Raw genomic sequence first — 57,671 nt, 5'->3', positions numbered from 1 at the left:
TTGTGTGTAAGCTTACATTTTTACTAAGCGGTGTAGATTCCCCTCGTACCCAATTAGGAACCATCATCCAAGCATCCAGGGGCATTCCGATTACAGCACCTCTGCTTATAATCTCCTTAAATTGTTCATCACTGAATTGGCGGTTGTGATCTACCAGTGTTCGGCAGTTTTGATGACTAGCCCAAACTGGTCCCTGATGGTATTCCATCGCTTCCCAAAAACTATCATCGCATAAATGAGTGGCATCTAAAATGATGTTTAGATCCATCATTTTTCGTAAAAGATCTTTACCTGCTACTCCGATTCCACCTGTTGCATTTGTTCCCTGAGCGTAGCGACCCGGACCATAATGAGCGGGACCTAAAGCACGTAAACCATAGTTATAGGCTATTTCAAGGTATTCTAAGGACACTATAGAATCTGCTCCTTCAAGACTTAGAATATAGCCAATGGTATGATTTTCAGATTCCCATTGTGTTAGGTGATCATGTAATTCGGATAAGGACCTTATCGGCCTTAGATCACCAGAACGCTCTAAAGCCTTGTAGTAGGCATATTGCCCTTGTGTTTGAGCCCAAGCTTGCTCTGGACTATTCCAACCGGGTAAAGAGGAATCTGGGGCTACATAGCGGGCTATTTGGGTAGCAACAACAATTCCAATGTTCCCTTTCCTTAATTCCCCCAGACTAACCGTGGCATTTCCACGATCAGGTTTATCTGCTAAATGCTTCTCTCGCTCATTAATTACCTGAATACTGGATCGCAAGTCTCGATTCCATTCGAGCGCGTTCATACTTAAATCAAGGTGGGCATCTATTAGTAGCATATACGTCGATTTCTAGCTTTAACTTCCCAAAGACCTCCATCTATCACCTGTAAGTGGGAATGTAAATTTACGGTGGGGCAAATGTGGTATGGAATCATTCTGACAATTTCACCTATTTCGTAATTTGAACTATCCCCTACTTCCACGATGCCGTGTTCTTCGCTCTGGGACATTAAAATCCAATTAGGTCTATCAATGAATCTTACTCGATTTTCGATGGGATTTTCGGATGCCACAGACTTATGACCTAAATCTAGGCATATAGTGGATGGAGTAGGTTTGGAAATAATTCTTGCGATAATCTCCACTGCAAATTCAAAGGTGTTTTCAGGAAATAAGGCAGCATAGCCAGCATCGAAAAAGACATACGTTCCTGGACTACAAGTGAAATGGAGATTCTTATGATGAACTAAGAAGCTAGGCGTACCCGAAACCACTAATTCTAAAGCAGATATATCTAGCTTAACAATCAATTCATAGAAGGATGTAAAATCTTGGTCAACGTGATCTTTTCGGTCTTCATATTCTTTATCTCGAATATGACCATCATAGGCATGCAGCCCTTTTAAATTCAGATTAGGTAAGGAATTAATCTGCTGAATTAAGTCCAAAGCTTTATCCGGACTAATACCTGTCCTATTCATTCCCATGTTTAAATCCACATAAACTCCTGCTTTAGATCCTTTAAAATGAAGACTTAACTCGGAGGCAGCTTGCGCATCATCAAGGAGGGAAGAAAAGCTAGTTTTGGGGTAATGATTAACTAATTCTACTAATCTAGTGATATTAGGCCCTATTAATTGCATCGATATCAATACATCAGGTGCTTCAGATAGCGCTAATAATTCAGCCTCAGCAATGGTGGCACATTTGAATTTGGTAATTCCAGCTTCTAAAAGAAAATCATTAACCTCTTTCGTCTTATGTGTTTTAATGTGAGGTCTTAATCTCGATGCGTCGCCATCAACCATCTCGATAGCTTTCGCAATATTTCGCTTTACCCGAACTGGGTAAACGATTAATCCGGGACTCTCAAATGTGTCAAAATTTCTCATGTAATGGCTCTGTCCAAGTGAACATAACCTCCATCCACATGGATAATTTGTCCGGTAGTATGACTTGATTTGGGTGATAAAAGGAAGGTGACCATATCCCCTATTTCTTCTTTTGTGGTCATGCGTTGACCTAGAGGTATTTTTTCTGTAATGCTAACTAATTTTTCCTTTGGATTATCAAGCGTTTGAATCCATTTTTCATACATTGGTGTATAGCATTCAGCCACAATAACCGAATTAGTTCTAATGCCAAAGTCCCGTAATTCTAAAGCCCATTCGCGTGTTAATGCATTGCGTCCACCGTTAGAGGCCGCATAGCCAGACGTATTTCCTTGACCAGTTTCTGCGGTTTTTGATCCAATATTTACAATGGAACCTTTGCTCTTTTTTAAATAGGGTAAACTTGCCTGAGCCATTAGATAATAGTGGGTCAAATTGGCATTAATGGATTGAATAAATTTTTCATAGTTACCTGTTTCTAATCCTACCCCATCATTTAGGCCTGCATTATTAACTAATCCATCTATTTTACCGAAAAATTGGGCAATCTTATCTACCACTTGAGCACATTCTGCAGGATTACTCAGGTCAGCAACAAATGAAAATGCTTGGCCGCCTGTAGCGTGTATTTTTTCTATACAAAGTAAATTATCAGTTTCATTTCTACCTACAATTGCCACCATAGCCGATTCCATGGCTAATGACTCCGAAATCCCTTGACCTATTCCTTTAGCACCACCTGTCACAATGATTACTTTTTCTCTTAATCCTAGATTCATATCGTTTCTAATTGATAAAATTGACGAGCGTTTAGATGGTAAATTTCCTCTTTTTCGATAGGACTTAAGCCCTTTAACGCTTCTTGAAAAGTAGTTACCCAACGCTCTAGAGTTGAATTTAATAAAAGTACAGGATAATCACTTCCAATAAGTAGTCGTTTAGGCCCAAAAACTTCTAAAGCTATATCAACTATTTCATTCACTTGATTCTGATTCCAATGTTTATCTGCTGCCTCCGTCACTATACCCGATATTTTAGCTGAAACGTGTCCCAGGTTCTTGAAACTTTGCAATTGTTTCTTCCACCCTGAAATATCCTCAAATTTTAAAGGTGCTTTTGCTAGATGATCCAAAACTATTCGTTGTTCGTCACACGTTTCACAAAATGTTATTGCGGAAGCCATTTGATGAGGATATATTAATAAATCATAACTGAGATCAAAGCTAGCTAAGGTCTTAACTCCTTTAATAAATTCTTTTCGCTGAAGAAATGTGGGATCTTTTTCTCCCTGAACAATATGTCTAAACCCTTTTATAGCTTCAAATTGAGTGAAATAAGCTAATCGATCTTCTATATTCTCACTTTGTAAATCAACCCACCCCACTACACCTTGAATGAATTCATTTTGTTCCCCTAAGGCCACTAAAAAAAGAGTTTCTTCTTCTGATGAATCAGCTTGAACAGCTACGCAGCCAGTAAATCCCTGTTTTCTAAATAAGGGTTCGCTGTAGTTGGGATAATAGTCATTTCGTAGAATAGACATTTCAGGTGTGATCCAGGTGTCTCTCTCTTCATTATAATTCCAAAAATGTTGATGTGAATCAATCATCCCTGATAGGCAATAGTGTTTTGCTTTTGGTCCCCTAATCCGTCCATTCCTAAGGTAACTACATCTCCAGGTTTTAAATAAATAGGAGGATTAAAGCCTAAGCCTACTCCATGAGGAGTCCCAGTGCTTATGACATCACCAGGCAACAATGTCATAAATTGAGATATATAGGAAACAACTTGCGGTACATTAAATATTAATTGATTTGTGCTACTTGTCTGAAATCTTTTTCCATTAACATCAAGCCACATAGAAAGTTGATGAACATCTTTAATTTCGTCTTTAGTAGCTAAAAATGGACCTAAAGGCGCAAATGAATCACATCCTTTACCTTTAGACCAATTGCCACCTTTTTCTAATTGAAATTCACGTTCTGATAGATCGTTGTGTAAACAATAACCCGCTACATATTCATAGGCAACAGCTTCAGATACATAGGAGGCTTTTTTACCAATAATAATGGCTAATTCTACTTCCCAATCCGTTTTAGTCGAATTTTTAGGGATGATAATGTTGTCATTCGGGCCTGATAAGGCTGTCGTACTTTTGAAAAATAGAATAGGTTCTTTCGGAATTTCAGCACCGGTTTCTTTTGCATGGTCGGCATAATTTAAACCCACACAAACAATTTTACTAGGTCTCGCTACACAAGAACCTAAGCGACCAGTGGTTAAAGGGAAATCAGTCGCCTGTAGTAAGGCTAATTTCGCCAACCCGTCATTTTCAAAAAAAGACTCATTAAAATCTGCAAAAATGGAGGATACATCATAGTATCCCCCATTTTGATAGATGCAAGGCTTTTCTTTTCCTAATTCTCCTATTCTTGCTAACTTCATTTTATAATTTTTTGATAACATCCCACATCGTGTCCGCAAGGAATTGGTTACCCGCTTCATTTAAGTGAACTCGATCAGATGTCAAAATACCTGAAGCTTTGTTTTCAATGTTATTTTTTGATTCATAATCCATAAATGCTTTACGAAGATCGATTAATTGCAAGCTATTATCTTTCGCAATTTTCTTTATGATTGCTGCATAGGCATTCAAGTCGCCATCGTTCTCATTTGAATTATCAAACTTCTCTCCGATCACGGTAGGTGTACATATAACTACTTGAGCATTAGCCTTTTGAATCTTCTTAATTAAAGCAGTATAGAAGCGCTCAAACTTGTCAGCATCCGTACCAGTCCGTGAACTAGTTTTGTGCCAAACGTCGTTAATACCAATGTAAATAATCACTAGGTTGGGATTCTTTGCGACCACATCCTCTTCGTGTCTCAAATATAAATCGTATACTTTATTACCTCCGATACCTGCTCCGATTAATTCATATTGGTTTGATAGACCTTGAGCGGCAATCATTTCGGTCATTTTGGTAATATACCCTGTCTTATTTACTCCAGCCTGTGTGATGGAATCTCCAAAGAAAATAATGCGCTTAGGACCGTCCTTCTTAAATGAACTTAGCGAGGTACCTAAAATCAATAAAAGGCAAATCAGTTGTTTTTTCATAGGTTTAATTGTTTAAATAAAGAAATCCACCGTCAATTGGATAATCACAACCAGTGATAAATGCGGCTTCATCGGAACATAAATATAAGGCTAAATGTGCAATTTCTTGTGGCTTTGCCATGCGTCCGATAGGCTGTGTGGCAGAAAGTTTTTCAAACATCTCTTTTTGCTGGTCTGGATAGTTTTTCGCAATAAAACCATCCACAAATGGAGTATGAACTCTACCAGGCGATATACAATTGCAACGAATACCTAAATGAATATAATCTTTAGCTACTGATTGAGTCATAGATTTTATCGCGCCTTTTGTCATAGAATAACCAAAACGATCCGGAATTCCCACTGATGCTGCTACAGATGCCATATTTAAAATCACTCCTGATTTTTGTATAATCATGGAAGGAATAAAAGCATACATACAATGATAAGCCCCTTTTACATTTACGTCAAAAATATGTTGAAAGTCCTCTGGGTTCGTTTTTTCTAAATTACCAATCTGTGGAATGCCTGCATTATTCACTAATATATCTATAGACTTTAGTTTCGTGGCAACGGCTTCTACAGCTTCTAATTGAGTAATATCAGCTAAGTGCAATGTGATTTCTGACGGTAAAGGTTCATCAGATGGCTTTAAGTCAATAACATGGACCTCTGCCCCTTGCGCTAAAAAGGTAAGTGCAATAGATTTTCCTATACCTGAGCATCCGCCAGTTATTAGGACTTTTTTGTGGGTTAGTTTGAACATAAATCAGTTGTCAGTTTTCAGTGGACAGTGGTCAGTAATCAGTATTAAGTCCGAAGGATTCATATCTTTACTCTATAATCTCTAATCTGCTTTATTCTTTGTGCTTTATGCTCTATTCTTTATAATGAAACCCCTCTCCTCCAAAACATAAAATCATCTTGCCCCAGATCCATCGCTTTCGTATTAATTTCTCCAGAGGCTAATTGAATAATGTATTCCAATACTTCCTCTCCCATTTGTTCTACCGTTTTTTCTCCTGAAATAATAGGACCACAATCGATATCAATGATTTCCGGAAGTTTCATTGCCAGTTTCGTATTAGTTGATAATTTAACCATTGGGCTGATGGGGTTTCCAGTAGGAGTTCCTAATCCTGTCGTAAAAAGTTGAATAGTGGCACCAGCTCCTGCCATACCAGTAGTGGCTAATACATCATTTCCTGGAGTACAAACTAAATTCAAGCCTTTCTTAGTAACGTATTGACCATAGCCCAAAACATCCTCTATAGGTGACGAGCCTGCTTTTTTAGCAGCCCCTGCTGATTTTATGGCATCTGTAATTAAACCATCTTTGATATTCCCTGGGGAAGGATTCATATCAAATCCTGCTCCTACTAAAGCTGCTCTTCTAGCATATTCGCGCATTAAAAAGCCAAAATTATCCGCGATTTCTTTTGTTACGGCCCTATTTTGTAATTCTTGCTCTACACCGCATAATTCAGGGAATTCAGCAATCATAACTGTTCCACCTAATCCAACTAATAAATCTGCTGTATGTCCAATAGCTGGATTAGCTGATATACCAGAGAATCCATCTGATCCACCACATTTAACGCCTAAACGCAAAGCAGATAAGGGTGCAGGTTGACGAGTTTGTTGATTTATTTCAACTAAACCTTTGAATGTTTGAAGAATGACCTCATTAAGCATATTCTCTACCCCACTTCCATTATCTTGCTGTTGTTCAAAGATGTATAATGGCTTAGAGAAGTTTGGATCTTTTTCCTTCAATTTCTCTTTAAATACGTCAATTTGAGAATGCTGACATCCTAAACTTAATACTGTTATGCCTCCCACATTTGGATTTAGACAATAACCTGCAAGTAAAGAGCATAAACTTAAGGAATCATCTTTGTTTTCTCCGCAGCCACTTTCGTGTGTTAGAAACTTAATGCCGTCTACGTTAGGGAATTGTGATGATTTGTGAACTAGAATGGATGCTGTGGATTCTGTATCAATGGCTAAAGGTTTACCCTGAGCTAATTGAGCACCTAATTGTTGTACTTTTTGGGTAAAGGGGTCCTTTTTTTGGAATCCCAAACCATTTAAGAAGGCATTCTTTAATAATTCTATATTTCTATTCTCACAGAATACTAAGGGAATAACTAACCAATAGTTTTGGGTTCCCATTTGACCATCTGCCCGGTGGTAGCCGTTAAAAGTTCTATTTTTAAATTTACTGACGTCTGGAGCAGTCCAATGATATTCTTGTTGTTTACCTTGAAAATCTGTTGAAGCATGGTGAAGATTAAACGTGTGAATCAATCCTCCTTTTAGGATGTCTTGACTCGCTAATCCTACTAACACACCATACATAAATCCCTTGCCATCCTTTGGTATGGCTTCCGTCGTGAATTTGTGTTTAGCAGCTATATCATCCTGTAAGGTAATTTGATCTCCATTGTGGTTAATAACTGTTCCCTTAGGTAGATCTTGAAGGGCTACTAGTAAATTATCAGTCGGATTAATTTGTAAGAAAGTTTGACTCATTTTGATAGGCTAAATATATTTTTTGCTAGTACCCATTTTACACCTTCTGGAGTTCCAGGTATGATTTTTTGATATTTTGACATGAGATTCTCCCAAACTTGAACTTTAGGATTATTGGCATCCATATCCTCTTTTTGGGCAAAACTAAATGAATCGTTCGCTAAAATTTCCATACAAAGTCGATCCTCAAATCGAAATAAGTTCATTGTTTCAATGCCAGAGGAAAGTATACTTTTTTGAATCTCTTCAGGAATTGATTCATGTATCTTTTCATACTCCTTAATCAAATCAGGATCTTCCTGCAAGTCCAGAAATAAGATAAATCGTTGCATTAGTCTTTAATTTCAAATCCTTTGTAGGCATAAAAAATAATGTAGATAAAGCATAGTAAAGGAATGCTTAAAGCTGCGACTGTACTTATTTTAAATAATGAAGCAGTAAGTGGAGGAATAACAGCACCTCCTACGATGGACATGATTAGTAAGGAAGAGGCTAATTTAGAACCATCGCCTAATCCTTTACATGATAAAGCGAAAATAGTAGGGAACATGATAGATTGAAAGAAATAAACGGCAATTAAAGCAGTTAAAGCAGCCAGACCTCCTCCAAACATTGCAATGATAACTGATATGACAGAACCAATGGCATAGATACCTAAAACTTTATTGGAAGCTATTTTATTCATCAAATACGTTCCTAAAAAGCGGCCCAACAAGAATAAAATGAAGGCAAAAGAAGCGTGATAACTGGCTATTTGAGTTGGACTCATCGTATCACTTAGTTGATATATTTTTTCAACTATCCACAGGTTATCATTTGTAGCTAAGTCTAATTTTAGATCTACAAAATTTCCCCAAAGAGATACTTGCGCACCTAAGTTTAAAAATTGTGCAATGATTCCTAAAACTAAATGTCTTCTTTTTAATAATGACCCGATGGTGACTTTGGAGGTAGATTCACTAGAAGATTTAAGCTCTGGCATTTTAGTAAATACAAATAATAAGGCTACCAAAGCTACCACCACTCCAATGATCAAATAGGGCATTTGTACGGAGGTCGCTTGACTAGCGCGAATAGCTTCCGCCTCTACTGCAGGTAACGCTTGAATCATCTCACGTGAATATTCTTTTTCTGAGAAGATAAATAAACCTCCAATGATGGGCCCTAAAATAATACTCATACCATTGAAGGATTGAGCTAAATTAAGGCGAAAATCACCTTTCTCCGGGTCACCTAAAACGGTGACATATAAATTAGCAGCTGTTTCTAAGAAGGCAATTCCTGACGCAATTAAAAATAGCGCTGCTAAGAAGAAACTATATACTCTAACTTCAGCAGCTGGATAAAAAAGAAAAGCGCCTGCAGCATACAGTATTAAACCCACCATTATTCCAGCCTTATACCCCATTTTCTTCATGACATAACCAGCTGGTAGCGCCATCGCGAAATAGCCAAAATAAAAGGCCGTTTCCACGATATTGGCTTGCCATCTTTGTAAGTCTAATGCGGTTTGAAATTGCTTAACGAGGGTTCCGTTTAAACTATTAGCCAGTCCCCATAAAAAAAATAAGCTCGTGACTAAAATAAATGGAATAGTATAAGAACTTGTTTCCGAACTTTTGATGGTTGTTTTCTGGTCGTTTAGAGGTAATGCCATGTTGAATTATTTTATATAAAAGTCAAAACACTCCTTAATTTACCGCCTTTTATTTAATTTTATTGCAAACCAAATTAACATAATGAAAAATAATCTTGCCTTCGTTCTCTTATTACTTAGTCTAAGTATTTCCGCACAGATAAAGTCTCCCGAAGAATTTTTGGGCTATCCTATCGGTACAAAATTTACCTACCACCATCAAATCATATCTTATAGTCGCTATTTAGCTTCACAAAGTAATGGATTAGCTACGTGGCAAGTATATGGTCAAACTAGTGAGGGGCGTGAACAAGGTCAAATGATTATAGCTAACCTACCAGTAGGTGTAAGCCTAGAACAAGTTCAAACAAATCATCAAAAAAGAATTCAAGGAGGAAAAGTGGATCCTTCTTTACCTGTCATTATTAATTTATCCTTTAATGTACACGGAAATGAAGCAGCTGGAAGTGAGGCGGCCCTAAATACGCTTTTTCAATTGATTTCTAAGCCTACTAAATCCATCCATTATGTGATTCTGATTGATCCATGTATTAATCCAGATGGCCGCGATGCCTATGTGACGCAATATAATCGACGTAATTTTATCGTAGGAGGTAATGCAGATCCAAACGATCAAGAGCACTACGAAGGAATCACCTCCGGGCGTTATAATCACTTTTCTTTTGACTTAAACCGTGATTGGGTTTGGCAAACTCAAAAAGAGACTCAGCAACGACTAAAATTTTATCGTTCATGGATGCCCATGATGCATGCGGATTTTCACGAGCAAAGTTTCCAACATTCGTATTATTTTCCTCCGGCGGCTAAACCTTATTTGAATTTTATTGCAAAGTCAACTAAAGATTTACAAGAGAGTGTAGGACGCTCATTTTCGAAGCTATTTGATGATAATAAATGGCCTTATTTCACCTCAGAGGTATATGATTTATTATATCCAGGTTATGGAGATACCTACCCTGTTTTGAATGGAGCCCTAGGGATGACGTTAGAGCAAGGAGGAATTAGAGGGGGATTAATTTCTGCCAAAAGCGACGGTGATACTATTTCTCTCGTGGATCGAGTGAAGCATCATACGGCTTTGGCCCTTAACTTAGTTGAATGGTCTTTAGCGAATTCAGACGCTTTGAAGGCGTCTTTTTACGGCGTTCACGATAAGTCTAGGACAATGCCTACGAATAAATTTGCTTATTATTTTGTGCCGGAAACAGAGCTAGAGAAGGGTCAAGAATTTATCCAATTATTAAAGAGAAATAATATTGAATTTCAATTAAATATGGGAGTAAGCAAATCTATTCAAGTCTATGATTATGCTGCCATGAAACAGGTTCCTATTTCAACTGATTTAGTGGGGTTACTAATTCCAGCTAAACAGGCTTCAGCTCCGCTAATACAAGCTTTATTAGATCCTACCATTGTTTTAGAAGATTCCATGACGTATGACATAACAGCCTGGAATATATTTCAATTGAATGGATTAAAAGCTTATGGCGTTAATGAAAACATATTTTCAGTCAGTAAAAATTACGAGGGAGAGAAGCTATTACCTATTGACACAACAAAGCATTTGGTCTATGTGGTAAAACCAAGTAATTCTTCTTTAACCCAAAAAGTAATTACAGAAGCTATACAAAGAGGCGCTTTAATTTCTTTTTCAGATGCTCAATCTGGTTCAGATGCTCAATCCGGTGAATTAATCATTTCATTCGCTAAAGTAAATGACGCAGATCGCCTTGTATTTTTACGAAACATGAAAGGACTTACTATTGGTTTTACTATACTTGACTCCTACCGGTCTAAAACGAGCTACGATCTAGGCTCTCCCCACTATAAACCTATTTTTATACCTAAAATTGCCGTAGTAGTTGATCTAGTAAATGATGTGAATCAACAAGGTGAATTAGCCTATTTCTTAACAGTGAAATATGGTTTTAAACCCTCTTTCATTCCATCGACTCAACTGTTTAAAGCTAATCTATTTAATTATACCCACCTTATTTTTACCGATGGAAAACATACTCCATTGTCTAATGCGAATTCGATTTTATTACAAGACTGGGTTAAAAAAGGAGGTAAATTGATTTTATTCGAAGGAGCTCGTAAAATTTTGGATGACAAAGATTTAGTGGTGAAAGAGGATACCACTAAACATACCTCTACTTATGCGATGCGCGAAAGGGCAGAATTATCTAATACGACTTCAGGGAATATGTTGCAAGTTGAAGTAGAGAAGACCCATCCTTTGGCCTTCAGAATCGACGAATCATCGATGTATATCTTAAATCAAATAAGCGATTTTGTAAAGCTACCTAAGGATTATACTCCTATTTTAAAAACATCGTCTAAACCGACTATTATGGGTTTTGTAGGGGCAAACAAAAAGGCTCAATTAGCAAATTCACTCCTGTTAGGGGTAAAAGAAGTGGATAAAGGAAAAATCATCTGGTTTGGTTTTAACCCCTTATTCCGCGCGATTCCTAATCAAGGTCAAATCCTATTTGAAAACTGTTTCTTATACTCTGAATTCTAATGAAGAAATCCATCCTATTCTTTTTGCTTTTAAGTTTTTCTGTTTTCGCACAAAAGATTAAACCCGTCTACCCTATTCCATCAGCTAAACAATTAGCTTGGTCTAAATTAGAATATTATGGATTTATCCATTTTAACATGAATACGTTCACGAATGTGGAATGGGGTGAAGGTAAAGAAAGTCCATCATCGTTTAACCCAAGCGCATTGGATTGTAATCAGTGGGCTAGAATTGCTAAAAAGGCGGGTATGAAAGGATTGATTTTGACAGCAAAGCACCACGATGGTTTTGCGCTATACCCTTCTAAATACACATCGCATTCCGTGGCAAAATCGCCTTGGAAAAATGGTAAAGGGGATGTGGTGAAGGAATTATCTGATGCATGTAAAAAATATGGTATTAAGCTGGGCATCTATTTATCCCCTTGGGATCGTTTTCATCCTGCTTATGGAACGGACGAGTATAATCAGGTGTATGCCAAAATGCAGGAGGAATTACTTACCAAATACGGTCCTATCTTCGAGTTTTGGTACGATGGAGCAAACGGTGAAGGACCTAATGGTAAGAAACAAGTGTATGATTGGGCACTATTCCATTCCATGGTGAATAAATACCAGCCCAATGCAGTTCAATTCTCAGATGCTGGTCCAGATATTCGTTGGGTAGGTAATGAAAGGGGTTATGGATATGATACGATGTGGAGCCCTATTCTACGAGATAAGATCTATCCGGGATGTCCGGATTTTGACAATTATAGAAATGGACAGGAAAACGGAACACATTGGGTTTCTCCAGAAGTAGATGTATCCATTCGTCCAGGTTGGTATTACCATCCTGAGCAAGATTCAAAAGTAAAAACACCTGATTCGCTTTTGAAGATATACGCTGCTTCTGTGGGTCGTAACGCGAATCTTTTATTGAATATTCCGGTAGATACACGTGGATTGATTCACGAGAATGATTCGGCTTCGCTAATGGGCTTTGCAGCTATTCGTGAAAAATCTCTAGTGAATCTTTTAAAGCTAAATGCGAATGATCCATTATTTGATGGAAAAAGTTCGACTTTTTGGAAGGCCTCAGAAAAGAATAATTTAATTCAAGTTGAATTGAAGACCCCTCAAAATGTTAACACTATCATGCTCCAAGAACCGATTGCACTTGGACAGCGCGTAGGAAGTTTTGAATTAGAGCTAGTAGATGAGACCGGTACTAAAGAATTGATGAAAGCGGGGACTATAGGTCATAAACGAATGATTACGTTTAAAGAGCGGAAACTTAAAAGCTTCCAAATTAGATTTACGTCTTCCAGAGGAACCGTATTAATATCTAATGTGGAAGCTTATCGGTTTATTTCAACACGTAACGAACCGCTTTTCCAGTAAAGGTAAAGCCACTTGCCGTTTGAGTACTGTAAACTGAATATTTTACGTCTATAAGTGCAGATGCTCCTAATTCTTTGGCTTTTTCTACCATTTGAGTTAGGATTTCCTGCTTTTTATCCTGGTGATTACCCCGATAAAGCATTTTACCATTTTGAGTCTGCTTTTCATCTAAGGGTACTTCTCCAGACATTTTGATGGTTTCAATGTCTTCATAGCTTTGTTTCGGATGATCATTAAAATACACTACATCAATATCGTATTTTACTGGTATTTCAAAACCTAAGCCATCGTGGCGCTCTACACCCCCATTTTTAAAATCATTCGAATAATACGAAGTAGGCTTAACGTGCTTAGAACAACTAACAACTCCTACTAAAAGAAGAAGCTTACATGCTTTCTGAATCATAGATTAATACTTTATCCCAAAGGTGGGCACAATTTTTAATGAATTCTAAATGAATTGGTGCAGTTTGGTAATAATCATGACCTTTTTCCTCTTCAAATGTAGTTAATAAGCAATAATCGTAAGATCGATCGATTACTGGACGATCCGTATTCGCCGGTTTTCCCACGCTAAAAACATCAACTGTTTCTACGTCCGCTAAAGATTGAACTCCTGCTTCGAATAAAGCAATATCTTCTTTGCTTAAACCTTTTTTTAACCAAAAATTGACAATGTGTACAAACATATATTATTTATTTAATCCTTCTTGTGAACTAATTTGAGCTAATTTTTTACCTAATTCTTCTGATGCACTAGCTAATGGCATACGCACCTGAGCACTAAACAATCCCTGGTTCTCTAATAACTTTTTTACTCCTACCGGATTTCCCTCTTCATACAAATAAGGATCAATCGTTAAGAATTTCCCCAATTCTTTAGACGCTGCTTTAAAGTCTCCAGCCAGAGCCAGGTGAATCATAGAGGTGAATTGATGAGGGAATGCATTGGCAATCACTGACATCACACCTACTCCACCTATGGAAATAATGGGTACTGCTTGCACATCATCCCCAGAGATTAATAAAAAGTCTGTTGGTTTATGATAGGCAATTTCCATGCACTGCTCAATAATGCAAGATGCTTCTTTAATACCAATGATATTTTTATGTTCAGCTAATTTTAATACCGTTTGAGCTGACATATTTATTCCGGTTCTTCCTGGAATATTATACATAATTACAGGAACTGGGCAGACATCTGCAATTGCTTCATAATGCGCAATTACACCTCTAGCACTCGGTTTATTATAATAAGGACAAACGGATAAAATGGCATCAATTCCTTCAAATGAAGTGCTTTTGATCTGATTTATAAGAGATTCTGTATTATTTCCTCCTAATCCGTAAACGATCGGTAATTTTTTTGAGTTAGCTTCTTGAATAGTAGCTACGATTTGCTTCTTCTCATCCGATGTTGTCGTTGCAGACTCTCCAGTTGTTCCTTGAACAACTAAATAATCGACACCACCATCACTCACGTGTTGTATAAGTTTCTTTAAGCCATTCCAATTAATAGAACGTTCATCGTTCATGGGAGTAACTAAAGCGGGGGCAACGCCGTGAAATTTAGGTAATGATTGCATAATTTAAGAAAGGAGTGCTATAAACTCGTCCTCAGAAATAATTGGTATGGATAATGAACTGGCTTTTTCAAGTTTTGCAGGTCCCATATTAGAGCCGGCAACTAAGTAATCTAATTTGGCAGAAATACTAGAAACGACTTTCCCGCCGTTAGCAATGATTTTAGCCTTTAACTCATCTCGTTCGAAATGTTCAAATACACCCGAAATTACAAAACTTTTACCTTCTAAAGCCGATGTTTCTAAAACAATTTCGCTTATCTCTTCTGAAAATTGAACCCCAGCGCTTTTTAAACGATCGATAATTAACTGATTTTCTGTTTTTGAAAAATAGTCAAGAATGCTTATAGCAATCCTTTCCCCTATTTCAGGGATAGCCACTAATTCTTCTAAATTAGCTTTTACAAGATTATCTACTGAATGAAAATGTACTACAAGTTTTTCCGCAATGGTCGCTCCTACATGTCTAATTCCTAGTCCGAATAATACTTGACGGAAAGGGATTTCTTTCGATTTTTCTACACTAAAAAGAATGTTTTGAATTGATTTTGTTTGAAATCCTTCTAGGCCTGTAAAATTCTCTGGAAGTAAATCATATATATCTGCCACATTTCTGACAATTCCTTTTTCAAATAATAGATCAACTGTTTCTGTACCTAAGTTTTCTATATTCAATGCCTTACGTGCAATAAAATGCTCTATTTTACCTTTTATTTGCGGCGGACAACCGGTGTCATTAGGACAATAATGATTTGCTTCGCCTTCAGAGCGTATTAATTCGGTAGCACAGGATGGGCATTGATCTGGAAATACAAATGCATCCCCCTCTTTTCTAGCTGATAAATCAACACCGGTAATTTTAGGAATAATTTCACCCCCCTTTTCAATAAAAACAGTATCCCCTTCTCGCAGGTCTAGTCGTTCCATTTCATTGGCATTATGAATGGAAGCGCGCTTGATAACAGTTCCAGCTAGGTAAACAGGTTCTAAATTAGCTACAGGAGTAACGTTTCCTGTTCTTCCTACCTGATACGAAATAGTTGAAATTTTAGTGCGCGCTATTTCAGATGGATATTTGAACGCAATAGCCCAGCGAGGAGATTTGGCCGTATAACCTAAACGTTCTTGTTGCCCAAAATCATTGACTTTTATAACAATCCCATCCGTATTCAAGGGTAATTCGTTTCTTTTATCAGCCCAATCTTCAATATAGGTCATTACATCCTTTATCGTAGCACAAACGCGATAAGTAGGAGAAACACTAAATCCGACGGATTTCAAATGTTCTAATGCCTCCGAATGACTGTTAAATGGATTTTCATTGCCTAAATAAGCATAGATAAAACATTCCATTTCTCTTCTTGCTACTTCAGCAGAATCTTGCATTTTAAAGGTGCCTGAAGCTGCGTTTCGAGGATTAGCTAATGCTTGATCACCTTTGGCAATCTTCTCTGAATTAATTCGATCAAAGGACGTAATGGGCATATATCCTTCTCCTCTTATTTCGTATGTGGATGGCAAAAGGGCAGAATTTACACGAATAGGGAGGCTTTTAATAGTCTTAACATTGGCAGTTATGTCATCTCCCCTAGAGCCATCACCTCTGGTTACCCCCTTTTGTAGTACGCCATTCGTATACCAAAAGGACAAGGCCACCCCATCAAATTTTAACTCACAAACATATTCAAACGACTCCCCTTCTAAACCTTTATTTACCCTTTCATCAAAATCCCGTAAATCACTTTCATTATACGTATTCCCTAAGGACAACATCGGAAATTGATGCGTAACTGATTTGAATACTTTTGTAATAGTACCACCTACTTTTTGAGTAGGACTATCAGAACGAGCAAAAAGGGGATTTTCCTGCTCTAATTTGATTAATTCAGCTAGCAACAGATCGAATTCTTGATCCGAAATGATGCTTTCACTATTCTGATAATACGACTCATTGTAAAGATTAATCTTCTCAATAAGTTCATTCATCTGCTGATTAATATCCATAATCGAAATTAAAACTTAATTCATTTGGAATCAAGCAAGAAACAAGGTTTAGGAATATTTTATACCTTTGTGACATGAAAAATTTGATTATCGCCCCATCGGTTTTAGCATGTAATTTTTTGAACATAGGTTCAGAAGTCCAAATGTTAAATGAATCATCTGCCGATTGGATTCACATAGACGTGATGGATGGTGTTTTTGTTCCTAATATTTCATTCGGATTTCCTGTCCTAGAAGCAATAAATAAAGTAGCTACTAAGGTTTTAGATGTTCATTTAATGATTGAGAAGCCTGAGCAGTATATTGCTACCTTTGCGCAAGCAGGAGCTAAAGTAATTACTGTTCATTTTGAGGCTTGTCCACACATTCACCGTACGATTCAACAAATAAAAGATGCTGGTTGCTTAGCTGGTGTGGCAATTAATCCTGGCACGCCCGTAAGTGTTTATCGCGAATTTATTGCTGATTTAGATTTAGCCTTATTAATGTCAGTTAATCCGGGTTTTGGAGGTCAAAAATTTATACCTAACGCTATCGAAAAAACAAAACGTTTAACTGAGATGGCTTCTGAAGCGGGTAATACGAAGTTGAAAATTGAAATAGATGGTGGTGTTACCATGGCAAATGCGAAGGCCTTATATCAGGCTGGAGCTAATGTATTAGTCGCAGGTAGTTTTGTATTTGCTTCTTCAGACCCTAAAGCCACCATTGCCGAACTATTATCTGTAGCGAATTAATTCAATGGGTATAAGAATCTGCCTCTTGTTGATTTTTTTATCCTTTTCTAATTTCGCTCAAAAAGTTAAATGGGCTTCTCAAGTAATTTCTGTTTCTAGTGAATATAAGGATGCTTTATTAGGTAAAGAATTCAGAGCTTTACATGCCCTTGGACGACCATCTAAATACCCTAAGATGTCTATTACACCGAGTGCTTGGCAAAGTATGACGCCTGATAGTCCGGAGGGTGAATATCTACTAGTAGGATTTGATACAACTATGAGCGTAAAGCAAATAGCCATATTTGAAAATTACGGAGCCGGAAGTATTACCTCTGTAGAGGGTTTGGATCAAAATAATAAAATTTACCCACTAAAAACATTTTCTCCAGGTTATCCAACATCTAGCTCACAGGTTACTAGCATTCGCCTACCCGTAAAAACATCTTTTAAATTAAAAGGTTTAAAAATCTCCTTTAATTCCTTGCGAGTTAAAGGTTTTTCCCAAATCGATGCTATCGGTATTTCAGACGGGGATGAATCAATTGAATCTTCTTTAAAACTAACATCCGATGCGAACGCTTACCTAGCGAGAGAGAATCTAGGAAACGCCATAAACTCAAAATTCAATGAAATTTGTCCTGTGGTTAGTCCTGATGGCCAAAAACTCTACTTTACTCGTTGGAAGCATCCTGATAACCTAGGTACTAATAAAAATCAGGATATTTGGGTTTCTAATTGGCTGCCAGATAGAACATGGTCTAAAGCGACTCTTTTCCCAGCACCCATCAATAATGAAGAGAATAATGCCGTATGTGGTATCACACCTACTGGTAAAACATTATTATTAAATAATATTTATGGGAAAGATGGTACGATGGAAAAAGGCGTATCCTTTTCATTTCTTTTAAGGACTGGGGAATGGAGTTTTCCCAAAGCCTTGAAAATTGTCAACTTTAGAAATAAATCAGAATTTTCAGAATACACCTTAGCTCCTAACGGTAAGGTGCTATTGATGACCACTGAAACCAAGGATTCCTATGGTGGAAAAGATATTTATGTATCTTTTCTAAACACAGATGATACCTGGTCGGAGCCTAAAAATATTGGACCTGCGGTCAATACGGGTGAAGCTGAATCTACACCTTTCATAGCACCAGATGGAATTACTATGTATTTTTCGTCTAGTGGCCATGTGGGGTATGGAAATAATGATATCTTTTTATCTCGCCGCTTAGATGATACATGGCAAAATTGGACATTACCAGAAAACTTGGGACCTATAGTAAATACACCGCAGTGGGATGGTTATTTTTCCGTTTCTGCAAAAGGTGATTACGCCTATTTTAGTTCAACGGAAAATTCAGTAGGTGCAGAAGATATTTTTCGAATTAAGATTCCTGAGAAGGCGAAACCTCTCACTCTAATTCAAATGACAGGCCAAGTAATTAATCAAAAAACAAAGGAACAAATGTCTGCTCGCATTTTGATTAAGTCAAAATCAAATCCCCTCGATACACTTTCCATCGATTACGATCCCTATATAGGTGATTATAGCTTTATGTGGCCTGCCAAAAAGCCTTTTAGTGTTCAGATAAAAAAATCTAGTTATTTTTCTAAGATTGAGAATTTTGATTTTATAACCTCTACTAACTTCACTCTTATTAATCGAAATTTCTTTCTTCAAACAGTCGAAAAAAGCAAGGCCTATGCTCTGTCTAATGTAAGTTTCGATCAAGGTAAAGCAGATTTAAAGCCTGGTTTCGAAGCTGAATTAGAAAAAGTGGTTTTGATCCTTGCAGAAAACGACCAATATAAATTACTCTTAGAAGGGCACACAGATAATCAAGGGGATTGGAATGATAATTTGAAACTATCTTTAGAGCGGATAGAGAATGTGAAGGCCTATTTAATTTCAAAAGGGGTAGATCCTATTCGTATTCAAACTAAAGGATGGGGCGGTTCTAAACCTTTGGCAAATAATTTATTAGAAGAAACTCGAAGAAATAACAGGCGGGTGGAATTTACGCTCATCCCAATTGAATAAAAAAAAGAGGGAATCTCTCCCCTCCTTTCTCAAACTCAACCTTAAAATTATAATAGAACGATTAAACTCTTGATGATCGACGTTAATCGAACAGCATCTAAAATACGAGCTTCTGTAGCTCCGTGATTTTTTACAGACTGTTCATGTGAAGTTACACACATTTCACAACCGTTTATAGCCGATACAGTTAAGCTAGCTAATTCAAAGAACTCTTTTCCTAATACAGGATTCATCATGATCGACATACGTATGCCGGCAGGAGCTGTATTATAATATTCCTTATCTACGAAGTGCTTAAAACGGTAGAAGATATTATTCGCGTTAAGTAGCGAAACCAAAGCATGGATTTCATTGATTTCTGCTTCAGTAGCTTCTTTAGTAAGCGCTAATTCAGTTAAAGAATCAATGGTTCTAGTATGCTTTTGATTAACTGAAACAGCTAAAGCTAATAACAAAGCCTCCTTTTCTGTTAATGTTTGAGCGCGCAACGCATTCGAAACATTTATTTTTAGATCTTTTATATAGCGGTGATCCGCAGCATCTAATTTATCTAAAAGGGCAAACGATTCTGTAGCAGGGATATTTATCTCTGCTAATAAGTTGTCTTTAGTCTCACTCATGATTGTTGATTTTAAAAGCCCCAGGTTTAACTGGGGCTAAAGAATAATTATAATGTAGCGTCGCCTTTTTTCCAATTACATGGGCAAAGCTCATCTGTTTGTAAAGCGTCTAATACACGTAAAACCTCGTCTACATTACGTCCTACTGAAAGATCATTTGCGCATACCCAACGAACGATACCTTCTTGATCAGCGATATAAGTAACACGGTAAGCCACTTTTTCACCTTCTAATAAGATACCTAAGTCTTCAGCTAAGCTTTTAGACGTATCAGCTAACATCGGGAATTTCAAACCACGTAAATCGTCGTGATCTCTTCTCCACGCTGCGTGAACGAATTCTGAATCCGTACTAGCCCCGATTAAAACTGCATCACGATCAGAAAAATCAGTAGCGCGACGATTGAATTCTGCAATTTCTGTAGGGCAAACAAAAGTAAAATCTTTTGGCCACCAGAACATAACTAACCATTTGCCGTCTTTCTTGTGATCCTCTGAAGTAATTGTAGCAAATTCTTTTCCTTGCTCTAAAGAAACAACTGCTGTTTTTGAAAATGTGGGAAATTGACTTCCTAATCCTAACATGTGATTTGCCATTTTATTTGTTTATTTATATTTCTTTTTAATAGTGATACAAAGATCATACGATTAATGTTATTAGTCAAATCTATATTATCTATATTTGTATAGCTTTAAACTATATATGACTATAACACAATTAGAATACATCGTAGCCCTTGCTGATTTTCAGAGTTTCTCTAAAGCAGCTGATTTTTGTTGTGTTTCTCAGCCGTCTTTAAGCATGCAAGTGCAAAAATTAGAGGATGAATTGAATTTGACATTATTTAATCGCAAGGCTAAACCATTACAACCCACCATTGAGGCGAAAGATATTATTGCCAAAGCCAGAGCCATCTTAAACGAGAGTAATTCCATTCTTTCTCTTTCTAAAGGTTGGTCGAATCAAGTTAATGGAATTGTATCTATTGGAGTTATACCTACAATCGCTCCCTATTTAATGCCTAAATTTTTAGCTGATTTTCAGCTGAAATACCCAGAACTGACCATTCAAATAGCGGAAACGACTACAGCCACTATTAAAAAGGGAATTCAAGAAGGTAAAATTGACATTGGAATCTTAGTAACTCCTTTAAATGATAACCTGGTAGAAATACCACTTTATTATGAGGAATTGTTTCTGTATTCTAATGTCTGGGAAGAAGATGGGGCTAAATTAAAATCAACCTTAGATCCCTCAAAGTTATGGTTATTAGAGGAAGGGCACTGTTTAAGTAATCAAGTGAATTCTATCTGTAATTTGCCTACGGGACCTTTGATGGGAACTAAAATGATGTATCAAACGGGAAGTATGGAGACAATAGTTAGATTAGCCGATCAAGGATTTGGTCAAACCATCATCCCTCAAATGTTTGTAGATTATTTAGATCTTAAATTGAAAGAAAAAGTATATGCTTTACCGGAACCAAAACCTGTTAGGGAAGTAGCCTTAGTACATAGCCATTCCTATTCAAGAAAGGCCATTGTAAAAGCTTTAGAGGTAGAAATTTTAGCCCACATTCCTGATTCTTGGAAGCAATCGAAGGAGCGCAATATTATCCCAATATAGCCTTTGCTTTTTGACTTAGAAGTAAAGGTCGTAAAAAGAGTAAACTTGCTCCGAAAACAAAAACTAAAACCAATATACTGATACGCATATTGCCAGTTAATTGAATGACAAGACCAAACATAAACGTACCTAAAACAGTCGACATACGATCACATACGTCATAGAAGCTGAAATAGGACGCTGTGTCCTTCTCTCCTTTGGGACATAACTTAGCATAAGTGGCTCGGCTATTAGATTGAATTCCTCCCATTACAAAACCAATGGCAGTTGCTAATAAATAGAAATTAAATTGAGATGTCACTGTGTAGGCATAAGCACACACAAAAATCCACACCACTATAATTAAACCTAAAGCCTTAACATTACCTATCCAGCCCGAAAGACGCGCACAGAAATAGGCCCCCGGTATGGCCACTAATTGTATTAATAAGATGGTAACAATTAAAGCATCCTCCGGTAAATGCAATTCTTGACTACCAAATAAAGCCCCTAAATACATAACTGTTTGAGCTCCCATATTAAACAGGAAAAAGCTCATCAAGAAATTCTTTATTTCACTGTTAGCGCTTACCTCAATAAATACCTTCTTTAATTCCTTAAATCCACCAAGCCACCATTTTTGTGTGTCTTTTGCTTTTGCTACTGAATCAGGTAAATAATGTAATGGGATTTGCGCGAATACTAGCCACCATAATCCGACTGTTAAAAATGAAACTCTAGCTGCCATTTCGCCACCTATTCCGCCATACCACTCCGGCTTTAAAAGCATAGTAAGGTTTTGAACTAACAAGATAACTGATCCAATATATCCTAAGGTGAATCCCTTCGCACTCAACCTGTCGAATCGATCAGGAGTAGCAATTTCAGGTAAAAAACTATTGTAAAATACCATACTACCACCCCAGCCTATGATTGAAAATAAAAATCCTAGAGTTCCTATATAGTAATGACCTTTGCAAAAAAAGAATAAGGCAATACAACTTAATGAACCTAAATAGCAAAAGAAGCGCATGAAACTCTTCTTAGACCCTGTATAATCGGCTATACCCGAAAGGAATGGCATTAAAATAGCCAGTGCTAAAAAGGCTAATGATATAGTATAAGAGAAAACGACAGTATTGCTTAACTCAAAACCTAAGATGGAAATTATTCCTGGCGTAGTACTTCCCAGCGTAATAGCCGCAGAAGGAAAATAAATGGGGAATATCGCTGAAGTAATCGTCAAAGAATGAACTGAATTTGCCCAGTCATAAAAGGCCCACGCATTCATTGTTTTCGGATTATTCAGTTTTTGATCCATTAAAATAGTCCTAACTGTTCCCCAGTCGGTGGGTTTTTGATTTCAAATGGTATATTTTCTTCTTCTATTTCAGGCTGAACCTCTTCCCTCTTTTCTTCAGGAAAATTTATAACAAATTCAGGTTCGTCTGATGTTTCTACTACCTCTTCTAATTCTTCAGATACAACGCTAGTTTCGTCTTCTTCCTCTACCACTGCCATTGGTTCGGGTGTTGGTATGATGGAAACTGGAGCTTCATCTTCTGTTTCTAGGAATAAAACCTCTACTAATTTAGGGTAATTTAATTTACTTCCTAAAGCTTTCCATCCTCTTACTTCAGCTATATCGTCAATAGGCATGATTTCTATTTCATTCGTCTTGCCATCTGGTTTGTGTTTAATCTGCACGTTAGGTGCATAATTATCCGTAATGGCAATTAACTTACTCAGTTTATGATCTGAGATAAATAGGAATTTTTTATCAAGAGAAGTGGTTTCTAAATGGAAACGCTTGATTAAATGTGTTTTATTAGACCCATCAAAATATACAGCAGAAATAATGGCTTGTGGCTCAAATTTCTTTAAATACTTAATTTCTTCAGCTGGGTATCTATTCGTTAACTCAAAATTAGTTAATTCATAATTACCTGAAATATAAATGGCTAGGATGCTATCATTCGGTTCAAAATTACCAATGTGATCACCATGACCATCCCTATTCAAACGGCCTATAGTAGGATCATACCAAATATTCACTCCACCTAAAGTAGAAACACCCGCAGTTTTCATCGTAATCTTGCGAACTGGATATTTCGTAAGCATATTGCCTAAGGATTCGCGCCCTTTTATGGCTAGTTTGGCAAAATCGTAATCAAATTGTTTGATTTTAGCTGTACAATTAGCCGTTAAACTTATGGTGATTACCTCAGCTTCCCCATTTTCATTGGCTGAGAAGTATATGATCTTTGATTTGGCATTATCACTACTCACTTTATACTCACGATCTCTCGTAACCGAAGTTACTTTAAAACGCTTAACGTAGGAGGTGCCGGTTTTTCCATCTAGATATACGACGTTATATACTTTTCTGTCATCATTCTTTTTAAATACAGAGCAGTAAAGAATATCACGGCCTACAAATACCTTCTCTTGTACTTTAGTGACTACACAAGTACCATTCGAGCGAAATACAATAATATCATCGATATCAGAGCATTCCATTAGATATTCGTCTTTCTTAAGACCATAGCCGATAAAACCATCCTCGCGATTCACATAAAGTTTTTGATTCGCTGCTGCTACTACCGTGGCAGATATGGTATTGAAATTTTTAATTTCTGTTCTACGCTCCCTTCCTTTTCCGTATTTAACTAGTAAATTTTTGAAATAATCAATCGCATACCGAATAAGGTTAGCTAAGTGATCTTCTACCTCTGCTAATTCATCTAATAAACGTTTCATTAATTCGTCTGCCTTGAAGCTGTCGAATTTAGAAATGCGCTTAATTCTGATTTCTAATAATTTCAAAATATCCTCTTCGGTTATTTCGCGGTAAAAATCCTTTTTAAAAGGTTCTAGCCCCTTATCTACTGTTTGAATAACTAATTCAAAAGTTTCGCACTCTTCAATATCCCGGTAAATTCTATTTTCTATGAAGATTTTTTCCAAAGAACTAAACAGTACCTTCTCCATTAATTCACTCTTGCGTATCTCTAATTCTTGTCGTAATAAATCGACAGTTTGATTAGTAGAAACACGTAGAATCTCACCCACACCTACGAAGTGTGGCTTATCTTGAATAATAACGCAAGCATTAGGGGAAATAGATACTTCGCAATCTGTAAAAGCGTATAATGCATCAATTGTAACATCTGGTGAAATACCGGGAGCTAATTGAATCTGAATTTCTACGTCTTTTGCCGTATTATCAATAACCTTCTTAATCTTAATTTTCCCGGTATCATTCGCCTTAATAATAGAATCAATTAAAGACGTTGTTGTAGTAGTATACGGGATTTCAGTAATGACAAGGGTTTTCTTATCTAATTCATCGATTTTAGCTCTAATACGAATTTTTCCACCTCGTAGACCATCATTATAATTTGACGCATCCATCATACCTCCTAAAAGGAAATCAGGATAAAGCTCCACCTTTTTATTATTTAATATATCTATGGAAGCCTGGATTATCTCGCAAAAATTATGCGGCATAATTTTAGTGGCAAGACCCACGGCAATACCTTCCACCCCTTGAGCTAATAATAACGGGAATTTAATAGGTAATGTAACAGGCTCCCTCTTACGACCATCATAAGACATTTGCCATTCTGTTGTCTGGTTGTTAAATACAACGTCTGCTGCAAACTTAGATAAACGAACCTCTATATAACGAGCGGCAGCCGCACTATCTCCCGTACGATTATCTCCCCAGTTACCTTGGCAATCGAAAAGGAGCTCTTTTTGGCCTAAATTAACAATGGCGTCATTGATAGAGGCATCCCCATGCGGGTGATATTGCATTGTCTGACCGATGACATTAGCGACCTTATTAAAACGGCCGTCATCCATTTCCTTCAGTGCGTGTAGAATACGGCGCTGTACAGGTTTTAAACCATCCTCTACGGCCGGAACCGCTCTTTCTAGTATAACGTAAGAAGCATATTCTAAGAACCAATTCTCATACATCCCTGCTACCGCAATCTGATTCTGTAGTGCGCCGTCCGCTGATTCACTCATGTTATTATTTGGCTAATATTCTTCCCCATGGAAGAGTTGGTACATAATTAAGGCTGTGGCTCCCCAAATCAAATTCCCCTCATAGGTAAAGGATGGACTTAGGATCTTATTTCCATCGTAGCTAACCTCAAAAGGAATGATATTAGCTGGATCTTGAAAGAATGACACAGGTATTTCAAAAATACGATTTATTTCTCTTTTATTTAAATCGTATGTCAGCTTTTTATTTATTCGAATCGAAAAAGCAGTCATCCAATAATTAGACACATGAATCCAGTGTTCCGTAATATAATCTAAAGAAGTTGGATTGATCTCCACTCCTATTTCTTCTAATACTTCTCTGGCTGCGACTTCTCGTAAATCTAAATCAGTTGAATCCATTTTACCCCCTGGTAAAGCCATCTGACCACTATGGTGTCCATCATACTGATTTCTTTCAATTAATAGTACCTGTGGTTCTTGTTCGGGTAATTCCAAAAAGAGCACGACGACTGCCGCTGGTATAGCTTGTGCTTTGATCTCCGGCTTTAGGAGTATTTGTCTATAGATTGATCTAAATTGCTCAAATTCCTTCATAATTTAAAAGGATTTTGCAATGGCTTCTGCGCAGCGAATTCCATCTAATGCTGCCGACATAATTCCGCCCGCATATCCACCACCTTCTCCACAAGGATAAAGTCCTTTTATCTCTGGATGTTCTAATGTTTCTGTATCCCTTGGTATTTTAACTGGAGAGGATGTCCGGCTTTCTAAACCGATAATTTGTCCTAGATTAGAAGAGAAACCGGGTATTTTTTTATTAAAATCTTGAAAGCCTTGCGCTAAGGGAATAGATATATAATCAGGTAAAAACTCTCGCATTTCGCCGGGTTCTAATCCAGGAACATAGCTAGTCGGATGTGCGCTTTTACTTGCTTTTCCTTGAATGAAATCGAGCGTGTATTGTGAAACGGCTTTTTGAGACCCACCTACTAAAGATCCGGCTTTTTGTTCTAGTTCTTCTTGCATTTGCATTCCTGCCAAAGCCCCAAAATCTTTATATCGCGCTAAGTCTTGCTCCACAATACTGACTACAATTCCTGAATTCGCAAATTTAGAATCTCGTCTTGATGGCGACATCCCATTCACAACGACTTGATTAGGAGAAGTTGCAGATGGTACAATAAAGCCCCCTGGACACATGCAGAATGAAAATACTCCCCTCTGTACGCCTTCATAATTACTTTGGGTCACTAAACTAAAACTTGCAGGAGGTAAATAATCGGGGCGTTTCGTGACTTTATATTGCGCTTGATCAATAAAGGATTGCTGATGTTCAATACGCACACCTATAGCAAATGGTTTGGACTCTATGGCAATTCCTTTATCTTGTAATAATTGAAATATATCACGTGCTGAATGACCCGTGGCTAATAATATTCGATCCGCTTGAAATTCTTTTTCATTCGTACATGATACCCCTTTGACCGTATTATGTTGAATTATAAAATCAATTACTCGGTGATTAAAGTGTACTTCTCCGCCGGCAGCTATAACAGCATCGCGCATGGAAGCAATAATACCAGGTAATTTATTCGTACCAATATGTGGATGAGCTTCAAATAAGATATCACTGTGCGCTCCATGTGCTACAAATGTTTCTAAAACCCCCTTAATATCACCTCGCTTAGTACTTCTAGTGTATAATTTACCATCTGAATAGGTACCAGCTCCCCCTTCTCCAAAACAATAATTAGAATCCGGATCCACTAAATTAAATCGATTAATGGCAGCTAAATCACGTCTTCTTTCTCTAACATCCTTTCCTCTTTCAATGACTATTGGTTTAATACCTTTTTTTATTAAGTCAATGGCAGCAAATAAACCAGCTGGGCCCGAACCCACTACAATAACTTTTTTAGCATTCTTAGCTAAGGTCGGTAATTGAGTTGAAAGGCTAAAATCGTGATTTTTTTCATAGAAGCAAATACGAAGATTAACTTTAATTTGGCGGCTTCTGGCATCTATCGACCTTTTTTCAATACGGTATTTTGTCGAAGCAAGGTATGCCTCACCCATTTCAGCTGTTAAAAATTCTGCTAAATTTTCTGGCGAATTGGCAATTTCTGGGCTAAGAACAAAATCTCTTTGGTCAATCATACAAGTATTTTGTGCAAATTTACGAATCTATTTTTACTATTTCGGATGAATAAGCTAGCCTCAGAGGTTTCCCCCTATTTATTACAACATAAGAATAACCCTGTTCATTGGGAACCTTGGGGTAAAGAGGCTTTGGATAGGGCTAAAAAGGAAGATAAGCCCATATTAGTCAGTATTGGTTATGCTGCCTGTCATTGGTGCCATGTAATGGAACATGAATCATTTGAGAACGAGGAAGTAGCCTCGATCATGAATGAATATTTTATTAATATCAAGGTTGATCGAGAAGAACGTCCAGATGTAGACATGATCTATATGGAGGCTTTACACCAAATGGGATTGAATGGTGGATGGCCATTAAACGTCTTTTTAATGCCCGACCAAAAACCTTTTTACGGCGGGACCTATTTTAAACGACCTAATTGGATACAAATTCTACAGTCTATTCAAAATGCATTCGTAAATGATAGAGCTGAATTAGCTAAATCTGCGGAGGGATTCGCAGCTAGTTTATCAGAAAATTTGTCTCAATTTAGTATCACAGACTTAACCGAGGTTTCACTAGTTATTCCTTCGGCTCTATTAAAAATAAAATCAGCTCTTGATCCCGTGTTCGGCGGTATTAATAAGGCTCCTAAATTTCCACTTCCTTCTTTGATTCAATTTTTATATGCTGTTCCAGCTAGTTTATCAACTGAATTAGGCATACCTCCACTAGCTAAAACTTGGTTAGAAAAAATGGCTCAAGGTGGAATTTATGATGCAGTTAATGGAGGATTTTCCCGTTATTCTGTTGACTCAGAATGGTTTTGTCCGCATTTTGAGAAAATGTTATATGATAACGCACAATTATTGTCAGCCTATGCAAAAGCTTACAAAAGAGAGCCCAATCCACTTTACCAAGAAGTGGTATTAGACACTATCTCATTTCTTAAAACGGAATTACTATCACCGCGTGGTCTTTATTACTCTTCGTTAGATGCAGATTCAGAAGGGGAAGAAGGGTTATTTTATACGTGGACATTTGAAGAACTTAAAGCATTGAATAATGAAGAATTTTTAAAAACATATTCCATATCTAAACAGGGGAATTGGGAAGATGGCCGAAATATTTTATTCAAGTCTAATCCTGTTCTTAACGCTAACTATAAAAAGGAAATAGCATTCTTACGCGATGCCAGATTGAAACGCACAAGACCAGGGACAGATACAAAGGAAGTTTTAGTGTGGAATGCGCAATTAACACTTGCCTTTTTAGAGGTATATGATGTGTTTGGGCGTCAAGAAGATTTGCAATCTGCAGTAGACTTAACTACAGCTATTGAAACCTATTTAACTGCAGAAAATAGATGGTTTCATCAATCAGAATTTGCTGTAGCACCTATTTTAGCCTTTTTAGATGATATGTCGGCTATGGTTTTGGCCTATATAAAATTATATATTAGTACAGAGAGAGTTGATTATTTACAGAACGCGGATGAGTTGATTCAATTGATTTTGGCAAATCATTCTCATCCTGAATTAGCCTTATTTCAATACCGGTCTAGTCAGGCTGATTATTTAATTGCTGAGAAAGTAGAAGTGCTGGATTCTGTCATGCCGTCATCGAATTCTATGTTATGTGAGGCCTTATTATGGATGGGTATTTTACAAAATAAAGCAGAATATACTATTAAAGGAAGAGATATGTTAGGCCAAATTTTAGAAAGAGCTATAGCTCATCCAGCCTATTTTGCTAATTGGCTTCGAATCTATTCTGATTGGATGGAACATCCTAAAGCCTTATTAAAGTTTAACCCGTCGGTTCATTCGAAAGAAAATTTAGGGCGTTACGATTGGTGTATAACTGCGGAACAAATTCTTTTTATCCCCTACCTAGAGATTTCAGAATACCTCTTGTGCGTGGGAGATTATTGCTTTGCTCCTGCTGCTACCTTAGAGGAAGTAGATACGCAATTAGCTACACTTATTTAATACGTTCTGGGTTCTCCGTAACAAATGCCCCCCAGCCCTTTTTAGTCCCTTTCATGGTAGAACTAATGTTTTTATTGTGAAAATGATGACAAATAGCTATACCAAGGGCATCGGTGGCATCGTGTAATTTTCCATCTAATTTAATATTAGCAATTATTTCCACCATTTTAGCTACTTGCTCTTTTGACGCATTTCCGTTTCCTGTCACAGATTGTTTAATCTTTTTAGGCTCATATTCTGCAATAGGTATAGATTTAGAAAATGCTAAGGACATTATCATGCCTTGAACCCTTCCTAACTTAAGCATTGATTGAATATTTTTGCCGAAAAACGGGGACTCAATCGCAATCTCATCCGGCAAGAACTCTTCTATGATACCTAGAACTCGTTCGTGAATCTTCAAAAATTTAGCTCCTTGTGTAGTGTATTTCGTCAGGTTCAATACCCCATATTGTAGAACAGTCACCTTATCATTAGTGATACGCAATAAGCCGTAACCGAGAAAACGTGTCCCTGGATCTATTCCTAAGATTATTTTTTCTGATGTGGATGTGCTAATTTGCGTCATTATTACTTACTATGTTTATTCACAAAATTCCATCTTTTATTTCGTTCCTTTTTCCTCGTTTCACGTGGTTTAAAAAAAGCGAACATGAAATATATCTGACGTTTGATGATGGACCTACGCCTGAAATTACAGATTTTGTATTAGAAAGCTTAGCAGAATTTAATGCGAAGGCCACATTTTTTTGTATTGGCAAGAATGTCGAATCAAATCCTGCTATAATTGCTCGGATAAAAGCTGCAGGACACAGCATTGGTAACCATACGATGAATCATTATAATGCTTGGAAAATGAATTTTGAAGCTTATCAGAAAGATATAGCTCTTTGTGAAACAGTTTTCCAACAGAATAATATTGAGTCCATTGGTTTTCGTCCTCCCTACGGACGCATTACTCCTACTATGTACGAACAAATTCCTCATGTAATACTTTGGTCTGTACTAACAGGGGATTATAATGCCTCATTAAATTCAGCTGATATACTCAAGTCTATAAAACCACATTTAAAACCGGGAGCAATTGTTGTCATGCACGATAGTTTAAAAGCATATCCTCATGTAAAAAATATTTTACCAGAAATATTGGCCTATTGTTCTTCCCAAAATCTACGCATGTCTGCCCTATGATCGATACTCACGCTCATCTTTATGATATTAATTTTCAGGAGGATATGCCCATTCATGTAAAGGATATTTTAGCATCGGGAGTTTCGGAGGTTTGGCTACCTAATTGTGATCTAGCTTCTTGGTCCGATTTGAAAAAATTAAGATCTGATTTCCCTGATTTTGTATTACCTATGATTGGATTACATCCTACGTATATAAAAGAAAATTACGTTTCGGAATTAAAAGCTTTGCAGGAAGAATTAGAAAACACCCAGGTGTTAGCCATTGGGGAAATTGGCTTGGACTACCATTGGGATACTACTTTTGCGACTGAGCAAATGATCGCCTTTAAAAAACAATGCCATTGGGCATTAGATCGGAATATTTGGATTGATATTCATTGTAGAAAGGCTTATGCAGACTTAATTAAAACAATTCGCCTTCCCGAGTTTAAGGATTTGGGTGGAATAGTACATTGCTTTTCAGGTGATGCTCGTGAGGCAAAAGTTTTGACGGATTTAGGGTTTTACCTAGGTATTGGTGGTGTCATCACCTATAAAAATACAACGCTATTTCAGGATATAGCTGACATTCCTTTAAGTCGAATTGTATTAGAAACAGATGCACCTTACTTAAGCCCAGTTCCTCATAGAGGAAAACCAAATTCCCCTAAATACATCCCTTTAATCGCTCAAAAACTAGCAGATTTATACGAGGTATCTTTAGAAGAATTAGTTAATCAGACGACACAAAATGCGCAGAAATTAAAAGCTATCTCAGGCTATTAATTACGCCTTTCATTTGGTCATCCCAATTTAGAATAGCTTGTTTCAAACTAAGGACAAGAAGGTTCGTAGATAGTTTAAATTTGTCCCAACTTCCTTGGAAGACTAATTTACCCTTTTCCATTATACCTACCGATTGACTTAATTGTAAAATATCGGTTAGGTCGTGACTAATCAATACACAAGGGATAGCGCGTTCAGCGACTACAGAAGCAATAATAGTAGAAAATTCTAATTTTTGTTCTGTGTCTAATTGGCTAAAAGGTTCGTCTAGGACTAAGTAGTCAATAGGTTGACTAATAGCTTCTAAAAGTGCTAATTTTTGACGTTCACCTCCTGACAAATGTGCCACCTTTGTGTCTTTTTGTTTTATTAGGTAAAATTGTTTTAGGTATTTAGTAATTACAGCTTCTTGTTGCGCATTAGGAACATATTGAAATAGTACCTCAGCGTAATTATAAACACTATGATGCGGCTTGAGATGTAGCGTTTGTGGGACATAACCAGCTTGCTTAAATTGAGGTATTAGCCGATCCATACCATCATTCAATTCCTTAGAATGGATTTTAATGGAATAGTCGGCATCGTATTTTAAACCTACTAAAAGCGTGGCAATGGTACTTTTTCCAGAACCACTTTTACCTATTAATGCGTAGATTTCACCCGATTTTACCTTTATTTGAATATTGGATAAAGTAAAATGACTCGTAACTTGGTGTTTCTTTATGCCTATTGTTAACATTAAACCTATTTAAAATGATCTTGTGCGGAATTGATATCGGAACATCTTCCATTAAAGTTAGTATTGTTGATGCAGCAAACCAACATTTAATTTATTCTACTTCTTATCCTGAGGTAGAGAATGAAATATCCTCCCCACAGCCAGGCTTCGCGGAACAAGATCCTGAGCATTGGTGGTATTGTGTTAAGCAAGCCATTTTAAAGGCAAATTCTACGGGTTTATTTGATCCTAAAAATATAGGCGCCATTGGTATCTCCTATCAGATGCATGGCTTAGTAGTGGTGGATAAGGATTCACGTGTATTACGCCCATCCATCATTTGGTGTGATTCTAGAGCCACGCCATATGGAGAAAAAGCCTATGCTGGGTTAGGAGAAGCATTTTGCCAAAGTCATTACCTTAATTCTCCTGGTAATTTCACAGCTTCGAAGTTAGCTTGGGTAAAGGAAAATCAACCGGAAGTATTTGAACAAATACATCAAGTATTATTACCTGGAGATTTTATTGCAGGACGATTTACCTCACAATTCACCACAACTGCATCAGCCCTATCTGAGGGTATTTTATGGGATTTTAAAGAAGCTCACCCAGCTAAAGATTTAATGGCTTATTTTGGCTTTCCTGAATCCATCTTTCCACCTGTTCAAGCTTTGTTTTCAGATCACGGTACCATTAGTACTGCAATAGCGGCAGAGCTGGGAATTAACCCCCAGGTAAAAGTAACCTATAAGGCAGGAGATCAGCCAAATAATGCTTATTCATTAGGTGTTTTACATCCAGGTGATATAGCAACGACTGCCGGCACATCTGGTGTCGTATATGGAATTTCAGCTGAATTAAAGTATGATAAAGAAAATAGAGTTAATTCCTTCGCACACGTAAATCATAGCGCTGCTAAGACAAGTGTAGGTGTTTTAATGTGCATTAATGGAACAGGAATCCTGAACCGCTGGATTAAACAAAATTTCTTCTCTTCCTTATCTTACTCAGAAATGAATGTCTTGGGTTCTAAAGCTTCCATTGGATCGAATGGCTTGGTTTGTATGCCGTTTGGGAATGGTGCAGAACGTATTTTTCAAAATAAGACGCTTGGTGGAAGTTTTATGCACCTAGATTTTAATCGCCACCAATCTGCTGAAATCATTCGGGCTGCTCAAGAAGGAATCGCTTTCTCTATGGTATATGGTATCGAGTTATTAGGCAATGTAGGCGTTATACCTAAAAAATTAAAAGCGGGTCAAGCGAATATGTATTTAAGTGATTTATTTACCCAAGCTATCGTTAATTCGTCAGGAGCGTCTGTTGAATTACTAGATTCTGACGGAGCTTTCGGGGCTGCATTAGGTTCAGGTGCGGGTATTGGTTATTATAGCAATGAAGACGAAGCCGTGAGTCGAATCAAAGTATTAAAAACGATAGAACCAGATGTTAAGTCAAAGTCAGCATATGATGAGGCTTATGGTGTTTGGAAAAGTAACCTAGCCCACTAAAAAAGGCAAAGCCTCTCAATTTCTTGAGAGGCTTGTACCCAGTGCCGGAGTCGAACCGGCACGGGCTTGCACCCACGGGTGTTTGAGACCAGCGCGTCTACCAATTCCGCCAACTGGGCAATTAAAAATTGCTACGTAAAACTAGGCTTTTTCATTTGCTTTCGCAAATGAGCTTATAATAAATTCCGCTTTATTCGTAGCGTAATGCATCTACTGGGTCCATTTTAGATGCTTTAAAGGCAGGATAAATTCCTGAAAATAAGCCAACTAAAATACAAATGATAATTCCAGTCATCATCCAAAGCCAAGGAATAATAAAGCTAGCGGCTCCAGAACTAATACCTTGAGCAATTAAATTACCAATCGGTATAGCTAGCATTATTCCTCCGATTCCGCCCAATAAACAAATGACAATAGCTTCGATTAAGAATTGCTGTAAAATTCGACCTGGTGTAGCTCCTAATGACTTTCTAATACCTATTTCTCTAGTCCTTTCGCTAACGGAAACCATCATAATATTCATCAAAGCAATGGCTGCCCCCAAAAGAGTAATAAATCCAATCACAAAGCCACCAATTCGCAAAGAGCCTGTGATACTTTCAAAACTCTTAGCCATCGAGTCAGATCGATCTATGCTAAAGGAATCCTCCATTCCTATTGGATCCATGCGCACTTTACGCATTGCTCCCCTCGCCTCTTCCATGAAATCGTCTAGGTTATTTATTTTCGATGAGGACGTAGTAATATCAAAAGTCAAATTACGCCCTACCGCCATTTTCCGTCCTGTTTCTAAGGGAACAATAACCACACGATCGTCTCCACCACCCATCATGTTACCTTTCTTTTCTAATACACCTACGACCTTAAGCTTAATACCTGAAACAACAATTTCGGAGCCAACAGGACTTTGTTTTTCATATAATTGATCAATCACGTCCACCCCTAGAATACATACATTAATGGCATTTAATTGTTCATTTGAGGAGAAATTACGACCTACGCCTACTTTATAGCCTTTTAGTTCCATGAAATTATCATCAATACCTAGCACTCTTGTATTAGGGTTAGTTTTCTTTGAACCAAATTTAGCAATCGCATTATTGTTTACATTCGTTTTTAAAGAGACTTTTCCTTTAGAGGTAAAAAGGGCTTTATAATGAGTTGCTTCGCGGTAATTAATGTTTTTAAAACGTTTCTCCTTTTGACCTTCACGCCTAACTTGCATCGCTGGACGATTACGAATATCAAATGAATTAGCGCCTAAACCAGAAAAGGAGTTATCCACTGAGCTTTGAATACCATCAATGGCTGTTAAAATACCGACAAGTGAAGTTATTCCCAGCGAGATAATCAACGCCGTCAAAACAGTACGAAGCAGATTACTTTTAATAGAACGAAGACCTTCTAAAATATTTTCTTTTAAATTCATATACCTATTTGACTAAGCCGGAATTTTCCGGAAACTTTTTGACTAAGCTGCTTCTGCAGTCTCTACGTCACGCAGTGACGACTGTTGCAATGCAATCGCAAGTTATCCTCTTTTTCACAACATTAAAAACCAATGAAATAGGCTTTTAATCCGTTAGTCCTTTTTTTAGCCTAATTAATTCATGAGCCCCTCTTTCTTAATCGCTAACTATTTGATAATTTAGTATAAAATTATGTCAGTGGAAGAAAATCAACAAAAAGCGCCTATTTATAACGACGATAGTATTCGTTCCCTAGATTGGAAAGAACATATTCGGCTTCGTCCGGGTATGTATATTGGTAAATTAGGAGATGGTTCATCAGTGGATGACGGTATTTATGTTCTAGTAAAAGAGATCATGGATAACTCGATTGATGAGCATATGATGGGTAACGGGAAGTCTATTGATGTTAAAATTTCTGATCATAAAGTAGAAGTACGTGATTATGGCCGTGGAATACCTTTGGGAAAAGTGATTGATTGCGTTTCTAAAATTAATACGGGTGGTAAATATGATTCTGGGGCTTTCCAAAAGTCAGTAGGTTTAAACGGAGTCGGTACAAAAGCAACAAACGCGCTTTCTAACTATTTTAAGGTTCAGTCCTACCGAGATGGTCAAACAAAATGGGCTGAATTTTGTAAAGGAGAGTTAACAGCTGAATCTCCTGGTATTGAGTCATCTAATTCAAAAAGTGGGACTCATGTGGCTTTTGAGCCGGATAATTCTATTTTTAAAAATTATCACTTTATTCCACAGTATTTAGATTCCTTATTTTGGAATTATGCTTTTTTAAATGCTGGATTAACCATTAATTTCAACGGAGAGAAGTATTTTTCCCAAAACGGATTATTTGACCTACTTTCTAAAAAAACCAATTCAGACGAAAACCGCTATCCGATCATTCACCTAAAAGGTAATGATATTGAATTAGCGATAACGCATAATAACCAATACGGAGAAGAATATTATTCTTTCGTGAATGGCCAAAACACCACTCAAGGCGGAACTCACCTTGCTTCCTTTAGAGAAGCACTAGTTAGGACTGTACGAGAATTCTTTAAAAAGGATTTTGATCCGTCTGATGTCCGCGCTAGTATAGTGGGAGCCATAGCCATACGAGTTCAAGAACCCGTTTTTGAATCACAAACTAAGACAAAATTAGGTAGTACCACTATCTCGCCTGATTCTAATTCGACATCCATACGGACGTTTATTGGTGATTTCGTTAAAACGGAGTTAGATAATTATTTACACCAAAACCCATCCGTTGCCGATGCGCTATTAAAGCGTATTTTACAATCAGAACGCGAGCGTAAGGATATTGCAGGTATCAAAAAGCTTGCCAATGAACGTGCGAAAAAAGCTAATTTACACAATAAAAAACTTCGGGATTGCCGCGTTCATTTATCAGATGAAAAATCAGAGACGCGTCTTGATACTACCCTATTCATAACTGAGGGTGATTCAGCATCAGGAAGTATCACAAAATCACGTGATGTCCAATTGCAGGCTGTTTTTAGTTTAAGAGGAAAGCCATTAAATAGTTTTGGCTTGACTAAAAAGATTGTCTATGAAAATGAAGAATTTAACTTATTGCAACACGCATTAGATATAGAGGATTCATTAGATAATCTACGCTACAATAAAATTGTGATTGCAACGGATGCTGATGTCGATGGAATGCACATCCGTTTACTGATACTAACGTTCTTTTTGCAATTCTTCCCCGACTTAGTGCGGAATGGGCACTTATATATTTTAGAAACCCCTCTATTTAGAGTTCGAAATAAGAAGGAGACCCGCTATTGCTATACGGATGAAGAAAGGCGCTCAGCGATTTCGGATTTAGGACCTAAACCAGAAATTACCCGCTTTAAGGGATTGGGAGAAATTTCCCCTGAAGAGTTTGGGAATTTTATTGGAGAGGATATTAAATTAGAACCCGTAATATTAGAAAAAGACTTTACGATACCACAGCTTTTGACCTACTATATGGGTAAAAATACGCCCGAACGTCAGAAGTTTATTATTGATAATTTAGTGGTAGAAAAAGATCTAGAAGAAGTTCTTTTAGCTTAATTAGAAATTCAATTCCAGGAGTTGCTTAAGTTCTTTCATAGCTTTAGCGGCTCCTTTTTTTTCTGCTTCTATAATTCCCTGTAAAATATATTTTTCCGCTTCTTCATCTTGATTCGTATCTAATAATAAAGTGGCTAGGGTATAATACGTAGCTATATAATCTGGAAAAGTTGCGGTTATGTATTTGAATGACCACAAAGCTCCGTTTATATCCCCCTCCTTTTGGTATTCCATCCCTAATAAATAATGATTAAATGGATCATCTGGATATTGAATAATCTCATTTTTAATAAATTCTTTGCGATCCATTTTGCTAAATTAAAAACAAATTAGTATGCTTGCATAACAATTTAATCTGCCATGAAAATACTAGTCTGTATATCCTGTGTCCCAGACACCACATCAAAAATAGTAATAGATCCCGCAACCTCCCAAATAAGTAGCCAAGGTTTAACATTTATTGTAGGCCCTTATGATGATTATGCCCTTTCTAGAGCTATAGAATTAAAAGAGAGCCATAGTGCAGAACTCGTTGTTTTACACGTGGGTGGACCTGAATCAGAACCCTTAATTCGTAAATGTTTAGCCTTAGGTGCTGATTCTGCCGTTCGTATCGATGGCAATCCCATATCATCTAATCAAATAGCCACCGCCATAGTCAATTTTGTAAAGTCAAATCCGGTTGATCTGATTTTAATGGGTAAAGAATCCATTGACTATAATTCTGGAAATGTGCATGGTTTAGTGGCAGGAGCTTTGGGTTATGTACATTTTAATCCTGTCATGCATTTAGATATGACCACAGATGGTCTTAAGTTAGAAGTAGAGATTGATGGCGGTAAAATGGAGGTATACTGTTCTCTTCCAGCCGTATTAGGGTGCCAAGAGCCCATTGCAGAATGGAAAATTCCATCTATGCGAGGAATTATGACAGCCCGAACAAAAGAAATTCTAATTCTTCCATTAGATACTCCTAGCCAAGTGCAATTAATTAAAGCAGATATTGCTGAAACTGCACGTAAAAATAAGATGATTAAAGCAGAGGATGCAGAGCAGTTAATTGATTTATTAAGAACAGAGACAAACGTATTATAAGATGAAAAAAATCGCCATTATTGCTCAAACGAAAGAAGGTCAATTATCAGAACAGACCCATCAATTAATTTCATTTGTTTCTGCTTTTAATCCCGAGCAAATTAAATTGCTTACTATCGGAGAGGTAAGTTTTACTAAAGTTGCTTCTTCTAAGCCGGTTGAATTGATTCAATTATCAACTGATTTATTTGTTGAATCTACATCTATAGCTCCTTTATCTGCTGCTTTAGAAGATTTCTGTGTATTTGGAATTAAATCAATTCAGATAGATAACTTATTAAGCCTATTAGCGGCACATAGCTCGAAAGAGTTGATTTCAGGCATCCAAAAAATGAGTTTCTCATCGGGACAATTTTCTATTAGTAAGTCTATTTTTTCAGGCAAGGCATCCTTAGAAATCACTTCATCTACTGCCTCCTATTTTAGTTTTAATCGAAATTTTGATTTTAGTGGACTGGGTGAATATGCAGATCTAGCTTTGGCAAATACTAGCGCTATTAGTAATTCCGCAAGTTCTAAAGCTTCTATCTTATCCTTAAAGCCCATTACTGGTTCTATACCATTGCCCGATGCCGCCATCGTCGTGGGAGCAGGTAGAGGTTTAAAAGATCCTGGTAACTGGGGAATGGTGGAAGAATTAGCCAAAGCTTTAGGTGCAGCCACAGCCTGTTCAAAACCAGTATCTGATTTAAATTGGCGCCCACATCACGAACACGTAGGTCAAACTGGAGTAAAGATTTCACCTAATTTATATATCGCTTGCGGTATTTCTGGAGCCATTCAGCACCTAGCTGGCGTTAATGGTTCACGTATTGTTGTTGTTATCAATAACGATCCAGAAGCGCCCTTCTTTAAGCATGCTGATTATGGAATTATCGGTGATGTAAATGATATCCTTCCAAGACTAACAAAAAAGCTACAATCTCATTAAAATTAGCGGGCTAATTGGTACATTTGTGTTTTAATATAGGCCTTTGAAAGAGTTTGTTCCTTTACGTATTTTATCTGTGAATCCTAGTTCGGTGGGTGCTAGCTCTTATATACTTTTATTAGAGTCTGACGATAACCAAGCTTTGCGTTTTCCCATCGTGATAGGTAGCCAAGAGGCTCAGTCTATATCCGTATTTTTAGAGCATATTCAAACTAGTCGACCTTTAACTCACGATCTGTGTGTTAATCTTCTATCCTATTCTAATTTATCTGTTGAAAAGGTTTTAATTACAGATTTTAAGGATGGGATTTTCTATGCGAATTTGGTGATTAATAAAGACGGAGAAATAATTAAGGTAGATGCTAGACCATCTGATTCAGTTGCTATTGCCATACGTTTAGATAAACCCATATTAATCTCAGAGAAATTACTTCATGATATTTGTATACCTGAAGATGATTTTATAGATGAACTAGAAGATGAATTTAATCTAGTAGAAAAGTCAACCGTCTCACGTTCTAAAGTAGAATTAGAAGCTTTACTTCTTAAAGCGCTTCAGGATGAAAACTATGAAGAGGCTGCTAAATTAAGAGACGAAATTGATAAATTATAAATATGAAATATTCTAAAAGTCGCCCACAATCATCCCAATTAACTCTTGTTATCTCCATGGCGAGTTTAGCTTTTATCATTGCGCTATTCTTTCAATTATTTGTTAGTGTAAAAACCTGGGGAAATGAAATAAAATCTCAAATGAAGGTTTATGTGTATTTAAGTGATTCACTACAAACGACAGATTTAGCCAGTACCATTAATTACTTTAAATCGCGTCCCTATTTAGCTCAAAAAGATTTAAAACCTGAACTTGAATTTAAATCAAAGTCTCAGATAGCAACTGAGTTTCTAAAATCATCTCAAGAAGATTACCAAACACTTCTAGGAGATGAAAATCCTTTTAAAAACTGTTTAATTTTAGGTATAAAAGAGGAGTTTAAAAATGAAGCCTCGTTTAAAAAGATTGTTAGTGAAATTCAGACTAGACCAGGTGTGTATGAGGTAAGTTACCCTAACACCTTTATCGGATCCTTATTAGGTAAAATTCAGGCTGTTGGGTATGTAGGAATTACTCTAATCGTTCTATTAGCTTTATTTATTTACATCCAATTAGCCAATAATATTCGTTTGCATATTCACGGAAATCGTGTTTTAATTAAATCCATGCAATTATTGGGTAGTACGAATAGTTTTATTCAAAAACCTTATCTACTAGATGCATTACTAGTTGGGTTTGTAGGTGGTTTCATGGGATATATTCTCGCAAATGGAGCCTTTTATTACTTTTCTACTTCCATTCCAGAAATAACGACTTTATTTTTTAAGTTGCAAAATCAATTTCAATTGGTACTTGTGTGCGTAGGTTTTTGTACCCTATTCAGTGTTCTAGCTTCCTACGTATCTATTACAAAATATCTTAAAATTCAGCATACAAACCTATTTTAATATGAGTCAATCAAATATGCCTTTAGGGGCCAAAGAAATTAAAATTCTATTACTAGGTATTGGAATTATGTTAATTGGTTTTTTTGTAATGACATTAGATAAAGAAGAATTTGGCTTCGGATTTTTGGGTTTAACATTAGGGCCTTTATTAGTTCTTGTGGGAATTATCATTCCTATATTTTCTCTATTTAAGTGGAAACGCTAATGACCGAGATTCTAAAAACTATACTGCTAGGAATTGTTGAGGGATTGACCGAATTTTTACCCGTTTCTTCTACTGCCCATCTGATTGTTACAGAAAATCTATTAGGAATAGAGAATTCTAAATTCTTAAATTTCTTCACAGTCTTTGTACAATTAGGTGCCATTGCAGCTGTTCCATTCCTGTATTTCAAACGCTTATTTGCTTCCGGCTTATCTATTTATTTTACCATTATAGCATCTTTTATTCCAGCGGTAATTTTTGGGCTTTTGTTAGATGACTTACTTGAAGCACTTTTTCAAGGATATTGGTTTATTGCAGGATCATGGATTATTGGCGGATTTATATTAATTAAAATCGATACTTGGTTGCCAGCTAAAACTAGTCCTATTGAAATTCAGTCGATATCCTACCCGAACGCCTTTAAAATAGGCTTATTTCAATGTATAGCGATGATACCAGGTGTCTCTAGGTCAGGTGCAACCATTGTGGGTGGTCGTGTACTAGGTTTAAGTCATTCTGCCGCCGTAGAGTATTCTTTTTTATTAGGCATTCCTACCATTTTAGGGGCTTGTGCTAAGAAACTTATAGATTATCGCCAAGATTTTGGTGTTCTTTTTACGAAAGAGCATATTCAATTTTTAAGTATAGGGACTAGTATCAGTTTTATTATAGCTCTATTGACTATCAAATGGATGGTCGGCTTTGTTCGTCTTCATGGCTTTAAGCTCTTTGGCTATTATCGAATTATGGTAGGACTTTTATTAAGTATATATCTGTGGATGATTTAATAGAAGTTCAGGATAAGTTTTATGTCATCAATAAGCCAAAAGAATGGTCCTCTTTTGATGTTGTTAAAAAGATACGGAATCTAGGTCGATTCAAAAAGATAGGCCATGCAGGCACCTTAGATCCATTAGCAACGGGCATACTTATTATGTGTGTAGGTAAATACACAAAGAAGATTGATTATTTCCAATCACTTCCTAAAACGTATACAGGAAAAATGGTTATTGGAAAAACTACCCCATCAATTGATTTAGAGACAGAATTTGATGGCGACTATCCAATAGAGCACATTGATCCCGATTTACTTGAAGAAGTAAGAAAAACATTTCTAGGGGCTATTAAACAGGTACCTCCTATCTATTCAGCGATTAAATTAAATGGGCAACGGTTGTTTACTCATGCCCGCAATGGAGTTAGTGCGGAAGATTTAGATATAAAAATCCGAGACGCCGAAGTCTTTCGCATGGAGATAGATACTGCTAATTTTCCCGAAATTAGCTTTGAAATAGAATGCAGTAAAGGAACCTATATTCGAAGTATTGTTCGAGATTTTGGCTTAAAATGTGAATCAGGGGCTTATATGAGTGAATTAGTTAGAACTAAAATTGGGGATTGGGGTTTAGATAAAGCTCAGGATGTAGCCACCTTTAATAGCGAATTACATGAAGTGCTTTTATAGTTTTGATACAGTTACCATAAATTCTCCTACTGCCGTTACCATCGGCATGTTTGATGGTTTACATTTAGGTCATTTGAAGGTTATAGAGGGATGTTTATCCACATCTAAATTAAACCAATTAAAGACCTGTGTCATTACTTTTTCTAATCACCCTGCCGATCATTTTACGGGAAAAAGAAATGAATTATTAATGCCAATGCAGGAAAAGATTGAAGCTTTCAAGAATTTTGGTATTGATTATTTAGTCATAATTCCATTTGATGCCTATATCGTAGAATTACCAGCTAAAAATTTCATTCAAGAGCATTTGATCGATCGGTTAAAAGCTAAAAAAGTTGTTTTGGGTTATGATAACCATTTTGGCAAAAACCGAGAAGGATCCATATCCTATATAAATGAACATTTTAGTGACATTATAGAATCAATATCTATAGACGTAGCAAAAGTAGATGAGGTAATTGTTAGCTCCTCGCAAATCAAAAAATACCTATCAGAAGGAGATATTACAAAAGCGAATGCCATGCTAGGCCTTCCCTATTCCGTTTCGGGAAATGTGGTGCATGGAAACCAAAACGGACGAAAAATAGGTTTCTCTACCGCTAACATGGCTTTGAATGCGGATAATAAATTCATACCGCAGTTAGGGGTCTATTTATGCCAAGTGAATATCGAAGCTGGACAATTCTACGGATTAACTAATATGGGATATCGCCCTACCCTTAATAAAGACGATGGAATACATATCGAAACCCATCTATTAGATTTTGATGGAGATATTTATGGTCAAAAAATAGAAATACAATTTATCGAAAAAATAAGATCAGAAAAACGATTTGATTCTTTTGATGACCTAAAGAATCAAATCGCAGCTGATTTAGCCTGGGCTAAACTCTATTTAGCATAGATTCATATAACTACCTAAAAAGACTAATTCATCCGCTCTTTTAGCAAGTAAATCTTGGATATTTTGATCTAATTTATTGCCTTCAATGTCAATAAAGAACCAAAATTTAAATTCATTCGTATCTTTTTGTGGTCGAGATTCAATTTTCAATAAATTAATTCCACTTGATTCAAATTCTTGTAATAAAGAAAGTAAAGCTCCTGGCTTATCATCATTCTTTAATTTAATCGCTAGACTCGTTTTATCTCGATCGGTCTTCTTTAAATTCTCTACCTTAGAAATAATAAAAAACCGAGTCTGATTAGAATCATTATCTTGGATGTTATCAAATAAGATAGGCAATGAATAGATCTTAGCCGCTATATGTGAACACAAAGCCGCTCCATCTTCGTCCTCTACGGCTAATTTAGCCGCTCTAGAGGTCGAATCTACTTGAACAAAGAAATCCTCTTCTTGACCCGAAAAATAGTCCCCTAAAAAGCCTTTACACTGTTGAAAAGCGATATCCTTAGAATAGATCTTTTTAATCCCTTGTATACCATTATGTTTAGATGCTAAACAAAAGTTGACGGGAATAATAATCTCAGAGATAACAAAAAGATTCTTTTCACTCAAAAGATCCATTGTTTCTTTTACCATTCCCTCCTGGTTATTCTCAATGGGAACCACACCATATTTAGCACGGCCGGTTTCTACTGATTCGAAAACAGATTTGATAGAAGGCAAAGATATATAATCAGCTACAGCACCAAAACGTGTTTCAGCAGCTTGATGGGTAAAACTACCCTCAGGGCCTAAATAACAAATGATTTCTGGAAGTTCTAAATTACGTGATACACCAAATATCTCTAAAAATATAGCCTCTATGGCTTCCTTCTTTAATTTACCAGTGAATTGATTAGCTAAACGATCAATTATTTCTTTTTCTCTATCCGGATGATAAATAACCGAGTTTGATTCGCGTTTTAATTTGCCAATCTCCTCTACAAACTCCATTCTTTGCACTAATAGTGAAAGAATAGAATCATCTACTTGATCAATTTTGCCTCTTAATTCAGGTATATTCATGCGTAATGTGCTAATTAGCTCAATTTACTAAAATTAGAAGATTTAAGGAAGGGAAATAAAAAAAAGGATTTGAATAAATCCTTTTCTCTTAATGCTACACTTAATGTGATTCCGTTTGGATTCGAACCAAAGACCTACTGCTTAGAAGGCAGTTGCTCTATCCAACTGAGCTACGGAACCTAAAATAAAAAGTCAACTTATGTATGGTGTCAAACACGTCCTCATAAATTGACTTCTGTCGGGGTGGCAGGATTCGAACCTACGACCTCTTGGTCCCAAACCAAGCGCGATACCGGGCTACGCTACACCCCGAAAATTGACTGCGGAGAGAGAGGGATTCGAACCCTCGGTACCGTTACCAGTACGCATGTTTAGCAAACATGTCCTTTCGGCCTCTCAGGCATCTCTCCTAGCATTTAAGAGAGCACAAATGTACTAAATATATTTAGTAAATGAAATTTATGCTTAAAAATTATTTGGCCATAAGGTCAAAACTAGAGACTGCCTTACCTTCTAGATTCGTTTTTCCCATTAAATATAAGTCCATATTTCTAGCGGCTTCACGACCTTCAGAGATCGCCCAAACCACTAAAGATTGACCACGTCTCGCATCACCTGCGATGAAAACTTTCTCATTATCAGATTGATATGTGGGACTAGCAACTAAATTACCACGCTCATCTGACTTCACTCCTACAGCCGTTAACTGATCAAATAAATCAGTATGATCTGTGTGTAAAAATCCAGCAGCAATCAATGCTATATCACAAGGAATCTTTCTGCTATTGATAACTTCTTGCTCCATTTTACCCTCTTTCATTTGGTAAACGATATCACCTATGATCAATGCTTCTAATTCACCTTTCTCATTTTTAACATATTCTTGTAAGGCAATCGACCATAAACGCTCCACACCTTCATCATGCGAAGTAGATGTACGTAACATAGAAGGCCAATTAGGCCAAGGAGTTGTTGAATCTCTATCTACTGGCGGTTTAGGCATTACTTCAATTTGAGTAATGGAGGCTGCTTTATGACGATTAGAAGTACCTACACAGTCAGAACCCGTGTCCCCCCCGCCTATTATCACAACATGTTTTCCTTTCGCGTATATATCATTATTACCATAGATTTCACCTTTATGGTTAACCTCTAGAGAAATCGAAGCGTTTCGCTTATTCTGTTGAGATAAAAATTCCATAGCAGGATAAATACCTTTAGCATCGTCTCCTTTTGCAGAAATAAAACGAGGTACCGTACTTCCTGTAGCTATCAAAACAGCATCGAAGTCATTCGTTAGATTGGCTAATTTTTCGGATGTTCCGATATTTGCATTGGTTATAAAAATAATACCCTCTTTCTTCATCACATCCACCCGGCGTGAAACGACAGACTTATCTAATTTAAAATCAGGAATTCCATAACGTAATAAACCTCCAATTTGATCAGCACGCTCATAAACACTAACTAAGTGTCCTGCTTTATTCAATTGAGCTGCAGCAGCTAAACCAGCTGGACCTGAACCAATAACAGCTATTTTTTTTCCACTTCGTGTTTTAGGAATAAATGGAATTACCCAACCCTCTGAATAGGCTTTTTCAATAATCGATTTCTCAATTAATTCAATCGCAACAGCTGGCTTATTAATGCCTAATACACAAGACGACTCACAAGGAGCCGGACAAATTCGTCCTGTAAATTCGGGGAAATTATTAGTCGTACTTAAAATATCGTAGGCATACTTCCAATTCTGCTCATAAACAGCATCATTGAATTCGGGTATAATATTGCCAAGTGGACAACCATTATGACAAAATGGTGTACCGCAATCCATGCAACGGCTAGCTTGCGCTTCAGTGTCCGCTGTCGTATTTAGTTGTTCTATTTCTTTGTAATCATTAACACGATCAGAAACAGCTCTTTTAGGAGCTAATATGCGGTCAATTTCCAAAAATCCGGTAGGCTTACCCATGCTATCTTATTTTAAATCTACTTTAATATCTTGATACACTCTGTCTTTGTCAGCTAATACATCAGAAATGCTTAATTTCCGAGAGCTTAAGGCATTCTTATAATCAACAGGTAATACCTTCTTAAATTGACTAGCTAATGCATTGAAATTATCAAAAACTTGTTTTCCTTTAACTGAACCGGTTAAAGCCACATGTTTTTCTAAAAACATCAAGATGATATTCTTATCTTCCGGAGTTAATTCCGTGATTTCTACCATTTCGCGATTCACTTTGGCATCGAACTTATTCTGTTCATCCAAAATATAGGCTACTCCACCTGACATACCTGCGCCAAAATTTCGACCTGTATTACCTAAAATAATAACTAAGCCACCAGTCATATACTCGCAACCGTGATCTCCGATTCCTTCTACTACAACTTTAGCACCTGAATTTCTAACACAGAAACGTTCTCCCGCCATTCCAGCTAGATAAGCTTCCCCCGAGGTTGCACCATAAAAGGACACATTGCCTATAATAGAGTTCTCAGATGCTTTGAACGATGCTTCAGGAGATGGATAAGCTACTAATGTCGCTCCACATAATCCTTTACCTACGTAATCATTAGCATCTCCTTCTATTTCAAATTTAATACCTTTCACCGTAAATGCACCAAAAGATTGACCTGCTGTACCTTTGAATTTAATATTAATCGTATCAGCTGGGAGACCCTTAGCACCATATTTTTTAGTTATCTCGTTAGATAAAATAGTTCCTACCGAACGATTTACATTGATAATATCAAGTTCCGCACTTACTTTAACTCCCTTGTCCAAAGCTGGCTGAGCTATTTTTAATAATTCCCAATCAATTTGCTCTGACAAACCATGATCTTGTTCTTCTGATTTAAATACAGCAACCCCTTCAGATAAAACCGACGGTGCTAAAATGGGACTTAAATCTAAATTTTTAAATTTCCAATGACTGGAAAGATCTTTCATCTCTAACAGATCAACACGGCCTACCATTTCTTCAAGCCTACGGAAACCTAATTCAGCCATTATCTCTCGCAATTCTTGCGCTAAAAAATGGAATAAATTGACCACATGGTCTGCTTGGCCTGTATACAAGGCTCTTAATTCTGGATTTGTTGTGGCCACTCCTACCGGACAGGTATTTAAATGACACTTACGCATCATAATACATCCAGCCGTTACTAGAGCTGCCGTTGCCACACCGAATTCTTCCGCTCCTAGTAAAGCAGCTACGGCTATATCTTTTCCTGTCTTTATTTGGCCATCTGCTTGAATAGTCACACGACCACGTAGCTTATTTTTCACTAAGGTTTGGTGGGTTTCAGCTAAACCAAGTTCCCAAGGTAAACCTGCGTGGCGAATTGATGATAATGGAGACGCTCCAGTCCCACCATCATAACCAGCAATCAAAATATGGTCTGCATGTGCTTTAGCAACACCTGCAGCAATAGTTCCTACGCCAGCTTCAGAGACCAATTTAACAGAAATTCGGGCTGCTCTATTGGCATTTTTTAAATCAAAAATTAACTGAGCTAAATCTTCAATAGAATAAATATCATGGTGTGGAGGAGGAGATATTAAACCTACGCCTGGCGTACTATGACGCGTTTTTCCAATCCAATCATCTATTTTATGTCCTGGTAATTGACCACCTTCTCCTGGCTTAGCCCCTTGAGCCATTTTAATTTGAAGTTCCTTTGCATTCGTTAAATAATGTGCAGTCACGCCGAATCGACCAGAGGCGACTTGCTTTATAGCTGAATTCATAGAATCCCCATTCGCCATTTTTTTAAATCGAATAGGATCTTCTCCACCCTCACCTGTATTAGATTTACCTCCAATACGGTTCATCGCAATAGCTAATGTCGTATGAGCCTCAAAAGAAATAGAACCAAATGACATAGCTCCAGTTGCAAAACGAGCTAATAAACTTTCTATTGGTTCTACTTCATCAATAGAAATGGCCGTACTAGATTTAAACTTAAGCAAGCCACGAAGCGTGATGGTTTTCTTACTTTGGTCATCAATTAATTGAGCATACTTTTTATAAATAGCATAATCATTTTGCTTTGTAGCTTGTTGCAATAAATGGATGGTAGCTGGATTAAATAAATGTTCTTCGCCTCTCTGTTTCCATTGGTAGATACCGCCCACTTCTAATTTAGGAGATTCTTGCTTTAATAATTGATATCCAGACGCGTGCTTGATTAGCGCTTCCTTGGCAATGATATCTAAACTAATACCCCCAATTCGAGAAATTGAACCTGTGAAATACGTATCAACCACATCCTTCCCTATACCTAAAATTTCAAAAATTTGAGCTCCTTGATAAGATTGCAAAGTGGAAATACCCATTTTAGAGAAAATCTTTAGAAGCTCACCATTAACTGCTTTGATATAATTGTACTCTAATTTATCATAGCTTAAATCTTGATTAACAAAACCCTGATCTTTCATGGCTTTGATTGTTTCAAAAGCCATGTATGGATTGATTGCACTCGCGCCGTATCCTATCAAAGTAGCAAAATGGTGGGTTTCCCACACATCACCTGCTTCAATAATAATACCCACTTTGGCGCGTTTTTTCGTACGATTCAAATGGTTATGTACTGAGGCTAAAGCTAATAAGGACGGAATGGGTGCATGAGAACTATCGATTCCTCTATCCGTTAATAAAATGATGGAATAACCATCATCCACTGCATCTTCAGCATATTGATTAATGCGATCCAAAGCTCTTTTCAAAACACCTTCTTCTTCCGACGCACGGAAAGTCATGTGAATGGATTTTGTTTGGAAATTCTCATGATCAATCCAACGAATTTTCTCTACTTCTCTATTACGTAAGACAGGTTGTTGAATTTCAATTTGACGACAATGGGACGGACTTTCTTCCAGTAAATTAGATAAACCACCAATATCAGAAAGTAGCGACATTACCATTCGCTCACGAATTGGATCTATTGGCGGATTCGTTACTTGTGCAAATAGCTGCTTGAAATAAGATGATAAGTGCTGTGCCTTTTCAGACAATACAGCTAACGGAGTATCGATACCCATCGAACCAAGAGCCTCTTTTCCTGTCTCTGCCATTTGAGCTAGAACAATACGAATATCTTCCGTAGTAAAGCCAAATATCTGTTGTCTAGAAACTAATTGAATAGCTTTTGGCTGCCTAAATTCGCTTCCTGCCTCCGGTAAATCCTCTACTCTAATCTTATTATTTAACAACCATTCCCCATAAGGCTGTTGTTGACAAATCTTTTCTTTTAATTCATCATCAGGAATAATACGACCTTGTTCCATGTCCACTACAAACATTTTACCAGGCTGTAAACGACCTTTTGAAACTATAGTGGATGGATCTAAATCTAACACACCTGCTTCAGATGCCATAATTACATGATCATCCGATGTTACCCAATACCGCGAGGGACGAAGACCATTACGGTCTAAGGTAGCGCCTATCATTTTACCATCTGTAAATGAGATACTCGCTGGGCCATCCCAAGGCTCCATCATGGCTGCATGGTATTCGTAGAAATCCTTTTTGTATTTCTCCATGCTTTCATTGCCATCCCAAGCTTCAGGGATAAGCATCATCATCACATGCGGCAACGAACGACCTGTTAAATACAATAACTCAATGGCATTGTCTAATATGGCTGAATCTGATTGTCCAAGACTACAAACCGGAAGAATCATGTCTAATTCTTCTTGTGTAAAATATTTACTAGAGAATAAAGCTGATTGAGCTTGCATCCAAGATGAATTACCTTTTACCGTATTAATCTCCCCATTGTGCGCAATAAAGCGAAATGGTTGAGCCAATTTCCACTCTGGAAACGTATTAGTCGAAAAGCGAGAATGAACAATAGCTAAAGCTGAGGTGAAATTCTCTTGAAATAGATCTAAGAAATAGCCAGGAACTTGCATCGTCGTTAACATACCTTTGTAAATAATGGTACGGCATGACAAAGAGGCGAAGTAAAAATTGTTATCTAAGCCAGAAATGGTTTCATTTAATAACTTAGCTACGTATTGTCTGAAAACATATAGTTTTCGTTCAAAATCTATCTCAGTGGCACAATCAACTGGTCTTTCTATAAATAATTGCTGAATGGATGGTTCTGTATTTCCTGAATCAGCTCCCGTGATTTCTGAATTATCTACAGGCACTACTCTATAACCCAATACACGCAATCCTAACTTCTTTGTTTTGCGTTCAATTACCTCCTTACATTCCTTTATTAAAGTTTCATCATTCGGAAAAAAGACCATCCCTACACCATAATTGCCTAAAGACGGTAGAGAAAAACCTAATGAACTTGTTTCTTCTAAAAAGAATTCATGAGGAAGTTGTACTAAAACACCTGCACCATCACCTGAATTAGGATCACAACCGCAAGCACCCCTGTGATCCATACGAATCAACATTTTGATGGAATCTTGAACGATACGATGAGATTTTATGCCCTTCAAACTAGCTACAAACCCAATCCCACACGCATCGTGTTCAAATTCTTTTCTGTACAAACCTACCTCATTCGGATTTCTCATAGGAAACTATAAATATTCTAATATAAATAATAATAAATCGTAAACAGTAATAATTGAAAACGTGGCAATTATAGATAGATAATATACCTAATCTTAAATTTAATTAAAAATAAATTTGGCAAAACGATCTAAAGACAAAATATTCTTCTGAATTTGAATTATCAGAAATGCGAAATAAAATTTCTTGTTATAGTACCATTTTAATCATAATCATCTCCACTAGATTCCCCAAATTCACTCTCCCCTTCGGTATCATCCTCATCTTGGAATTCATTTTCTAAGTCATTTAGGTAAATAGCATCCACCCCTTCTTGAACTGTATTTAATAAAGTGAGATTTTCAATTTTAGCGGCATCCAACCTTTCCGCAATAGATTCGTTCTTAGTTACTACTACAAATAGGCCACCTTCATTCGTACAGATCTTAGTTCCCTTACGAATGGCGGAAACCCCATAACCATCTATTTCTTCTGTTTTAGAAAGATTGAGCACCATATTAGCATAATCTTTCTTGAATAATAAACGAATGGCATTCTCTAATTCTTCTGAATTAGAAGAGGCTAGTTGATCAGCTATCCAATCAATAAGGGCATAACTCTCGTTTTGTTCGAGCTTAAATGAATTTACGTCAGACATGTTGTAAAAACTGGATTGTGTTAGTAAAAATACGATTATTTAAATCTTCTTGTGGTTCTTTAATAAATTTCATACCCGTAATCTCTTCAAAAAGAAGCACGTAACGATCAGAAATTTGTTGGACAAATTCATCCGTAATTATTGGAATTTGTTGCCCCTCTTTTCCTTGAAATCCGTTAGCAATTAACCATTCCCGTACAAACTCCTTAGATAATTGCTTTTGAGCTAGACCTTTTTCGAACAATTCTGTGTAAGGCTCTTTGTAAAAATAACGTGATGAATCTGGTGTGTGAATTTCATCCATTAACATGATCTTTCCTTGATATAAACCAAACTCATATTTAGTATCCACTAATATCAGGTTTTTCTCTTCAGCCATTTCTTGCCCACGTTGAAACAAGCGTTTCGTAATATCACATAATTCATTCATATGTGTATTTGAAACTATTCCTTGCGCTACGATTGCTGCTACCGAAATATCTTCATCATGGCCCTCGCTAGCTTTCGTTGTAGGTGTAATTATGGGTTCAGGCAATTGTTGGTTTTCTTTTAATCCTTCTGGAAGCTTAACTCCACAAACCTCTCTTTTACCTGATTTATATTCTCTCCAAAGATGTCCAACCAAATACCCTCTAATAACCATTTCAATGGCAAATGGTTCACATTTTAGACCAAAGGCCACATTAGGGTCAGGCGTAGCTAGTAACCAATTGGGTACTATATCAGCTGTTTTTTGCAAAAAATAAGAGGCAATTTGGTTTAAAACCTGTCCTTTAAAAGGAATCAACTTAGGCAAAACAACGTCAAAGGCAGAAATGCGATCTGATGTAATCATTAAAAGACGATCTCCAATTCCATACACATCACGCACTTTTCCTTTATAAAAAGAGGTTTGATTAGGAAATTGATAAGGTGCTGAATTCATGGTAAGAGTAATTAATAGATAAGGTTCTTTTGCTTTTTCTTCATCAAATCAAGCAAAGATAAAGCTTCTTGGGTGTTTATTTTTTGAGATTGACGGATCATTTGAGTTGATTGCTGTTGTTTCTTTAATTTATTCTGTGGAAAATTGAATGCGTACAATTCATAAGATTTCACCAAAGTATCTACGTTTCCATTTTCGATGATGGATTGGTGTAAATCCTTTAAACCTTCCTTCGAATTTCCTTTTAAAGCTAGGAAATGACTTAATAATATATCATTCGATATGGAATGAGAATTTAAAGAAACTGTATTATCCATAAGGTTATTAGCATGTACTTTTAATTCAATAACAGCAATAGCATTTTCAATATTGGTATTAATGTAAATGCTTGATCGCTTGAGTTGTTTCGCATTTTTTAAAGCGGCACTATAATCACGACTATTTATTTGCTGATTTAACAATGCGATTTGGCGATTATAATCTTCAGATGAACTGGAGAATAATCCTTCATACAATAAAATAAAAATATAAAATAACGTAGAGAACATCTATATTTTAATGGCTTTGGCAATAAATACTATATCTATAAACAATAAAAACAGGATTAAAAGTACTAAATAGAATCTCACGTAGGAAGATCCAATATAACTATTTAGCATATCGGTAGACAAAAAAGATGTATTCTTTGATTCCTGATCTACTAATTCCCAATGCCCGTTTCTAGAAGTATAAAAATTAAAATTATCCTCTTTAGGTAGAGAGCTGAGATTATTGCTAAGAGTTAATTTAGGATAAATTAAAGTTAATTCATGACCATTTTCAACTAAATGCAAAAAGGAATCTTTATTCGTTAGGGGAATAACTTGAATCCATTGCTGATTTTTAGGCATAAACATATTTAAACTAATACGGCTTTCTTCTGGCAGCTCTCGCACTTTATCCTGTAATTTAATCCATGTAAGACTCGAACTATTTTCTGCTATGGCAAACATCATTGTATGAGTATCAGCTGTTTTTAACTGGCTAATCTGCTTTACATTAAGGGTGTAAAAACCAAGCATAGCGAAAGCAATCAATAGAATAAATCGAAGGATATATTTAAAAATTAGTGTCCTAGAAACACGAAATACCTTTCCTCTGGCTATATAATATTTATAAGCGATGATGAGTGAAGAGGCCAAATACAGACCAACCAATAAAATACCTAATTCCTTTAAATTCATTAAAACGGGTAAATTCAATAAAATTTAATTGCTATTTTTACAATTCTATCAAAAATAGCATGGATATATTAAAAAGTAAACGCCTAGATCACCTTAAATATGAAATTCGTGGACCGGTTTATGACAAGGCCTTAGCTCTTCAAAATCAAGGTTACAAGATCACTTCACTAAATATAGGTAATCCAGCCGCCTTTGGCTTTGAAACACCTGATGAAATCGTCCATGATATAATTGTAAATATACGAAATGCTCAGGGATATGTTGATTCTAGGGGTTTATTTGCAGCGCGCAAAGCGGTTATGCAGTACTATCAAAACTTAGGCGTAAAAAATATACTGATTGAGGATATTTACATCGGCAATGGAGTTAGTGAGCTTATTTCTCTAGTAATGACGGCATTACTTAATACCGATGATGAGGTATTAATTCCTTCTCCAGATTACCCATTATGGACTACTGTAGCAGGTTTAGCAGGCGGAAAAGCAGTACATTATTCCTGTGATGAAGAAAAAGAATGGGCGCCTGATTTAGCCGATATTGAATCCAAGATAAGCTCTAAAACTAGAGCTATAGTTCTAATAAACCCTAATAATCCCACTGGTGCTGTGTATTCAGAGGACACAGTAAAAAAAGTGGTGGCTTTAGCTGCAAAGCATCAATTAGTACTATTTGCAGATGAAATTTATGATAAAATATTATTTGATGGAACTGTTCACCATACGGCGGCTGGCTTATCAGATGACATTCTCATCATTACTATGGGCGGTTTATCTAAAAATTACCGTGCGGCTGGTTTTAGAGGAGGTTGGATGATATTAACAGGGGCAAAACATAAAGCTAAATCCTATATTGAAGGATTAAATTTTTTGTTTAGTACTCGATTGTGTGCGAATGTAATCACACAATATGGGATACAAACGGCATTAGGTGGTTATCAATCTATTAATGATTTAGTGGCTAAAGAAGGTCGCATAAATCGCCAAATGAATCTAGCCCACGAGAGAATAAATGCAATTGACGGTGTTAGTGCTATAAAACCTAAAGGAGCTTTATATCTATTTCCGAAAATTGATCTTTCGAAGTTTAATTTTGAAGATGACAATCATTTTGTCATGTCCTTATTAGAAGAGCAAAAGATTTTAGTAGTGGGTGGTCGTGGGTTTAATTTTAGTGGAAAAGATCATTTTAGAATTGTCTTTTTACCTCACGTAGAACAATTAGGAATAGCTTTAGACAAGATCGCTCAACATTTTGAAAACTACCGGAAATGATCTTTAACCAATTCTCTCGGAAACAAAAGTTATTTATATTCCTTTTTGGTATATTTTTAACGAATGCGATTGTTGCAGAGATTATTGGCGTTAAAATAGTTAGCATTGAAAGAACATTAGGTTTTTCACCTTTACATTGGGAAACGCCCTGGGGTGATTTTTGGGATTTAAACCAAACGGCTGGTGCATTAAACTGGCCATTGGTATTTATAACATCAGATATTATAAATGATTATTTTGGCAAAAAAGGAGTTCGTTTTATTTCCTTCACCACTGCCCTATTCATTGCGTTTTCCTTCTTTATCATTTACTCCGCCACCTTACTAGTTCCTGCTGATTTCTGGGTAGATGTGAACAAAGGATCGGAGAATTTCAATATTAACGAAGCATTTGCTCGCATCTTCCGCCAAGGCTTAGGAATTATTTTAGGATCACTATCGGCCTTTTTAGTAAGTCAAATTATTGATGCGCTAGTATTTGAAAAAATAAAGGCTAGAACTGGTTCTAAGCACATTTGGTTAAGAGCAACCGGATCAACGCTTATATCTCAATTATTTGACAGTGTTTTAGTGATTGGAATTGCTTTTTTCCTGTTCGGAAATTGGACTTTTAGCCAATGGATGAACGTTTCTTTCAATAATTATTTCTACAAATTTATCGTGGCCATTTTATTCACCCCAGTATTATATCTAGCTCATTGGGGGATAGAGAAATATTTAGCGGCTGAGAAAGCGCTTTAAATTATCGGCTATAACAGCTGTAGAAATTCCTACATTCAAAGATTCGGCACTCCCAAAAGATGGAATGGTAATTCGTTCGTCTAATAAAGCTAAAATTTCCTCCCGAATTCCGAGTGATTCATTCCCTACAATGATAAATCCACTTTCTGGGAATTGATACTGATGAATGTTTTCCCCATTTAACACAGCTCCTATTTTTTTATACGTAGGATGTGCTTTTAAGAAATCGACCAGGTCCACATATTTAAATTCAACACGGGAAAAAGATCCCATGCTAGAAATAATCACTTTAGGATTGTAAAATTCAGTACAGTCATCTGATAGAACTAACTGTTTGAAACCATACCAATCACAAATACGAATAATGGTACCCAGATTTCCTGGATCTCTAATCCCATCCAAAACAATCGTATACCTATCTTGTAATTTAAAATCAGAAAATTGCTTCTGCTTTACAACAGCTAACCCAAATGAATTAGTCACCAGCGTACTTAGCTTTTGAAAAGAGTCTGTATCTAAGGTATAGATAGGTGCATTAGATTTTAAATTAATTTGATGATGTAAATCGGACTGAGAATCATTAATAACAAAGAATTCAACAATAAAATCCGAAGTCAATAATTCTAACAAAGACTTCTCTCCTTCCACTAAAAATAAATCATTCTCTTTTCTTCCTTTTTTAGAATGTAGGGAATTAATTAACTTTATTTGTTTATTAGTTAGCATCATTTGAAGAATCAATCAATTATCGGTTTTATTGTCTTGAGTTTAGGTCTCATTTCCTGTGGCCAATATCAAAGATATGAAATCGCACAACCTGTTATTAATCAAATTAATATTTCAGGAAATAGCCAAATTTCTACTTTAGAATTACGGTCAAATGTGATCGGAATAAAGAATTCATATCGCCGATTACTACCCACAAAATTATATACTTATCTGGGCAATAAAAGGAAAAGAAAAGATTCTCTTGAAATTAAACCCAGTTTCTTCCAATTCTTCAAATCCCCCAATCCTACTTACAGCGAAACCTGGTTGGAAAACAATCAGAGTCAGATACAACGATATTACCGCGAGAATGGCTTTTTAAGGGTAGTGGTAGCGCCTAAAATCGATACAGTTGGTAAATTAGTTAATGTTGCTTTTCAGATTAAGGAAGGAGGTCCTAGCTATTTTACTAAGGAAGATTCTGTATCCGTAGATAACCCGATTTTAGCTGAGCATATAAAATCTTTTTTAAGCAATAATAGCTTAATAAATCCTATGCAACGATTGCAACTTTCCTTATTGAAAAAGGAAAAAGAGCAATTAAGTCATCATTTACGAAATGAAGGATATTATTATTTTTCAGCTGATGCGGTAGGTATCCGTTTAAATGACCTTAAAGACAGTACGCTGCGACATGTCTCGCTTTATTATAAAATACCAGAATTTAAAAATCGGGCAGTAATAAGTAATTATGATCGATTGTATCGGATAGGATTACCTGAATTTAACATATCAGATCCATTGGGTAATCCAGCAGAGCATCCTCCTTTAAAAAGCTTGAGTAAACTTATTACTTTAAAAGAGGATGATTTGTATTCGGTGGATATATTTAATCAAAGTTTAAAGAATATCTA

53 protein-coding genes and 4 tRNA genes (2 of these 57 cut by a window edge) are annotated in these 57,671 nt (G+C 36.6%); 21 read left to right on the top strand and 36 right to left on the bottom strand.

Annotated features, from left to right (window positions below):
* From ACST14_RS01850 to fucP, 10 genes are all read right to left on the bottom strand, one after another.
* Positions 1 to 826: the 5' portion of a dipeptidase gene (locus tag ACST14_RS01850; RefSeq protein WP_459459982.1), read on the bottom strand. Its footprint begins 233 nt before the window's first position; only the first 826 of its 1,059 coding nucleotides appear in the window; the start codon lies at positions 824 to 826; the stop codon falls past the left edge of the window.
* The gene (locus tag ACST14_RS01845; protein WP_459459980.1) at positions 817 to 1,881 is read right to left on the bottom strand and encodes a D-TA family PLP-dependent enzyme; all 1,065 of its coding nucleotides are present in this window, start codon (positions 1,879 to 1,881) and stop codon (positions 817 to 819) included. Before ACST14_RS01845 ends, ACST14_RS01850 begins: the two co-directional genes overlap by 10 nt.
* Positions 1,878 to 2,660, bottom strand: coding sequence for an SDR family oxidoreductase (locus tag ACST14_RS01840; protein WP_459459978.1), 783 nt, complete (start codon positions 2,658 to 2,660; stop codon positions 1,878 to 1,880). Before ACST14_RS01840 ends, ACST14_RS01845 begins: the two co-directional genes overlap by 4 nt.
* Positions 2,657 to 3,490: an amidohydrolase family protein gene (locus ACST14_RS01835; RefSeq protein WP_459459976.1), complete on the bottom strand. Its 834-nt coding sequence runs from the start codon at positions 3,488 to 3,490 to the stop codon at positions 2,657 to 2,659. Before ACST14_RS01835 ends, ACST14_RS01840 begins: the two co-directional genes overlap by 4 nt.
* The gene (locus tag ACST14_RS01830; protein ID WP_459459974.1) at positions 3,487 to 4,326 is read right to left on the bottom strand and encodes a fumarylacetoacetate hydrolase family protein; all 840 of its coding nucleotides are present in this window, start codon (positions 4,324 to 4,326) and stop codon (positions 3,487 to 3,489) included. Before ACST14_RS01830 ends, ACST14_RS01835 begins: the two co-directional genes overlap by 4 nt.
* 1 nt (position 4,327) lies before the next feature.
* A complete protein-coding gene (locus tag ACST14_RS01825; RefSeq protein ID WP_459459972.1) occupies positions 4,328 to 5,002 on the bottom strand; it encodes an SGNH/GDSL hydrolase family protein in 675 nt (224 codons plus the stop codon).
* Positions 5,003 to 5,006: 4 nt separating this feature from the next.
* Complete coding sequence (locus ACST14_RS01820) at positions 5,007 to 5,747, bottom strand: SDR family NAD(P)-dependent oxidoreductase (RefSeq protein ID WP_459459970.1); 741 nt, start codon at positions 5,745 to 5,747, stop codon at positions 5,007 to 5,009.
* A 119-nt stretch (positions 5,748 to 5,866) separates the two neighbouring features.
* On the bottom strand, positions 5,867 to 7,516 hold the full coding sequence (locus ACST14_RS01815) for a UxaA family hydrolase (protein ID WP_459459968.1): 1,650 nt from the start codon (positions 7,514 to 7,516) through the stop codon (positions 5,867 to 5,869).
* Positions 7,513 to 7,848 (bottom strand): L-rhamnose mutarotase, encoded by a 336-nt coding sequence (locus tag ACST14_RS01810; protein WP_459459966.1) that lies wholly within the window; start codon positions 7,846 to 7,848, stop codon positions 7,513 to 7,515. The genes ACST14_RS01815 and ACST14_RS01810 overlap by 4 nt, the downstream gene beginning before the upstream one ends.
* Positions 7,848 to 9,173 (bottom strand): L-fucose:H+ symporter permease, encoded by a 1,326-nt coding sequence (gene fucP / locus ACST14_RS01805; protein ID WP_459459964.1) that lies wholly within the window; start codon positions 9,171 to 9,173, stop codon positions 7,848 to 7,850. Before fucP ends, ACST14_RS01810 begins: the two co-directional genes overlap by 1 nt.
* Before the next feature lie 82 nt (positions 9,174 to 9,255).
* Between fucP and ACST14_RS01800 the strand changes: the two genes are divergently transcribed.
* Together ACST14_RS01800 and ACST14_RS01795 are read left to right on the top strand one after the other, a co-directional pair.
* Entirely contained in the window at positions 9,256 to 11,700 is a 2,445-nt protein-coding gene (locus ACST14_RS01800; protein WP_459459962.1) for a M14 family zinc carboxypeptidase, read from the top strand.
* Entirely contained in the window at positions 11,700 to 13,082 is a 1,383-nt protein-coding gene (locus tag ACST14_RS01795; RefSeq protein ID WP_459459960.1) for an alpha-L-fucosidase, read from the top strand. Before ACST14_RS01800 ends, ACST14_RS01795 begins: the two co-directional genes overlap by 1 nt.
* On the opposite strand, the gene ACST14_RS01790 is transcribed toward ACST14_RS01795, so the two are convergent.
* From ACST14_RS01790 to ligA, 4 genes are read right to left on the bottom strand one after another with little or no spacing between them, the layout of a single operon-like run.
* Positions 13,048 to 13,488, bottom strand: coding sequence for a heavy metal-binding domain-containing protein (locus tag ACST14_RS01790; protein ID WP_459459958.1), 441 nt, complete (start codon positions 13,486 to 13,488; stop codon positions 13,048 to 13,050). The two genes, ACST14_RS01795 and ACST14_RS01790, sit on opposite strands and share 35 nt — an antisense overlap.
* Positions 13,469 to 13,771 carry a Dabb family protein gene (locus ACST14_RS01785; protein WP_459459956.1) on the bottom strand — a complete coding sequence of 101 codons (303 nt, stop codon included), beginning with the start codon at positions 13,769 to 13,771 and terminating at the stop codon, positions 13,469 to 13,471. The genes ACST14_RS01790 and ACST14_RS01785 overlap by 20 nt, the downstream gene beginning before the upstream one ends.
* Before the next feature lie 3 nt (positions 13,772 to 13,774).
* Positions 13,775 to 14,668, bottom strand: coding sequence for a 4-hydroxy-tetrahydrodipicolinate synthase (dapA, locus tag ACST14_RS01780; RefSeq protein ID WP_459459954.1), 894 nt, complete (start codon positions 14,666 to 14,668; stop codon positions 13,775 to 13,777).
* Between the two features lie 3 nt (positions 14,669 to 14,671).
* The gene (gene ligA, locus ACST14_RS01775) at positions 14,672 to 16,669 is read right to left on the bottom strand and encodes an NAD-dependent DNA ligase LigA (protein ID WP_459459952.1); all 1,998 of its coding nucleotides are present in this window, start codon (positions 16,667 to 16,669) and stop codon (positions 14,672 to 14,674) included.
* 74 nt (positions 16,670 to 16,743) lie between these two features.
* Here ligA and rpe point away from each other — a divergent pair, with 74 nt between their 5' ends.
* Together rpe and ACST14_RS01765 are read left to right on the top strand one after the other, a co-directional pair.
* Positions 16,744 to 17,406: a ribulose-phosphate 3-epimerase gene (gene rpe / locus ACST14_RS01770; RefSeq protein ID WP_459459950.1), complete on the top strand. Its 663-nt coding sequence runs from the start codon at positions 16,744 to 16,746 to the stop codon at positions 17,404 to 17,406.
* A gap of 4 nt (positions 17,407 to 17,410) precedes the next feature.
* On the top strand, positions 17,411 to 19,432 hold the full coding sequence (locus ACST14_RS01765; protein ID WP_459459948.1) for an OmpA family protein: 2,022 nt from the start codon (positions 17,411 to 17,413) through the stop codon (positions 19,430 to 19,432).
* Positions 19,433 to 19,479: 47 nt separating this feature from the next.
* Here the strand turns inward: ACST14_RS01765 and ACST14_RS01760 are convergent, their stop codons facing one another.
* Positions 19,480 to 20,052: a carboxymuconolactone decarboxylase family protein gene (locus ACST14_RS01760; RefSeq protein ID WP_459459946.1), complete on the bottom strand. Its 573-nt coding sequence runs from the start codon at positions 20,050 to 20,052 to the stop codon at positions 19,480 to 19,482.
* Positions 20,053 to 20,099: 47 nt separating this feature from the next.
* Positions 20,100 to 20,648: a peroxiredoxin gene (locus tag ACST14_RS01755; RefSeq protein WP_459459944.1), complete on the bottom strand. Its 549-nt coding sequence runs from the start codon at positions 20,646 to 20,648 to the stop codon at positions 20,100 to 20,102.
* A gap of 106 nt (positions 20,649 to 20,754) precedes the next feature.
* Between ACST14_RS01755 and ACST14_RS01750 the strand changes: the two genes are divergently transcribed.
* Complete coding sequence (locus ACST14_RS01750) at positions 20,755 to 21,678, top strand: LysR substrate-binding domain-containing protein (RefSeq protein WP_459459942.1); 924 nt, start codon at positions 20,755 to 20,757, stop codon at positions 21,676 to 21,678.
* On the opposite strand, the gene ACST14_RS01745 is transcribed toward ACST14_RS01750, so the two are convergent.
* Genes ACST14_RS01745 through ACST14_RS01730 form a run of 4 tightly spaced genes read right to left on the bottom strand, consistent with a single transcriptional unit; the run spans position 21,665 to position 27,831 of the window.
* The gene (locus ACST14_RS01745; RefSeq protein WP_459459940.1) at positions 21,665 to 22,978 is read right to left on the bottom strand and encodes an MFS transporter; all 1,314 of its coding nucleotides are present in this window, start codon (positions 22,976 to 22,978) and stop codon (positions 21,665 to 21,667) included. The two genes, ACST14_RS01750 and ACST14_RS01745, sit on opposite strands and share 14 nt — an antisense overlap.
* Complete coding sequence (locus ACST14_RS01740; RefSeq protein ID WP_459459938.1) at positions 22,978 to 25,692, bottom strand: DNA gyrase/topoisomerase IV subunit A; 2,715 nt, start codon at positions 25,690 to 25,692, stop codon at positions 22,978 to 22,980. The genes ACST14_RS01745 and ACST14_RS01740 overlap by 1 nt, the downstream gene beginning before the upstream one ends.
* A gap of 12 nt (positions 25,693 to 25,704) precedes the next feature.
* Entirely contained in the window at positions 25,705 to 26,268 is a 564-nt protein-coding gene (locus tag ACST14_RS01735; protein WP_459459936.1) for an NUDIX hydrolase, read from the bottom strand.
* Positions 26,269 to 26,271: 3 nt separating this feature from the next.
* Positions 26,272 to 27,831 (bottom strand): NAD(P)/FAD-dependent oxidoreductase, encoded by a 1,560-nt coding sequence (locus tag ACST14_RS01730; protein WP_459459934.1) that lies wholly within the window; start codon positions 27,829 to 27,831, stop codon positions 26,272 to 26,274.
* A gap of 45 nt (positions 27,832 to 27,876) precedes the next feature.
* Here ACST14_RS01730 and ACST14_RS01725 point away from each other — a divergent pair, with 45 nt between their 5' ends.
* Positions 27,877 to 29,805 carry a thioredoxin domain-containing protein gene (locus ACST14_RS01725; RefSeq protein WP_459459933.1) on the top strand — a complete coding sequence of 643 codons (1,929 nt, stop codon included), beginning with the start codon at positions 27,877 to 27,879 and terminating at the stop codon, positions 29,803 to 29,805.
* Here ACST14_RS01725 and ruvC read toward each other — a convergent pair.
* Positions 29,798 to 30,373: a crossover junction endodeoxyribonuclease RuvC gene (gene ruvC, locus ACST14_RS01720; protein ID WP_459459931.1), complete on the bottom strand. Its 576-nt coding sequence runs from the start codon at positions 30,371 to 30,373 to the stop codon at positions 29,798 to 29,800. The genes ACST14_RS01725 and ruvC overlap by 8 nt on opposite strands.
* Before the next feature lie 11 nt (positions 30,374 to 30,384).
* Here ruvC and ACST14_RS01715 point away from each other — a divergent pair, with 11 nt between their 5' ends.
* Both ACST14_RS01715 and ACST14_RS01710 read left to right on the top strand, forming a co-directional pair.
* Complete coding sequence (locus ACST14_RS01715) at positions 30,385 to 30,996, top strand: polysaccharide deacetylase family protein (RefSeq protein ID WP_459459929.1); 612 nt, start codon at positions 30,385 to 30,387, stop codon at positions 30,994 to 30,996.
* Positions 30,993 to 31,763 carry a TatD family hydrolase gene (locus tag ACST14_RS01710; protein WP_459459927.1) on the top strand — a complete coding sequence of 257 codons (771 nt, stop codon included), beginning with the start codon at positions 30,993 to 30,995 and terminating at the stop codon, positions 31,761 to 31,763. The genes ACST14_RS01715 and ACST14_RS01710 overlap by 4 nt, the downstream gene beginning before the upstream one ends.
* Here ACST14_RS01710 and ACST14_RS01705 read toward each other — a convergent pair.
* Positions 31,747 to 32,502 carry an ATP-binding cassette domain-containing protein gene (locus tag ACST14_RS01705; protein WP_459459925.1) on the bottom strand — a complete coding sequence of 252 codons (756 nt, stop codon included), beginning with the start codon at positions 32,500 to 32,502 and terminating at the stop codon, positions 31,747 to 31,749. The genes ACST14_RS01710 and ACST14_RS01705 overlap by 17 nt on opposite strands.
* A 14-nt stretch (positions 32,503 to 32,516) precedes the next feature.
* Between ACST14_RS01705 and ACST14_RS01700 the strand changes: the two genes are divergently transcribed.
* Positions 32,517 to 33,992, top strand: a complete 1,476-nt coding sequence (locus ACST14_RS01700; RefSeq protein WP_459459923.1) for a xylulokinase — start codon at positions 32,517 to 32,519, stop codon at positions 33,990 to 33,992.
* Positions 33,993 to 34,027: 35 nt separating this feature from the next.
* On the opposite strand, the gene ACST14_RS01695 is transcribed toward ACST14_RS01700, so the two are convergent.
* Both ACST14_RS01695 and ACST14_RS01690 read right to left on the bottom strand, forming a co-directional pair.
* A tRNA-Leu gene (locus ACST14_RS01695) sits at positions 34,028 to 34,111 on the bottom strand.
* 71 nt (positions 34,112 to 34,182) lie between these two features.
* Positions 34,183 to 35,421: an ABC transporter permease gene (locus ACST14_RS01690; RefSeq protein WP_459459921.1), complete on the bottom strand. Its 1,239-nt coding sequence runs from the start codon at positions 35,419 to 35,421 to the stop codon at positions 34,183 to 34,185.
* A gap of 232 nt (positions 35,422 to 35,653) precedes the next feature.
* Here ACST14_RS01690 and ACST14_RS01685 point away from each other — a divergent pair, with 232 nt between their 5' ends.
* The gene (locus ACST14_RS01685) at positions 35,654 to 37,540 is read left to right on the top strand and encodes a DNA topoisomerase IV subunit B (protein ID WP_459459919.1); all 1,887 of its coding nucleotides are present in this window, start codon (positions 35,654 to 35,656) and stop codon (positions 37,538 to 37,540) included.
* On the opposite strand, the gene ACST14_RS01680 is transcribed toward ACST14_RS01685, so the two are convergent.
* Entirely contained in the window at positions 37,541 to 37,849 is a 309-nt protein-coding gene (locus ACST14_RS01680) for a tetratricopeptide repeat protein (protein ID WP_459459917.1), read from the bottom strand.
* A 51-nt stretch (positions 37,850 to 37,900) separates the two neighbouring features.
* On the opposite strand from ACST14_RS01680, the gene ACST14_RS01675 reads away from it, so the two are divergent.
* The 8 genes from ACST14_RS01675 to ACST14_RS01640 are packed head-to-tail and all read left to right on the top strand — an operon-like array spanning position 37,901 to position 43,640.
* A complete protein-coding gene (locus ACST14_RS01675; protein ID WP_459459915.1) occupies positions 37,901 to 38,635 on the top strand; it encodes an electron transfer flavoprotein subunit beta/FixA family protein in 735 nt (244 codons plus the stop codon).
* Between the two features lies 1 nt (position 38,636).
* Positions 38,637 to 39,566, top strand: coding sequence for an electron transfer flavoprotein subunit alpha/FixB family protein (locus ACST14_RS01670; protein WP_459459914.1), 930 nt, complete (start codon positions 38,637 to 38,639; stop codon positions 39,564 to 39,566).
* A 43-nt stretch (positions 39,567 to 39,609) separates the two neighbouring features.
* Positions 39,610 to 40,179: a bifunctional nuclease family protein gene (locus ACST14_RS01665; RefSeq protein WP_459459912.1), complete on the top strand. Its 570-nt coding sequence runs from the start codon at positions 39,610 to 39,612 to the stop codon at positions 40,177 to 40,179.
* A 2-nt stretch (positions 40,180 to 40,181) separates the two neighbouring features.
* A complete protein-coding gene (locus tag ACST14_RS01660; protein ID WP_459459910.1) occupies positions 40,182 to 41,066 on the top strand; it encodes a cell division protein FtsX in 885 nt (294 codons plus the stop codon).
* A 1-nt stretch (position 41,067) separates the two neighbouring features.
* A complete protein-coding gene (locus tag ACST14_RS01655; RefSeq protein WP_459459908.1) occupies positions 41,068 to 41,271 on the top strand; it encodes a DUF3098 domain-containing protein in 204 nt (67 codons plus the stop codon).
* On the top strand, positions 41,271 to 42,059 hold the full coding sequence (locus ACST14_RS01650) for an undecaprenyl-diphosphate phosphatase (protein WP_459459906.1): 789 nt from the start codon (positions 41,271 to 41,273) through the stop codon (positions 42,057 to 42,059). Before ACST14_RS01655 ends, ACST14_RS01650 begins: the two co-directional genes overlap by 1 nt.
* Positions 42,047 to 42,736: a tRNA pseudouridine(55) synthase TruB gene (truB, locus tag ACST14_RS01645; RefSeq protein WP_459459904.1), complete on the top strand. Its 690-nt coding sequence runs from the start codon at positions 42,047 to 42,049 to the stop codon at positions 42,734 to 42,736. Before ACST14_RS01650 ends, truB begins: the two co-directional genes overlap by 13 nt.
* A complete protein-coding gene (locus tag ACST14_RS01640; protein WP_459459902.1) occupies positions 42,720 to 43,640 on the top strand; it encodes a bifunctional riboflavin kinase/FAD synthetase in 921 nt (306 codons plus the stop codon). Before truB ends, ACST14_RS01640 begins: the two co-directional genes overlap by 17 nt.
* On the opposite strand, the gene pheA is transcribed toward ACST14_RS01640, so the two are convergent.
* From pheA to ACST14_RS01590, 10 genes are all read right to left on the bottom strand, one after another.
* Complete coding sequence (gene pheA, locus ACST14_RS01635) at positions 43,632 to 44,708, bottom strand: prephenate dehydratase (protein ID WP_459459900.1); 1,077 nt, start codon at positions 44,706 to 44,708, stop codon at positions 43,632 to 43,634. The two genes, ACST14_RS01640 and pheA, sit on opposite strands and share 9 nt — an antisense overlap.
* A gap of 106 nt (positions 44,709 to 44,814) precedes the next feature.
* Positions 44,815 to 44,888: transfer RNA gene (locus ACST14_RS01630), tRNA-Arg, on the bottom strand.
* A gap of 58 nt (positions 44,889 to 44,946) precedes the next feature.
* Positions 44,947 to 45,020, bottom strand: a tRNA-Pro gene (locus ACST14_RS01625).
* Between the two features lie 11 nt (positions 45,021 to 45,031).
* Positions 45,032 to 45,118, bottom strand: a tRNA-Ser gene (locus tag ACST14_RS01620).
* A gap of 62 nt (positions 45,119 to 45,180) precedes the next feature.
* Positions 45,181 to 46,680, bottom strand: a complete 1,500-nt coding sequence (locus ACST14_RS01615; protein WP_459459898.1) for a glutamate synthase subunit beta — start codon at positions 46,678 to 46,680, stop codon at positions 45,181 to 45,183.
* 6 nt (positions 46,681 to 46,686) lie between these two features.
* Positions 46,687 to 51,255: a glutamate synthase large subunit gene (gltB, locus tag ACST14_RS01610; protein WP_459459896.1), complete on the bottom strand. Its 4,569-nt coding sequence runs from the start codon at positions 51,253 to 51,255 to the stop codon at positions 46,687 to 46,689.
* A 200-nt stretch (positions 51,256 to 51,455) separates the two neighbouring features.
* On the bottom strand, positions 51,456 to 51,890 hold the full coding sequence (locus tag ACST14_RS01605) for an STAS domain-containing protein (protein WP_459459894.1): 435 nt from the start codon (positions 51,888 to 51,890) through the stop codon (positions 51,456 to 51,458).
* Complete coding sequence (locus ACST14_RS01600) at positions 51,883 to 52,815, bottom strand: phosphoribosylaminoimidazolesuccinocarboxamide synthase (RefSeq protein ID WP_459459892.1); 933 nt, start codon at positions 52,813 to 52,815, stop codon at positions 51,883 to 51,885. The genes ACST14_RS01605 and ACST14_RS01600 overlap by 8 nt, the downstream gene beginning before the upstream one ends.
* A gap of 11 nt (positions 52,816 to 52,826) precedes the next feature.
* A complete protein-coding gene (locus ACST14_RS01595) occupies positions 52,827 to 53,363 on the bottom strand; it encodes a hypothetical protein (RefSeq protein WP_459459890.1) in 537 nt (178 codons plus the stop codon).
* Positions 53,364 to 54,038 carry a hypothetical protein gene (locus ACST14_RS01590; protein WP_459459888.1) on the bottom strand — a complete coding sequence of 225 codons (675 nt, stop codon included), beginning with the start codon at positions 54,036 to 54,038 and terminating at the stop codon, positions 53,364 to 53,366.
* 59 nt (positions 54,039 to 54,097) lie between these two features.
* On the opposite strand from ACST14_RS01590, the gene ACST14_RS01585 reads away from it, so the two are divergent.
* Together ACST14_RS01585 and ACST14_RS01580 are read left to right on the top strand one after the other, a co-directional pair.
* Positions 54,098 to 55,309 carry a pyridoxal phosphate-dependent aminotransferase gene (locus tag ACST14_RS01585; RefSeq protein WP_459459886.1) on the top strand — a complete coding sequence of 404 codons (1,212 nt, stop codon included), beginning with the start codon at positions 54,098 to 54,100 and terminating at the stop codon, positions 55,307 to 55,309.
* Positions 55,306 to 56,049 carry a queuosine precursor transporter gene (locus tag ACST14_RS01580; protein ID WP_459459884.1) on the top strand — a complete coding sequence of 248 codons (744 nt, stop codon included), beginning with the start codon at positions 55,306 to 55,308 and terminating at the stop codon, positions 56,047 to 56,049. The genes ACST14_RS01585 and ACST14_RS01580 overlap by 4 nt, the downstream gene beginning before the upstream one ends.
* On the opposite strand, the gene ACST14_RS01575 is transcribed toward ACST14_RS01580, so the two are convergent.
* Positions 56,026 to 56,778, bottom strand: a complete 753-nt coding sequence (locus ACST14_RS01575) for a TrmH family RNA methyltransferase (RefSeq protein WP_459459882.1) — start codon at positions 56,776 to 56,778, stop codon at positions 56,026 to 56,028. The two genes, ACST14_RS01580 and ACST14_RS01575, sit on opposite strands and share 24 nt — an antisense overlap.
* Between ACST14_RS01575 and tamL the strand changes: the two genes are divergently transcribed.
* Positions 56,779 to 57,671 carry the beginning of a translocation and assembly module lipoprotein TamL gene (tamL, locus tag ACST14_RS01570; RefSeq protein ID WP_459459880.1) on the top strand. Its footprint extends 1,375 nt past the window's final position, so 893 of the gene's 2,268 nt are visible here — the first part of the coding sequence; its start codon is at positions 56,779 to 56,781; its stop codon lies off the right edge, out of view. It begins immediately after the preceding gene.

It is taken from the genome of Aquirufa sp. A-Brett2-15D, assembly GCF_054558735.1.
The sequence above is the reverse complement of the archived record's forward strand: the minus strand, read 5'-3'. Positions and strand labels throughout refer to the sequence as shown.

Excerpts from the sequence above, each read along its gene's own strand:
- ACST14_RS01845 (WP_459459980.1), bottom strand. The coding sequence starts at position 1,881 with ATGAGAAATTTTGACACATTTGAGAGTCCCGGATTAATCGTTTACCCA.
- ACST14_RS01840 (WP_459459978.1), bottom strand. The coding sequence starts at position 2,660 with ATGAATCTAGGATTAAGAGAAAAAGTAATCATTGTGACAGGTGGTGCT.
- ACST14_RS01835 (WP_459459976.1), bottom strand. The coding sequence starts at position 3,490 with ATGATTGATTCACATCAACATTTTTGGAATTATAATGAAGAGAGAGAC.
- ACST14_RS01830 (WP_459459974.1), bottom strand. The coding sequence starts at position 4,326 with ATGAAGTTAGCAAGAATAGGAGAATTAGGAAAAGAAAAGCCTTGCATC.
- ACST14_RS01825 (WP_459459972.1), bottom strand. The coding sequence starts at position 5,002 with ATGAAAAAACAACTGATTTGCCTTTTATTGATTTTAGGTACCTCGCTA.
- ACST14_RS01820 (WP_459459970.1), bottom strand. The coding sequence starts at position 5,747 with ATGTTCAAACTAACCCACAAAAAAGTCCTAATAACTGGCGGATGCTCA.
- ACST14_RS01815 (WP_459459968.1), bottom strand. The coding sequence starts at position 7,516 with ATGAGTCAAACTTTCTTACAAATTAATCCGACTGATAATTTACTAGTA.
- ACST14_RS01810 (WP_459459966.1), bottom strand. The coding sequence starts at position 7,848 with ATGCAACGATTTATCTTATTTCTGGACTTGCAGGAAGATCCTGATTTG.
- fucP (WP_459459964.1), bottom strand. The coding sequence starts at position 9,173 with ATGGCATTACCTCTAAACGACCAGAAAACAACCATCAAAAGTTCGGAA.
- ACST14_RS01800 (WP_459459962.1), top strand. The coding sequence starts at position 9,256 with ATGAAAAATAATCTTGCCTTCGTTCTCTTATTACTTAGTCTAAGTATT.
- ACST14_RS01795 (WP_459459960.1), top strand. The coding sequence starts at position 11,700 with ATGAAGAAATCCATCCTATTCTTTTTGCTTTTAAGTTTTTCTGTTTTC.
- ACST14_RS01790 (WP_459459958.1), bottom strand. The coding sequence starts at position 13,488 with ATGATTCAGAAAGCATGTAAGCTTCTTCTTTTAGTAGGAGTTGTTAGT.
- ACST14_RS01785 (WP_459459956.1), bottom strand. The coding sequence starts at position 13,771 with ATGTTTGTACACATTGTCAATTTTTGGTTAAAAAAAGGTTTAAGCAAA.
- dapA (WP_459459954.1), bottom strand. The coding sequence starts at position 14,668 with ATGCAATCATTACCTAAATTTCACGGCGTTGCCCCCGCTTTAGTTACT.
- ligA (WP_459459952.1), bottom strand. The coding sequence starts at position 16,669 with ATGGATATTAATCAGCAGATGAATGAACTTATTGAGAAGATTAATCTT.
- rpe (WP_459459950.1), top strand. The coding sequence starts at position 16,744 with ATGAAAAATTTGATTATCGCCCCATCGGTTTTAGCATGTAATTTTTTG.
- ACST14_RS01765 (WP_459459948.1), top strand. The coding sequence starts at position 17,411 with ATGGGTATAAGAATCTGCCTCTTGTTGATTTTTTTATCCTTTTCTAAT.
- ACST14_RS01760 (WP_459459946.1), bottom strand. The coding sequence starts at position 20,052 with ATGAGTGAGACTAAAGACAACTTATTAGCAGAGATAAATATCCCTGCT.
- ACST14_RS01755 (WP_459459944.1), bottom strand. The coding sequence starts at position 20,648 with ATGGCAAATCACATGTTAGGATTAGGAAGTCAATTTCCCACATTTTCA.
- ACST14_RS01750 (WP_459459942.1), top strand. The coding sequence starts at position 20,755 with ATGACTATAACACAATTAGAATACATCGTAGCCCTTGCTGATTTTCAG.
- ACST14_RS01745 (WP_459459940.1), bottom strand. The coding sequence starts at position 22,978 with ATGGATCAAAAACTGAATAATCCGAAAACAATGAATGCGTGGGCCTTT.
- ACST14_RS01740 (WP_459459938.1), bottom strand. The coding sequence starts at position 25,692 with ATGAGTGAATCAGCGGACGGCGCACTACAGAATCAGATTGCGGTAGCA.
- ACST14_RS01735 (WP_459459936.1), bottom strand. The coding sequence starts at position 26,268 with ATGAAGGAATTTGAGCAATTTAGATCAATCTATAGACAAATACTCCTA.
- ACST14_RS01730 (WP_459459934.1), bottom strand. The coding sequence starts at position 27,831 with ATGATTGACCAAAGAGATTTTGTTCTTAGCCCAGAAATTGCCAATTCG.
- ACST14_RS01725 (WP_459459933.1), top strand. The coding sequence starts at position 27,877 with ATGAATAAGCTAGCCTCAGAGGTTTCCCCCTATTTATTACAACATAAG.
- ruvC (WP_459459931.1), bottom strand. The coding sequence starts at position 30,373 with ATGACGCAAATTAGCACATCCACATCAGAAAAAATAATCTTAGGAATA.
- ACST14_RS01715 (WP_459459929.1), top strand. The coding sequence starts at position 30,385 with ATGTTTATTCACAAAATTCCATCTTTTATTTCGTTCCTTTTTCCTCGT.
- ACST14_RS01710 (WP_459459927.1), top strand. The coding sequence starts at position 30,993 with ATGATCGATACTCACGCTCATCTTTATGATATTAATTTTCAGGAGGAT.
- ACST14_RS01705 (WP_459459925.1), bottom strand. The coding sequence starts at position 32,502 with ATGTTAACAATAGGCATAAAGAAACACCAAGTTACGAGTCATTTTACT.
- ACST14_RS01700 (WP_459459923.1), top strand. The coding sequence starts at position 32,517 with ATGATCTTGTGCGGAATTGATATCGGAACATCTTCCATTAAAGTTAGT.
- ACST14_RS01690 (WP_459459921.1), bottom strand. The coding sequence starts at position 35,421 with ATGAATTTAAAAGAAAATATTTTAGAAGGTCTTCGTTCTATTAAAAGT.
- ACST14_RS01685 (WP_459459919.1), top strand. The coding sequence starts at position 35,654 with ATGTCAGTGGAAGAAAATCAACAAAAAGCGCCTATTTATAACGACGAT.
- ACST14_RS01680 (WP_459459917.1), bottom strand. The coding sequence starts at position 37,849 with ATGGATCGCAAAGAATTTATTAAAAATGAGATTATTCAATATCCAGAT.
- ACST14_RS01675 (WP_459459915.1), top strand. The coding sequence starts at position 37,901 with ATGAAAATACTAGTCTGTATATCCTGTGTCCCAGACACCACATCAAAA.
- ACST14_RS01670 (WP_459459914.1), top strand. The coding sequence starts at position 38,637 with ATGAAAAAAATCGCCATTATTGCTCAAACGAAAGAAGGTCAATTATCA.
- ACST14_RS01660 (WP_459459910.1), top strand. The coding sequence starts at position 40,182 with ATGAAATATTCTAAAAGTCGCCCACAATCATCCCAATTAACTCTTGTT.
- ACST14_RS01655 (WP_459459908.1), top strand. The coding sequence starts at position 41,068 with ATGAGTCAATCAAATATGCCTTTAGGGGCCAAAGAAATTAAAATTCTA.
- ACST14_RS01650 (WP_459459906.1), top strand. The coding sequence starts at position 41,271 with ATGACCGAGATTCTAAAAACTATACTGCTAGGAATTGTTGAGGGATTG.
- ACST14_RS01640 (WP_459459902.1), top strand. The coding sequence starts at position 42,720 with ATGAAGTGCTTTTATAGTTTTGATACAGTTACCATAAATTCTCCTACT.
- pheA (WP_459459900.1), bottom strand. The coding sequence starts at position 44,708 with ATGAATATACCTGAATTAAGAGGCAAAATTGATCAAGTAGATGATTCT.
- ACST14_RS01615 (WP_459459898.1), bottom strand. The coding sequence starts at position 46,680 with ATGGGTAAGCCTACCGGATTTTTGGAAATTGACCGCATATTAGCTCCT.
- gltB (WP_459459896.1), bottom strand. The coding sequence starts at position 51,255 with ATGAGAAATCCGAATGAGGTAGGTTTGTACAGAAAAGAATTTGAACAC.
- ACST14_RS01605 (WP_459459894.1), bottom strand. The coding sequence starts at position 51,890 with ATGTCTGACGTAAATTCATTTAAGCTCGAACAAAACGAGAGTTATGCC.
- ACST14_RS01600 (WP_459459892.1), bottom strand. The coding sequence starts at position 52,815 with ATGAATTCAGCACCTTATCAATTTCCTAATCAAACCTCTTTTTATAAA.
- ACST14_RS01595 (WP_459459890.1), bottom strand. The coding sequence starts at position 53,363 with ATGTTCTCTACGTTATTTTATATTTTTATTTTATTGTATGAAGGATTA.
- ACST14_RS01590 (WP_459459888.1), bottom strand. The coding sequence starts at position 54,038 with ATGAATTTAAAGGAATTAGGTATTTTATTGGTTGGTCTGTATTTGGCC.
- ACST14_RS01585 (WP_459459886.1), top strand. The coding sequence starts at position 54,098 with ATGGATATATTAAAAAGTAAACGCCTAGATCACCTTAAATATGAAATT.
- ACST14_RS01580 (WP_459459884.1), top strand. The coding sequence starts at position 55,306 with ATGATCTTTAACCAATTCTCTCGGAAACAAAAGTTATTTATATTCCTT.
- ACST14_RS01575 (WP_459459882.1), bottom strand. The coding sequence starts at position 56,778 with ATGATGCTAACTAATAAACAAATAAAGTTAATTAATTCCCTACATTCT.